This window comes from Acinetobacter sp. ABJ_C4_1, from assembly GCF_044538495.1.
GTDB classification, from domain to species: Bacteria; Pseudomonadota; Gammaproteobacteria; order Pseudomonadales; family Moraxellaceae; genus Acinetobacter; species Acinetobacter nosocomialis_A.
This window is the reverse complement of the sequence record NZ_JBIUCQ010000008.1, coordinates 115,343-165,242: the sequence shown is the minus strand read 5'-3', so window position 1 is coordinate 165,242 and position 49,900 is coordinate 115,343. Positions and strand designations below refer to the sequence as shown.

General features: G+C 39.9%; 52 protein-coding genes and 2 tRNA genes (1 of these 54 only partly in view). 17 read left to right on the top strand and 37 right to left on the bottom strand.

All coding sequences use genetic code 11. The features are described 5' to 3' along the window. Positions 1-646: 646 nt before the first annotated feature. The 4 genes from ACIF8R_RS11910 to def form a co-directional block, all read right to left on the bottom strand. Complete coding sequence (locus ACIF8R_RS11910) at positions 647-859, bottom strand: hypothetical protein (protein ID WP_174741075.1); 213 nt, start codon at positions 857-859, stop codon at positions 647-649. Positions 860-912: 53 nt separating this feature from the next. After that, complete coding sequence (locus ACIF8R_RS11905; RefSeq protein WP_396480930.1) at positions 913-3,027, bottom strand: TonB-dependent copper receptor; 2,115 nt, start codon at positions 3,025-3,027, stop codon at positions 913-915. Positions 3,028-3,099: 72 nt separating this feature from the next. Further along, positions 3,100-3,528, bottom strand: coding sequence for a DUF2946 family protein (locus tag ACIF8R_RS11900; protein ID WP_272236271.1), 429 nt, complete (start codon positions 3,526-3,528; stop codon positions 3,100-3,102). A 34-nt stretch (positions 3,529-3,562) separates the two neighbouring features. Further along, the gene (gene def / locus ACIF8R_RS11895) at positions 3,563-4,093 is read right to left on the bottom strand and encodes a peptide deformylase (protein WP_004705924.1); all 531 of its coding nucleotides are present in this window, start codon (positions 4,091-4,093) and stop codon (positions 3,563-3,565) included. A gap of 122 nt (positions 4,094-4,215) precedes the next feature. On the opposite strand from def, the gene ACIF8R_RS11890 reads away from it, so the two are divergent. Genes ACIF8R_RS11890 through ACIF8R_RS11880 form a run of 3 tightly spaced genes read left to right on the top strand, consistent with a single transcriptional unit; the run spans position 4,216 to position 7,142 of the window. Beyond that, a complete protein-coding gene (locus tag ACIF8R_RS11890) occupies positions 4,216-5,370 on the top strand; it encodes a LysM peptidoglycan-binding domain-containing protein (RefSeq protein ID WP_396480927.1) in 1,155 nt (384 codons plus the stop codon). A 21-nt stretch (positions 5,371-5,391) separates the two neighbouring features. Then, complete coding sequence (gene dprA, locus ACIF8R_RS11885) at positions 5,392-6,522, top strand: DNA-processing protein DprA (RefSeq protein WP_396480925.1); 1,131 nt, start codon at positions 5,392-5,394, stop codon at positions 6,520-6,522. A gap of 50 nt (positions 6,523-6,572) precedes the next feature. Continuing rightward, positions 6,573-7,142, top strand: coding sequence for an L-threonylcarbamoyladenylate synthase (locus ACIF8R_RS11880; protein WP_019458003.1), 570 nt, complete (start codon positions 6,573-6,575; stop codon positions 7,140-7,142). A 390-nt stretch (positions 7,143-7,532) separates the two neighbouring features. Here ACIF8R_RS11880 and ACIF8R_RS11875 read toward each other — a convergent pair whose 3' ends face one another. Together ACIF8R_RS11875 and ACIF8R_RS11870 are read right to left on the bottom strand one after the other, a co-directional pair. Beyond that, complete coding sequence (locus ACIF8R_RS11875) at positions 7,533-8,453, bottom strand: DMT family transporter (RefSeq protein ID WP_396480923.1); 921 nt, start codon at positions 8,451-8,453, stop codon at positions 7,533-7,535. A 105-nt stretch (positions 8,454-8,558) separates the two neighbouring features. Next, positions 8,559-9,212: a TetR/AcrR family transcriptional regulator gene (locus ACIF8R_RS11870; RefSeq protein WP_396480921.1), complete on the bottom strand. Its 654-nt coding sequence runs from the start codon at positions 9,210-9,212 to the stop codon at positions 8,559-8,561. 135 nt (positions 9,213-9,347) lie between these two features. Between ACIF8R_RS11870 and ACIF8R_RS11865 the strand changes: the two genes are divergently transcribed. The 4 genes from ACIF8R_RS11865 (at position 9,348) to ACIF8R_RS11850 (ending at position 12,758) form a co-directional block, all read left to right on the top strand. Further along, a complete protein-coding gene (locus ACIF8R_RS11865) occupies positions 9,348-10,562 on the top strand; it encodes an MFS transporter (RefSeq protein WP_396480919.1) in 1,215 nt (404 codons plus the stop codon). A gap of 21 nt (positions 10,563-10,583) precedes the next feature. Further along, positions 10,584-11,348, top strand: coding sequence for an AraC family transcriptional regulator (locus ACIF8R_RS11860; RefSeq protein WP_396480917.1), 765 nt, complete (start codon positions 10,584-10,586; stop codon positions 11,346-11,348). Between the two features lie 120 nt (positions 11,349-11,468). Then, entirely contained in the window at positions 11,469-12,014 is a 546-nt protein-coding gene (locus ACIF8R_RS11855) for a glutathione peroxidase (protein WP_396480915.1), read from the top strand. A gap of 144 nt (positions 12,015-12,158) precedes the next feature. Beyond that, complete coding sequence (locus ACIF8R_RS11850; RefSeq protein ID WP_396480913.1) at positions 12,159-12,758, top strand: hypothetical protein; 600 nt, start codon at positions 12,159-12,161, stop codon at positions 12,756-12,758. A gap of 62 nt (positions 12,759-12,820) precedes the next feature. On the opposite strand, the gene ACIF8R_RS11845 is transcribed toward ACIF8R_RS11850, so the two are convergent. From ACIF8R_RS11845 to ACIF8R_RS11800, 10 genes are all read right to left on the bottom strand, one after another. Next, the gene (locus ACIF8R_RS11845; RefSeq protein WP_002054176.1) at positions 12,821-13,240 is read right to left on the bottom strand and encodes a F0F1 ATP synthase subunit epsilon; all 420 of its coding nucleotides are present in this window, start codon (positions 13,238-13,240) and stop codon (positions 12,821-12,823) included. Positions 13,241-13,257: 17 nt separating this feature from the next. After that, entirely contained in the window at positions 13,258-14,652 is a 1,395-nt protein-coding gene (gene atpD / locus ACIF8R_RS11840; protein WP_004705936.1) for a F0F1 ATP synthase subunit beta, read from the bottom strand. Positions 14,653-14,682: 30 nt separating this feature from the next. Beyond that, entirely contained in the window at positions 14,683-15,552 is an 870-nt protein-coding gene (atpG, locus tag ACIF8R_RS11835) for a F0F1 ATP synthase subunit gamma (protein ID WP_002114131.1), read from the bottom strand. Between the two features lie 77 nt (positions 15,553-15,629). Continuing rightward, complete coding sequence (gene atpA / locus ACIF8R_RS11830; RefSeq protein WP_004705937.1) at positions 15,630-17,174, bottom strand: F0F1 ATP synthase subunit alpha; 1,545 nt, start codon at positions 17,172-17,174, stop codon at positions 15,630-15,632. 46 nt (positions 17,175-17,220) lie between these two features. After that, entirely contained in the window at positions 17,221-17,757 is a 537-nt protein-coding gene (locus tag ACIF8R_RS11825) for a F0F1 ATP synthase subunit delta (protein WP_004705938.1), read from the bottom strand. Positions 17,758-17,769: 12 nt separating this feature from the next. Next, complete coding sequence (locus tag ACIF8R_RS11820; RefSeq protein ID WP_002054137.1) at positions 17,770-18,240, bottom strand: F0F1 ATP synthase subunit B; 471 nt, start codon at positions 18,238-18,240, stop codon at positions 17,770-17,772. A 38-nt stretch (positions 18,241-18,278) separates the two neighbouring features. Then, positions 18,279-18,524, bottom strand: coding sequence for a F0F1 ATP synthase subunit C (atpE, locus tag ACIF8R_RS11815; RefSeq protein WP_000424060.1), 246 nt, complete (start codon positions 18,522-18,524; stop codon positions 18,279-18,281). A gap of 84 nt (positions 18,525-18,608) precedes the next feature. Beyond that, positions 18,609-19,484: a F0F1 ATP synthase subunit A gene (gene atpB / locus ACIF8R_RS11810; RefSeq protein ID WP_031982558.1), complete on the bottom strand. Its 876-nt coding sequence runs from the start codon at positions 19,482-19,484 to the stop codon at positions 18,609-18,611. A 104-nt stretch (positions 19,485-19,588) separates the two neighbouring features. Further along, positions 19,589-19,987: an ATP synthase subunit I gene (locus tag ACIF8R_RS11805; RefSeq protein WP_004705940.1), complete on the bottom strand. Its 399-nt coding sequence runs from the start codon at positions 19,985-19,987 to the stop codon at positions 19,589-19,591. Between the two features lie 170 nt (positions 19,988-20,157). After that, positions 20,158-20,997, bottom strand: coding sequence for a metal ABC transporter solute-binding protein, Zn/Mn family (locus tag ACIF8R_RS11800; protein WP_396480910.1), 840 nt, complete (start codon positions 20,995-20,997; stop codon positions 20,158-20,160). A gap of 127 nt (positions 20,998-21,124) precedes the next feature. On the opposite strand from ACIF8R_RS11800, the gene ACIF8R_RS11795 reads away from it, so the two are divergent. From ACIF8R_RS11795 to znuB, 3 genes are read left to right on the top strand one after another with little or no spacing between them, the layout of a single operon-like run. After that, on the top strand, positions 21,125-21,622 hold the full coding sequence (locus tag ACIF8R_RS11795) for a transcriptional repressor (protein ID WP_002054239.1): 498 nt from the start codon (positions 21,125-21,127) through the stop codon (positions 21,620-21,622). Next, positions 21,595-22,383: a zinc ABC transporter ATP-binding protein ZnuC gene (gene znuC, locus ACIF8R_RS11790; RefSeq protein ID WP_288421778.1), complete on the top strand. Its 789-nt coding sequence runs from the start codon at positions 21,595-21,597 to the stop codon at positions 22,381-22,383. The genes ACIF8R_RS11795 and znuC overlap by 28 nt, the downstream gene beginning before the upstream one ends. A gap of 3 nt (positions 22,384-22,386) precedes the next feature. Next, positions 22,387-23,196, top strand: coding sequence for a zinc ABC transporter permease subunit ZnuB (znuB, locus tag ACIF8R_RS11785; protein ID WP_000970833.1), 810 nt, complete (start codon positions 22,387-22,389; stop codon positions 23,194-23,196). 1 nt (position 23,197) lies between these two features. On the opposite strand, the gene ACIF8R_RS11780 is transcribed toward znuB, so the two are convergent. Next, complete coding sequence (locus tag ACIF8R_RS11780; protein WP_396480907.1) at positions 23,198-23,824, bottom strand: LysE family transporter; 627 nt, start codon at positions 23,822-23,824, stop codon at positions 23,198-23,200. A gap of 158 nt (positions 23,825-23,982) precedes the next feature. On the opposite strand from ACIF8R_RS11780, the gene ACIF8R_RS11775 reads away from it, so the two are divergent. Continuing rightward, positions 23,983-24,903, top strand: coding sequence for a Dyp-type peroxidase (locus ACIF8R_RS11775; RefSeq protein WP_396480905.1), 921 nt, complete (start codon positions 23,983-23,985; stop codon positions 24,901-24,903). Positions 24,904-25,028: 125 nt separating this feature from the next. On the opposite strand, the gene ACIF8R_RS11770 is transcribed toward ACIF8R_RS11775, so the two are convergent. Both ACIF8R_RS11770 and ACIF8R_RS11765 read right to left on the bottom strand, forming a co-directional pair. Next, positions 25,029-25,466 (bottom strand): hypothetical protein, encoded by a 438-nt coding sequence (locus ACIF8R_RS11770; RefSeq protein ID WP_396480903.1) that lies wholly within the window; start codon positions 25,464-25,466, stop codon positions 25,029-25,031. A gap of 231 nt (positions 25,467-25,697) precedes the next feature. After that, positions 25,698-27,395 (bottom strand): NAD-dependent malic enzyme, encoded by a 1,698-nt coding sequence (locus tag ACIF8R_RS11765; RefSeq protein ID WP_396480901.1) that lies wholly within the window; start codon positions 27,393-27,395, stop codon positions 25,698-25,700. A 496-nt stretch (positions 27,396-27,891) separates the two neighbouring features. Here ACIF8R_RS11765 and argS point away from each other — a divergent pair, with 496 nt between their 5' ends. Both argS and ACIF8R_RS11755 read left to right on the top strand, forming a co-directional pair. After that, complete coding sequence (gene argS / locus ACIF8R_RS11760) at positions 27,892-29,682, top strand: arginine--tRNA ligase (protein WP_396480899.1); 1,791 nt, start codon at positions 27,892-27,894, stop codon at positions 29,680-29,682. A 152-nt stretch (positions 29,683-29,834) separates the two neighbouring features. After that, positions 29,835-30,458, top strand: coding sequence for an SPOR domain-containing protein (locus tag ACIF8R_RS11755; RefSeq protein ID WP_396480897.1), 624 nt, complete (start codon positions 29,835-29,837; stop codon positions 30,456-30,458). Between the two features lie 43 nt (positions 30,459-30,501). Here the strand turns inward: ACIF8R_RS11755 and ACIF8R_RS11750 are convergent, their stop codons facing one another. From ACIF8R_RS11750 to guaA, 7 genes are all read right to left on the bottom strand, one after another. Next, positions 30,502-31,170, bottom strand: a complete 669-nt coding sequence (locus ACIF8R_RS11750; RefSeq protein WP_022574377.1) for a glutathione S-transferase — start codon at positions 31,168-31,170, stop codon at positions 30,502-30,504. Between the two features lie 113 nt (positions 31,171-31,283). Continuing rightward, positions 31,284-31,691, bottom strand: a complete 408-nt coding sequence (locus ACIF8R_RS11745) for an OsmC family protein (RefSeq protein WP_200027855.1) — start codon at positions 31,689-31,691, stop codon at positions 31,284-31,286. Further along, entirely contained in the window at positions 31,688-32,635 is a 948-nt protein-coding gene (locus ACIF8R_RS11740; protein ID WP_289736812.1) for a pirin family protein, read from the bottom strand. The genes ACIF8R_RS11745 and ACIF8R_RS11740 overlap by 4 nt, the downstream gene beginning before the upstream one ends. 163 nt (positions 32,636-32,798) lie before the next feature. Next, a complete protein-coding gene (locus ACIF8R_RS11735; protein ID WP_311070367.1) occupies positions 32,799-33,104 on the bottom strand; it encodes a DUF3861 domain-containing protein in 306 nt (101 codons plus the stop codon). A 22-nt stretch (positions 33,105-33,126) separates the two neighbouring features. Further along, on the bottom strand, positions 33,127-33,516 hold the full coding sequence (locus ACIF8R_RS11730) for a Fur family transcriptional regulator (RefSeq protein WP_396480894.1): 390 nt from the start codon (positions 33,514-33,516) through the stop codon (positions 33,127-33,129). A 13-nt stretch (positions 33,517-33,529) separates the two neighbouring features. Beyond that, positions 33,530-34,057: a PadR family transcriptional regulator gene (locus ACIF8R_RS11725; protein WP_396480892.1), complete on the bottom strand. Its 528-nt coding sequence runs from the start codon at positions 34,055-34,057 to the stop codon at positions 33,530-33,532. Between the two features lie 189 nt (positions 34,058-34,246). After that, complete coding sequence (guaA, locus tag ACIF8R_RS11720; RefSeq protein ID WP_263612691.1) at positions 34,247-35,815, bottom strand: glutamine-hydrolyzing GMP synthase; 1,569 nt, start codon at positions 35,813-35,815, stop codon at positions 34,247-34,249. A gap of 385 nt (positions 35,816-36,200) precedes the next feature. On the opposite strand from guaA, the gene ACIF8R_RS11715 reads away from it, so the two are divergent. Continuing rightward, positions 36,201-37,418 carry a DUF445 domain-containing protein gene (locus tag ACIF8R_RS11715; protein WP_171057494.1) on the top strand — a complete coding sequence of 406 codons (1,218 nt, stop codon included), beginning with the start codon at positions 36,201-36,203 and terminating at the stop codon, positions 37,416-37,418. 57 nt (positions 37,419-37,475) lie between these two features. On the opposite strand, the gene ACIF8R_RS11710 is transcribed toward ACIF8R_RS11715, so the two are convergent. Then, on the bottom strand, positions 37,476-37,913 hold the full coding sequence (locus ACIF8R_RS11710) for a DoxX family protein (protein ID WP_263612690.1): 438 nt from the start codon (positions 37,911-37,913) through the stop codon (positions 37,476-37,478). Positions 37,914-38,107: 194 nt separating this feature from the next. Between ACIF8R_RS11710 and ACIF8R_RS11705 the strand changes: the two genes are divergently transcribed. After that, positions 38,108-38,749 carry a DedA family protein gene (locus ACIF8R_RS11705; protein WP_343569993.1) on the top strand — a complete coding sequence of 214 codons (642 nt, stop codon included), beginning with the start codon at positions 38,108-38,110 and terminating at the stop codon, positions 38,747-38,749. Positions 38,750-38,757: 8 nt separating this feature from the next. Here the strand turns inward: ACIF8R_RS11705 and ACIF8R_RS11700 are convergent, their stop codons facing one another. From ACIF8R_RS11700 to ACIF8R_RS11680, 5 genes are all read right to left on the bottom strand, one after another. Further along, positions 38,758-39,348 (bottom strand): LysE family translocator, encoded by a 591-nt coding sequence (locus tag ACIF8R_RS11700; protein WP_004883927.1) that lies wholly within the window; start codon positions 39,346-39,348, stop codon positions 38,758-38,760. A 214-nt stretch (positions 39,349-39,562) separates the two neighbouring features. After that, the gene (locus ACIF8R_RS11695; RefSeq protein WP_193329928.1) at positions 39,563-39,949 is read right to left on the bottom strand and encodes a hypothetical protein; all 387 of its coding nucleotides are present in this window, start codon (positions 39,947-39,949) and stop codon (positions 39,563-39,565) included. A gap of 10 nt (positions 39,950-39,959) precedes the next feature. Further along, a complete protein-coding gene (locus tag ACIF8R_RS11690; RefSeq protein WP_308965596.1) occupies positions 39,960-40,802 on the bottom strand; it encodes a ParA family protein in 843 nt (280 codons plus the stop codon). Positions 40,803-40,878: 76 nt separating this feature from the next. Further along, the gene (locus tag ACIF8R_RS11685; protein ID WP_396480890.1) at positions 40,879-41,271 is read right to left on the bottom strand and encodes a SirB2 family protein; all 393 of its coding nucleotides are present in this window, start codon (positions 41,269-41,271) and stop codon (positions 40,879-40,881) included. Positions 41,272-41,281: 10 nt separating this feature from the next. Then, positions 41,282-41,590, bottom strand: a complete 309-nt coding sequence (locus ACIF8R_RS11680) for a BolA family transcriptional regulator (RefSeq protein ID WP_000051228.1) — start codon at positions 41,588-41,590, stop codon at positions 41,282-41,284. A 230-nt stretch (positions 41,591-41,820) separates the two neighbouring features. Between ACIF8R_RS11680 and ACIF8R_RS11675 the strand changes: the two genes are divergently transcribed. Continuing rightward, positions 41,821-41,896, top strand: a tRNA-Gly gene (locus ACIF8R_RS11675). A gap of 45 nt (positions 41,897-41,941) precedes the next feature. Next, positions 41,942-42,017, top strand: a tRNA-Gly gene (locus ACIF8R_RS11670). A 178-nt stretch (positions 42,018-42,195) separates the two neighbouring features. On the opposite strand, the gene ACIF8R_RS11665 is transcribed toward ACIF8R_RS11670, so the two are convergent. The 5 genes in view from ACIF8R_RS11665 to ACIF8R_RS11645 are tightly spaced (at most 53 nt apart) and all read right to left on the bottom strand, a layout consistent with a single transcriptional unit that may run on beyond the window. After that, positions 42,196-42,957 (bottom strand): 4'-phosphopantetheinyl transferase family protein, encoded by a 762-nt coding sequence (locus ACIF8R_RS11665; RefSeq protein ID WP_396480888.1) that lies wholly within the window; start codon positions 42,955-42,957, stop codon positions 42,196-42,198. After that, positions 42,950-44,815, bottom strand: coding sequence for an alpha/beta fold hydrolase (locus ACIF8R_RS11660; protein WP_396480886.1), 1,866 nt, complete (start codon positions 44,813-44,815; stop codon positions 42,950-42,952). Before ACIF8R_RS11660 ends, ACIF8R_RS11665 begins: the two co-directional genes overlap by 8 nt. Before the next feature lie 53 nt (positions 44,816-44,868). Beyond that, positions 44,869-46,140, bottom strand: a complete 1,272-nt coding sequence (locus tag ACIF8R_RS11655) for a porin (RefSeq protein WP_396480884.1) — start codon at positions 46,138-46,140, stop codon at positions 44,869-44,871. After that, positions 46,137-49,787, bottom strand: a complete 3,651-nt coding sequence (locus ACIF8R_RS11650; protein WP_396480882.1) for an outer membrane lipoprotein-sorting protein — start codon at positions 49,785-49,787, stop codon at positions 46,137-46,139. The genes ACIF8R_RS11655 and ACIF8R_RS11650 overlap by 4 nt, the downstream gene beginning before the upstream one ends. 24 nt (positions 49,788-49,811) lie before the next feature. After that, positions 49,812-49,900, bottom strand: the end of a protein-coding gene (locus tag ACIF8R_RS11645) for an amino acid adenylation domain-containing protein (protein ID WP_396480880.1). It continues 3,871 nt past the right edge of the window; the window shows 89 of its 3,960 coding nt (coding positions 3,872-3,960); its start codon lies beyond the right edge, outside the window — the gene reads right to left on this strand; it ends in the stop codon at positions 49,812-49,814.

Sequence of the window (49,900 nt, the reverse complement as noted above, 5' to 3'; positions counted from 1 at the left end):
CCACACAAGTTGTTCTTCAATTCTCTTAATGATCTTCTTCCTGGTTCGTCACCAGCAAGCTAGGTCGGCTATATTACTCTTAATCTCTTAAAAGTCAACAGGTAATTTCGATATTTTTAAAACTTATCTATCAAACCAACTTAACATCAAATTCATTACTTAAAGCAACCAACTCAATTCCAAGTAACTGTTTTTCAACAAGTTTCTATCTGCATCACCGCCGATGGATGTGCATTATAGAGGATTAAGAACCCTTTGCAAGCGAAAATTAAAAATTAATGACTTGAGCGTTTACTTTTAAACCAAGTACCAATTTAAACTATTGTTTTATATAAATAATTATTTTAATAATTTATTTTTGACTTAAATATACAAGTATTATGCTCGTTAATTCTGATTTAAATTATTGTTCTAATAAAAGAAAATTGCCCTGAACCTCACAACGTATCATGGTAAAAAGCATATTATTCATACTTACAAAGGATTTATGCTGTACTTTTCGAAGTCCTATGCTCTATCCGCAATAGGCTTTATCAGAACCGAAGTAAGGCAAAAATCTTAGCGAGAATACATCAATAATTTTTAAAACCTAAAAATAAAAAAGGAAGCCTGTTAACCAGACTTCCTTTTTCAAGTTTTAAAAAACTTATTGAGCTGATGAACTGTGCATATGCATTTCAGCTTGATTCATTTGCTCATGTGTCTCCATCATCTGCTTATTTTTTTGACTAGGCATATAGTCAGGCTCATTGTTGATTGCCCAGTAAAAAATGATCATAAATAATAAAGCCAAGATAGAAGCCACAATAAGTAACTTCCATCCCCACCAAGATTGTTCAGGCGATAATTTATTTGTCATTTCATTTCTCTCTTTAAATTAATTCTTTCAGTTCATTTAATTCATTAAGCTGATTAAAACTTCATGCTCATACGAACCCAATAATTTCTTCCGATATTATTGAACTGTTCTTCACTCGCAAATCCAAAGCCTGCACTTCCCGCTTTATTTAAGTGTTCGGTGTAGGTTTTATCTAATACGTTGTCAATGCCAACAGATACATCAATATCTTTACGAAGGTTGTAACTTCCGTTTAAAGAAAGGGTTGAAAAACCTTTACTTGGTTTTAGGTCATATCCCACGATATTACCTTGATGTAGACTCACACGGTTTTGCTCAGCAACAGCACGCCACAACAGACCTAAATTATATTTGTCAGCTACATAGCGAATATTTAAGCGACCTTCTAAAGGTGAAATTTGAGGTAGTGGTTTATCATCTGTGGTGTTTTTACCCCACGCATACATAGCACTCAAATCTGCCTGAATATGGTCGGTAAATTGATATCCAATACCAGCTTCCGCGCCTGCGATGGTTGCATCGACATTTTTAACACCCGCAGTAATATCATGACTCATGTCATGCCCATCCATTCCCATACTTGGATGATGGTGGTAACTCATTAAAATGTAGTCATCTACTAAGCCCGCATAAGCAGAAGCCCATGTATTTAAAGCACCATGTTGTTGCTGGAAACCCATATCCAACTGTAATGTTTTCTCAGGATTCACACCGTTAAACGTATTGGTTGAGCCAGCATTACCGTGTTTAGGCGAGAAAAGCTCCCAATAATCAGGCATACGCTCTACATAACCTAAACCGATATAGCTTTTTAGGTCATGTTCAGGATGTTGATTTTCCCAGCGAACGAATGCACTCGGTAAAGTCTTTTCAAGTTTAGTATTAAAGCCTTTTGCCTGAGAATCGGCGCGTTCATCTTCAACTGTGACTCGATCTAAGCGTGCACCTGTAACCAATTTGTTGAGATCGTTCCATTGATAACCAAGTTCACCAAAAGCACCATATGATTGAAAACGCATATCTTGACGATATGGAATATTCATTGAAGGCATATTTGGCGATGACATGCTACCGCCATGTTTATTAAATTGAGAATCTACACCTGTGATTAGGCTCCACTTATTCCATTCAGAGGTCATGGCTAAGCGCGAGTTTAGTGTACGACGTGTCACTTCCATTGCCATCGCGTTTGGCATGAGCATGGTCATACCACCATGGTTCATTTCAACTAATGGCGGTGTGCGCAAGCTAAAGTTATCCATAATATGGTCGTTATAGCTGTAGTTCACCTGCCCTTCAATTTTCTTAATGACATCAGTGATATTTTTCTTTTCGAACCGCAGACCTAAACTTTCTCGCGCAAATTGAGATCCGTCCATTGAACGTCCAGCATAAAGCGATTCACCATCAGATTTTCCACCTGTGAGTTCAATCCATGTATCTTCATCTGGAGTAAAGCCAAGCGCTACATCAGCATTCCACTTCTTCCATGCTGATGGCACGGTATTACCATCACCATCTTGATAACTATCCGATTCTGAACGGTTGGCATTTAAACGAATATATTTTTTTTCATCGCCAATTGCCGCCTCAACATTATGGTCAATACGTCCATATGAACCTAGCAAAACACTTGCTTGCCCACGATAAGGTTTTTCAGAGGTAAGTTTCTCAGGTTGACGTTCAAAAAGTACCGTAGCTGCCGAACCTGTATTGGCATATTGAACAGTTTGTGGACCTTTAATGACAGAAATACGGTCATAACTTTCTGGTGAAATATAAGAAGTTGGAGCATCCATACGGTTTGGACATGCACCTAAGTTCTCTGTGCCGTCCGTTAGAATTTTGATGCGTGAACCAAACATGCCTCGGAATGTCACATCACCATTGGTTCCACCGCTTTGTATTGAGTTAAAACCCATAATACTTTGTAGATAGTCTGCCCCATCTGTAGCAGGTACTGGCTGAATTGGCTGTTTCGGGTCTGCATGTACGATCAAGCCATTTGCATCGTTACCTTGTTGTGCTGTAACAACAATAAGTGCTAATGAGTGAAGTGTGTTGGTATCGGCATCATTTTTTTCTGAGTCGGCAAACACTAGACCCGAATGAGAGACAGCAAGCATCGCAACCCATAAAGGTTGTAGTAAAAATTTAGAATGTGGCATTTTTATAAGCTCTAAAACATAAATAAAGTGATATTGAAGTCAATCAAGACCCCAACAAAAAATTGCTTTTATTTATGCAAATAGAGGCGGTGCACGCCCTTGTGGGAGTAAGAAGAGTCGCTGTAGCGCAAAATAAACATGTCGAAATGCTTGTTGATAGGCGACTAAGCGAACTTGTATACGAACGAGTACCTCTTTTACGCCAAATTCGGGAGGTAAAACCAGATTGGCATAGACGGTACAATATTGGCACTGGTGATTTGCATCATGGTGGTCATGATGTTCAGGTACTTGTGCTTGTTCAATATGGTGGTCGTGATGTGAATGATGCATGGCATGTGACATGGTTTCCGTCTGTGCCTTGGGTTTAAGCAAAGCACGGGTAATAGTTTCACAGACCGGAGCAATTTGATATTGCTTCGGTAATAGCGGCTGTAAAAATACCGCAATCTGTAAAAACACTGCTGCACATGCGAGCAACAGACCACTACGAAAAACCAAAAATCACATCCACAGTATAATGTTTGAAAAACTTTTAACGTTTTACCGCAACTTTTTCACGCTCGCGTTGACGAACAATCTTTTCGACTTTTTCGCGTGCACGCTGACGTTTAAGTGGCGACAAATAATCCACAAACAATTTGCCTTTTAAGTGATCCATTTCATGTTGGATACAAACAGCGAGAAGTCCGTCAGCTTCTATCTCAAATGCTTGACCTTCAAGGTTAATTGCCTCGATTTTCACACGTGACGGGCGATCAACTTTGTCGTATATTTGTGGCACTGATAGACAGCCTTCTTCGTACGGCTGCGTCTCTTCAGTCAGTGGAGTTATTTTGGGGTTAATGAAAACCAAAGGTTCATCTTTAGATTCAGACAAATCTATGACGATAAGCTGAATATGACGATCGACCTGAGAAGCTGCTAAACCAATACCTGGTGCCGCATACATGGTTTCAAGCATATCTGCTGCAAGTTGACGAATTTCATCAGTAACTTCTTCAACAGGCTTAGCAATGGTACGAAGACGGGGATCAGGAAAACTTAAAATAGGTAATAAGGCCATACTGACGTCCTCACTTATGCCATTGATTGAAAAACCAAATGAAGGAAATACTTCATCGAAAAATTGTGTGTTAGCCGCCTATTATAACGCATCTGCACGCATAATTTTTAGGAATTATCATAATGAAAAAGGTTTTTGACGGCATGGTTCAATTTCATGCTTTGGGGATAAAAAAGCATTTACTTGCTTTAGCACTCTGTACAGGAGTTGCGCTTGGTACGGTAGCGGAGGTTCATGCTGCCAGCCCAAACCATAATCCACCTTCTCTTAAAAGCAATGCACCCAATGTGTACATTGTAAAACGCGGGGATACACTATGGGATATTTCGGGACATTTTCTAAATAAACCATGGCGCTGGCCTGAAATCTGGGCAAGTAATCAACATGTAAAAAATCCGCACTGGATCTATCCGGGTGACCGATTACTATTATGTAGCCTAGATGGTCGCCCCCTAGTCGGTAAAGACGAAGGCGACGGCTGTGTCGGTATTATCCGCCGCTACACAGGTCAAACCACAAACCTGCAACCACAAGTTCGCGTCGAAGCATTAAATAATAGTGTTCCTGTTATTCCACTTGAACATATTAAACAGTGGTTAGAGAACAGTACTATTTTACCAGCTGACTCAATTACCAATACACCTTATGTTGTTGGTACAGCTGATCAACGTGTACTTGCAGGAAAAGGTCAAACTATTTATGCACGAGGACAAGGCTTAGTTCATGGTCAACGCTATGCAGTTTATCGCGAAGGTGAACCTTACTATTTTACAGACAGTAAAGGTAAAAAGCATAGTCTAGGCATTGAGCTGTCACAGGTTGCTTCGGGTGTTGCAATGTCTACTGAAAAAGACATCACCACCTTAGAACTTACAGATAGCTATGATGGTGAAGTACGTCGTGGCGATCGTGTTATGCCTGAAGAACAAGCTAATTTACCAACATTGTTTTACCCCGTAGATGCAAAACAAGTGACAGACGGCGGCAAAATTATTCGTGTCATGGGTTCAATTGGTAGAGCTGCAAAAAATAGTGTCGTGACTTTGGACCGTGGTACAGCGCAAGGTGTTCAGGTAGGTCAAGTTTTTGACATTGACCAACAAGGCGAGACGATTCGCGACCCTAAAACCAAAGAGGCGATTCAACTTCCTGGTCAACAGATTGGTAGTCTGATGGTATTTAGAACTTTTGATCAGCTTAGCTATGCTTATGTCCTAGAAAGCGATTTGCCTATTAAAGTCGGTTCAAGCATTCAGCCACCTCGCTTTAACGATTAATGCTGGATGTAACCTTTTACAATGCTCACCCAACTTACTTCACACCATTACCACACGCTTAAAGTGTGGTATTTGGTGCAACACTCATTAGTTAGTTTTAAAAAAATTATTGATTATTTTGGAAACTGTGAAAAAGCAACTCAACCTCATGGATTAGCAGAATGGCCCTCTCTTGGGCTACATGCTAATCATTTAAAACGCGTAGCTGAGTTTCAAACCGCTCAAGGTCAAGCTCAGTTCGAACAGCTTGTACAACAAGTTCATCAGCATACTGATTTTATTTTGACGCCAGATGATTCTGGCTACCCTACTCAATTGCTTCCTTATACAGATCATCCACCTATTATTTTCGGGAAAGGCCAAGCTCAAGCTTTATTGCAACCGCAAATCGCGATTGTCGGTAGTAGAAAACCAAGCCCACATGGTCGTCAGGTGGCTTATGATTTTGCCTATTACTTAAGTGAAAAGGGCTTTTTTATTAGTAGTGGTCTGGCTTATGGCATTGATGAAGCAGCCCACCAAGGTGCATCCGCCCATCAACGTACAATCGCAGTGACTGGTACGGGCTTAGACACTACCTATCCAGCTCAAAATAAAAAACTGGCAGAACATATTTTGGCTCAGAACGGCGCCATTATTACTGAGTTTTTACCGGGGACACCGCCATTACAGCAACATTTCCCACGTAGAAACCGAATTGTTAGCGGTCTGAGTTTAGGCGTATTAGTTGTGGAGGCGACTTTAAAAAGTGGCTCACTCATCACGGCCAATAAAGCTGCTGAACAAGGCAAAACCGTATTTGCCATTCCGGGCCATATTTATAGTGAGTTTCATCAAGGATGCCATCAACTTATTCGTGAAGGTGCAATTTTAGTCGACCATCCTGAACAAATTATTGAAGATCTTGCATTGCCAACTCAATGGCAAAGTCAGCAACAAAGTCAAGCTGAAGAAGTTAATGTAAATACCCCAGAAATTCCTGAGCATTTAATTGACCTTTATCAGTCTTTAGACTGGGTAGGCCAGAATATTGACCAGCTTGTTATTCATCATAATGTTGCAGTTTCTGAACTGACCTCTTCACTGATGGAACTAGAACTACTTGGTTTATGTATGCAACAATCAGGGCTGTATTTACGTTGTCGTTCTTAGTATTAGGGCGCACAATAACGATTCTGTTTGATTGAAAGGAAAGTATTACCATGATTACGACCTCAGTGACCGAAGCAGCCGAATGTTTACAACAAGGTCAAGTTTTGGCATATCCAACTGAGGCAGTCTGGGGATTAGGCTGTGATCCATTTAATGAACAAGCTTTTCAAAAAATTCTTGAATTGAAGCAGCGCCCTATTGAAAAGGGCGTCATTTTATTAGCTGGACACATTAGTCAAGTCGAGCATTTACTGACTTCATTACCGCAAACGACTCAACAAGAAATTATTGATTGCTGGTCTAACCATCAACCATCAGAAAGAGCCACAACCTGGCTATTGCCAGCCGATCAACATATTCCTTCATGGATTAAGGGCGAACACCCGCTTGTTGCTGTACGAGTAACAACACATCCGTTATGTGTCGCTTTATGTAATGCTTTTCATGGCTTCATTGTATCGACGAGTGCGAACCCGAGTGGGCAGGAACCTGCTCATTCATTACAAGATGCCTGCCAATACTTTGGTTCACAATTAAACTATCTTAATGGTGACTTAGGGCAAAGTCAGCAACCAAGTCGAATCATTAATGCCTTAACGGGTGAAGTCATTCGTCCGTAATTTTAGACAAAAAAAAGCTCAGTTATATAGGGATAACTGAGCATAAAAAAGGATGGGTATATACCACATCCAGAGGGTTTGGATATCTCTGGAACGAAAGAAAAGTTGCTTAAAATAGCGTCTTTCGTAGTGGTCGCTATTATGTGGTAAGAGGCTAGATGAGAGAAATATATTATTTCTCTAAAAAAAGCATGAAAAGTGTAGGGAATTTAGCTTTTTTCGCTTATAAGTTAAAATTATATTAATATTTTTACTCGTCTTTTTTAATATTTATATTTCAACTTGTTTTTATAATCTATTTATAAATCATATAGAAAAACTTTAACTAAGAAAAATATGGCATATTTTCATCAGTTTTTTTCAAAATATGCCATAGTTTTTTCAACGACTTTAGTTTTGCTCTGACAATAGATCCGATTTTTTAGAATTAACCTTCTTTTGAGCCATAATAATACCTACCAGAATCATAATTCCGCCGAAGGTATGATAGATCGTCCATTGCTCAGATAACCAAACGCTTGCTATAACTGCTGTAAAGACAGGGACCAAGTTCATAAATATACTTGTTCTATTTGGCCCAAGTTGTTGTACTGCTAACATCCAAACTAACGGCGCAATTAAAGACGCAAATACACCTGCATAAATTGCACTTGGCGCATTTTGTGCATTTAAGCCATCAAGACCAAACCAGAAAATCAAAGGAAGATGGAACAATACAGAAAAACCAATCTGAACGTATAAGCTTGTCATGATTGGAAGTGGAAGCTGCCATTTTTTAAGGAAAACCCCATAAAATGCATAGAAGAACACAGCAATAATCATGAGTGCATCACCAAGATGACCGCCAGCACTTAACAACTGCTTAATGTCGCCCTGACACATGACATAGAGCAAACCTGCAAAAGACAAAATACTGCCAAAGACTGCAAATCGATTAGGCACATCTTTTAAAATGGCAAGCGAAACAAAAATAGTGAAGATCGGAATAAAGGCATTAACAATACCCATATTGGTCGCACTTGTATAATGAGCCGCTGTATAAGCAAGACCTTGATAAAGCACCATCCCAAATGCACTCAATACTGCAAGCTTAGGCAAATACATTTTTACCAGCTGTCGTTGTCTCCAAACTGGTAAAAGCATAAATGGCGTTAAAATAATAAAGGCGATTAACCACCGATAAAAACTAATGCTGACAGGAGAAATATAATCTGAGACATAGCGGGTGACTACAATATTTAAAGACCAAATCAGTACTGCCAAAATGGGAAAAATAAATGCCCATTTGTGATATTTCATGACCTGACTCATAGTAATACACCATCTACAAAAGAGATTTTATTTTGAAGAATGTCTTAATAAATTGAAATATCGTATTTCCGACATTGATATTGAACTTAGGACATCATTAATTTTTTAAAATAATGCCCAAGCTTTCATAGCATGTTCTACCACTTTATGTAGTTGCTCAGTACTCGCACCATCTCTCGCTTGAATAGTCAACCCTTGAATAACGGTGGCATAAAAATCAGTCATTTCTTGTAGAGGAGCATTAGCAGATAAGTCGCCCTGCTCTACACCTTGTTCTAGACGTTTTAATAATTTTTCTTTGGTCTTTATACGCTTATCTAATAAATTTTGCTGTACATCTTGAGTTGCATCAGAGCAATTCATAGCCGCAACGACCAACATACAACCTGCTGGTTTATTGGGTTGAACCAGTCGTTTTACATTGTCATAAAGATATAATTCAAAAGCAATTTTTGCTGTTTTTGCTTCTAAAAAAATTGTTTCTATAGGACATGCTTCATGAGCTAAGTAGTAATCAATGCTTTTATAAAACAAGCCTGCCTTATCACCAAAAGTACTGTATAAGCTTGGTGCTGTAATTTCTAAAGCCTGCGTTAAGTCACTAATCGACGTTGCTTCATAGCCATGTTCCCAAAAAAGTAACATTGACTTCTCTAACACTTGCTGCTCATCAAAGCATTTAGGGCGTCCACGCTTCTTTTTCAGCGTGTCTTCGTTAACAGCAAGATTTGTTTCATGCCTATTTGTCATAAAGATCACATCTATTTTTATAACAATCGTTATTAAATTAATTGACGTTCGATTTTTTATCAACTATTTTATTTTCATAATGATCGTTAGTTAATTAGAAAATTGCCTTTCTTCACTCCAAATTTAGCCAAGTAAGGATTTATTATGGACCAATCTACTACCTCTAAACCGCGACCCACGATCTCCACTCAAGGGAGCTGGTTTGCCATTTTGGCCGTTGCCATTGCAGCATTTGCATTAGTAACAAGTGAATTTTTACCTGTTGGTGTTTTAAATAGCGTTGCAGCTGATTTACATATTTCTGTGGGTACAGCTGGTCTTATTATTACCGTACCCGGCATTATGGCAGCGATTGCGGCCCCACTATTACCTGTTTCAGTAAAACAACTTGACCGTCGTTATGTTCTTATTTTACTGACTGCAATTATGGTGATTGCCAATACCATTACTGCTTTTGCAGAAAACTTCCATGTTTTATTACTGAGCCGCTTAATTTTAGGCATCTCAATTGGCGGTTTCTGGGCCACAGCTATTGCATTAAGCGGCAAGCTCGCACCTGCACATTTGCCTATTGCGAAAGCAACTGCCGTAGTCATGGCTGGTGTAACTTTTGCGACTGTATTAGGGGTGCCGATTGGAACATGGTTAAGTGAGTTTTATGGTTGGCGAAGCGCATTTGGTATTACCGCTGCGATCGGTCTTGTTGTACTCGTACTTCAGCTGATTTTCTTACCTAAACTTGTACCAGACTCAGCAATTCACATAAGAGATTTACCAGCACTATTACGCACTCCTAAGGCACGTAGTGGCATGTTGATTGTTTTATTAATTGGTCTTGCCCACTTCTGTGCTTATAGTTATTTAGCACCTTTCTTTAAGAATATTGCAGGATTTAACGGTACCACCATTAGTTCATTATTATTGCTTTACGGAATTGCTGGTATCTTTGGAAACGCGTTTGCAGGATATAGCGGTAACTTAAATGTCCGTTACACTCTAGCCTTCGTTGGAACATGTTTTGCAATCGTGTTTTTCGGCTTCCCTATCTTTGCTATTCATGAATTTGGTGCAATCGTTCTTACTGCACTATGGGGCTTTGCATTTGGTGCTTTCCCTACCTCTGCCAATATTTGGATGTTTGTACATGCACCTCATGCCGTAGAAAAAGGTATGCCTCTTTTTGTTGGGATGTTCCAAGTCATGATTGCGACAGGCTCATTATTAGGTGGTTATGTAGTTGATCATTTCAATGAAAATACTTTAATTTATGGTGTATTAAGCTTCGTTGCTTTAGCATTAATTAGTACATTTACCTTTGCTAAAGGCTTAAATAATCCTAAAGCGACTTGTGAAAATTAAAATATTATTCAGAGTAAATAGATGAAAAATGAGGACCAACAATTTTCCTTATTGAACAATATAGAAGTTCATGAATTTCTATATGAAAAAGAAGATATTGTTCGTCCTCATGCTTCACTTTGGGGAGATTTTAATTTCAGTTTGAATGGCATTTTGGAAATGCAAGTAGAAGAACAAATCTACTTATCTCCTCCAAGCTATGGACTTTGGATTCCACCTCAAACAGTCCATCAATCTACTCATATCGATCATGAAATTCACTACATCTGTATTCGACTACACCCTAGCCTCTGTTCTATTTTAGGTGATGCCTGTAAATGCTTTAGTATTCAGCCTTTCTTTCGAACTCTGGTTTTACAAATTTTGGAGCAGCAAAAACAAAATGGAAAACCTGAATATTTAGAACATCTTTTGCAAGTTCTATTTGATCAGTTACAACAAGCCACAGCATATTCTCATTACTTACCCCAAACACGTCATCCAGTTTTACTACCAATTTTGGAAAAACTTTCAGACCCATTGTTTTTTAATCACTCTTTACAGCAGTTACTTCAGACTTTTTCAGTCAGTGATCGTCATTTATTGCGTTTAAGCCAACAAGAGTTACAACTTTCATTATCAGAATGGCGTAATCGGGCCAAAATTGTTTACGCCATTCATCAAATTCGACAAGGCATGCCGATTAAACGTTTAGCATACGATTTAGGTTATCAGCATAGTTCTAGTTTTATTGAATTTTTTAAAAGGTATACAGGCCAAACACCTGTTCAAATCAGAAACAATTAGATCGCAGATAGTTTTTCTTCTCTTTTTATTTTTTGAACACGAATATTATTGCACTCCTCAAGAATAGCAGTTAAAACAAATGCGTTACTTGATATCAATTACAATCTTTAGGAAAGACTCATGACTCAATCTGTATATCACATTCCAGTAAAAGCTATTTCAGGCGAAGCGGTTGACCTTGATCAATATAAAGGTAAGGTTTTATTAATTGTAAACACAGCATCTAAATGTGGTTTAACTCCACAATACGAAGGCTTAGAAAAGCTTTATCAAGCCAAGAAAGATCAAGGTCTTGAAATTTTAGGATTCCCTGCAAACAACTTTAAAGAACAAGAACCTGGTTCGGATGAAGAAATTCAACAATTCTGTTCATTAAACTACGATGTTCATTTCCCGCTTTTTTCAAAAATCTCTGTAGCAGGCGAAGATAAGCATCCACTTTATCAAGCACTGACAGCAGCTCAACCAGAACGTATTGGTGAAGGTCCTTTCCGCGAGCGTTTAGAAGGCTTAGGTATTCCAACGAACCCTGCTCCAGAAGTGTTATGGAACTTTGAGAAATTCTTAGTAAATAAAAATGGTGAAGTTGTTGCTCGTTTTGCCCCAAACTTAACAGCAGATGACGAACAAATTGTAAAAGCAGTTGAAGCAGAGTTAGCTAAATAATTTTTATAGCAATTTCATAAAAAAGAGTGCTACAGCGCTCTTTTTTATTGTCTGGTCAAAATGTTGTTCATTTGCAACAATACCTTATTTCTACATATTTTATGCATATAGTACGCACTTGCTTTACTTGGTATGTGTGTAGTTATGAAAAAAGTTTTACAAGGCGCATTTTTTCCATTTGTGATTTTTGCTTCAGGTATGTTGTTACTTGGATGCGATCAGGCACAAGACCACGCTAAGGAACAAGAGTCTGCTCAAACCAATGACCAAGTATCAGAACAAGCAGATGATTCTTCACAAGAAATCACACCTACAAAAAATAAAACTGAGTTAAAAAGCGGTAATGTTTTTTATATCGTTCGTGACGCGGCTAACTTACAGTTAAAAGCTGGTGACTATATTGAAAAGCTTAAAGACACTCAACTTGATGTTGAGCAAGCCATTCAAGATGAAGATCAGCAAGAGCTAAAAACCACTGTAACGACATTAAAACAGCAGCTAAAAGGCTTAAATCAAGCATTATTGACTTTAGATATAAAAAGTCAGGAAGTTGAAAATATCCGTCAAAACCTACTACAAGCAAACCAACAAGCTTTAAGTATGCCATTATTAAATGGAAAATTAGAACAAATTGATTTCGACCAAATTGAGAAGCAGCTCAATACTATCCAAATGGATATGGTCAAACTCGCTGCACTGATTATGGCAGGAGATGAAAAATCAGATTCAAAAACTGATTCTTAATTTTCTTTTCAAGAATAAAAAAAGCCACCTTTACGGTGGCTTTTTCAATCTCGAACCGCGTCTTATTGAGCGCGGTTTTTGATTTTACGGATTGTTTCAAGCTGGCCTGAGATCTCTGAAAGAGATGCCAAAGCAGCAGCTGAGTCCAAATCACTCTTTTGGTTTGCAAGCAATTGTTCAGCATTTTTACGTGCTTCTAAAATTGCAGCTTCATCCAAATTGTCAGCACGGATTGCAGTATCTGCAAGAACCGTTACAACATGAGGTTGAACTTCTAAAACACCGCCAGATACATAGACGATTTCTTCTGTACCATTTTCCAACAGAACACGAATCGGGCCCGGTTGAAGCAAAGTTACAAGTGGAGCGTGTCCTGGCAAAATACCAAGTTCACCACCTGCACCTTTCGCGATTAACATCGTCACTGCGCCAGAGTAAATAGACTCTTTAACACTTACGACATCACATTGCATAGTCGCCATGAGATGATCTCCTTAAATTAGAGTTTCTCAGCTTTAGCAATCACTTCGTCAATACCACCAACCATATAGAACGCTTGTTCTGGGATGTGATCGTATTCACCAGCTAATAGACCTTTAAAGCCACGAATCGTTTCTTTAAGTGGTACTAATTTACCAGGAGCACCAGTAAATACTTCAGCTACGTGGAATGGTTGAGAGAAGAAACGTTGGATTTTACGCGCACGGTAAACAACCAATTTATCTTCTTCTGCCAATTCATCCATACCCAAGATTGCGATGATGTCTTTAAGCTCTTTATAGCGTTGCAATACGTTTTGTACTGCGCGCGCAATTTCATAGTGCTCTTGACCAACAACTAATGGGTCTAACTGACGTGAAGTTGAGTCAAGTGGATCGATCGCTGGATAAATACCAGAAGATGCGATGTCACGGCTCAATACTACTGTTGCATCTAAGTGAGCAAATGTAGTTGCAGGCGATGGGTCTGTTAAGTCATCGGCAGGTACATATACTGCTTGGATCGATGTGATCGAACCAGATTTAGTAGATGTAATACGCTCTTGAAGAACACCCATTTCTTCTGCAAGTGTAGGTTGGTAACCTACTGCAGATGGCATACGACCTAACAATGCTGATACTTCAGTACCCGCAAGTGTATAACGGTAGATGTTGTCGACGAATAATAATACGTCACGACCTTTACCATTTTCGTCTTTTTGATCACGGAAGTATTCAGCCATAGTCAAACCAGTTAACGCAACGCGTAAACGGTTACCTGGTGGCTCGTTCATCTGACCGTAGACCATTGCTACTTTGTCAAGAACGTTAGAATCTTTCATTTCGTGATAGAAGTCGTTACCTTCACGAGTACGCTCACCAACACCAGCAAACACAGATAAACCTGAGTGTGCTTTTGCGATGTTGTTGATCAATTCCATCATGTTAACGGTTTTACCAACACCCGCACCACCGAATAAACCAACTTTACCACCTTTTGCGAACGGGCAAAGTAAGTCAATTACTTTAATACCAGTTTCTAAAAGGTCAGTAGAAGCTGCTTGTTCAGCATAAGAAGGCGCTTGACGGTGAATCGGCAAACGTTCTTCAGTCGCAACAGGACCTGCTTCATCGATAGGACGACCTAAAACGTCCATGATACGGCCAAGCGTAGCTGGGCCCACTGGAACAGAGATCGGTGCGTTTGTGCTAGTTACATTAAGGCCACGTTTAAGACCTTCTGTAGAACCCATTGCGATGGTACGAACAACACCATCACCAAGTTGTTGCTGAACTTCTAAAGTAGTTTCAGTACCGTCAACTTGGAGAGCGTCATAGATCTTAGGAACGCTTGTGCGCTCAAACTCGACGTCGATAACCGCGCCGATGATCTGAATGATACGACCGCTACTCATTGCTGTCTCCTCAATTCAAACTTAATAATGTTAAACGGCAGCGGCACCGCCAACGATCTCGGAAATTTCCTGAGTAATCGCGGCTTGACGCAGCTTGTTGTAAATGAGCTGTAGGTCTTTAATCAATTGTCCTGCGTTGTCTGTCGCTGCTTTCATCGCGACCATACGAGCTGATTGCTCACATGCAACGTTCTCAATCACACCTTGATAAACCATAGACTCGATATAGCGAACCAACAAACCATTTAACAATTCTTCTGCTTCTGGTTCGTAGATATAGTCCCAACCATAAGTACGGTTGAGATCATCGCCTTCTTCTGCTGGTGCTAAAGGAACAAGTTGTTCTACTTTAGGCTGCTGAGTCATTGCATTAACGAAACCATTTGATACGAGGTAGATACGATCTAATTCGCCTTTATCAAATGCATCAAGCATAACTTGCACTGAGCCAGTTAACTGTTCCAAACTTGGCGCATCGCCAAGTTGGGTAGTTGCACCAAGCACTTTACCGCCGTAATTCTTAAAAAACGAAACCGCTTTTTGACCAATTAAAGCAAATTCAACTTCAATTGACTGCTGTTGTTGTGCTTTGACATGCTGCACAACTTTCTTGAACAAGTTAATGTTCAAGCCACCTGCCAAACCACGATCTGAAGACACTACGATATAGCCAACACGCTTAACTGGGCGGTCAACCATATAACGGTGTTTATATTCAGGGTTTGCTTGTACCAAGTGAGCAATTACACGGCGCATATTATCGGCATACGGACGGCCTTGAGCCATGCGCTCTTGCGCACGACGCATTTTAGAAGCAGCTACCATTTGCATCGCGCGAGTAATCTTTTGCGTGCTCTTGATACTAGCTACTTTGGCGCGAATTTCTTTTAAATTTGCCATACGCTTAACCTAGTATTCGAAAGCCCTTTCGAGCTTCCGAAGGTTGATCCGTGAACCAAACTTAACTAAAACTGAACTTAGTAAGTTTGAGTCGCTTTAAAGCTTTCAATACCTGCTTTGATTGCTGCTTCGATGTCTTTGTTGTAATCACCAGTTTCATCGATTTGTTTCATCAACGGAGCATATTCTGAACGGAAGTAAGCAATTAACGCAGCATCAAAGTCTACGATTTTCTTAACTTCTACGTCAGCCATATAGCCTTCGTTAGATGCATAAACAGAAACAGCTTGGTCAGCAATTGAGTAAGGAGCATATTGTTTTTGCTTCATTAACTCAGTTACACGTTGACCATGTTCAAGTTGCTTACGAGTTGCTTCGTCAAGGTCAGAAGCGAACTGAGCAAACGCAGCCAATTCACGGTATTGTGCTAAAGCGGTACGGATACCACCAGACAATTTTTTGATGATCTTAGTTTGAGCTGAACCACCAACACGAGATACAGAGATACCCGCGTTCACAGCAGGACGAATACCTGCGTTGAATAATGATGTTTCTAAGAAGATCTGACCGTCAGTAATCGAAATTACGTTCGTTGGTACGAATGCAGATACGTCACCTGCTTGAGTTTCAATAATTGGCAATGCAGTTAAAGAACCAGTTTGACCAGTTACTGCGCCATTAGTGAATTTCTCAACGTAGTCAGCAGATACACGAGAAGCACGTTCAAGAAGACGTGAGTGAAGATAGAATACGTCACCCGGATACGCTTCACGACCTGGTGGACGACGTAAAAGCAATGAAATTTGACGGTAAGCAACAGCTTGCTTAGACAAATCATCATAAATGATAAGAGCGTCTTCACCGCGGTCACGGAAGTATTCACCCATTGTACAGCCAGAGTACGGAGCTAAATACTGCATTGCAGCAGGATCAGCAGCCGCAGCAGCGACAACAGTTGTATACGCCATAGCGCCAGTTTCTTCTAGCTTACGTACAACGTTTGCAATTGTTGATTGTTTTTGACCAATCGCAACGTATACACATTTAATGCCAGAGTTTTTCTGAGCGATGATCGCATCGATCGCCATTGCTGTTTTACCAGTTTGACGGTCACCAATAATCAACTCACGCTGACCACGACCCACAGGAATCATGGTATCAACTGATTTATAACCAGTTTGAACAGGCTCGTCTACTGATTGACGCCAAATTACGCCTGGTGCTACTTTTTCAACAGCATCAGTTAATTTTGCATCAATTGGGCCTTTACCATCAATTGGGTTACCCAAAGCATCTACTACACGGCCAAGAAGTTCAGGACCAACTGGAACTTCTAAAACACGACCTGTACAACGAGCTTTTTGACCTTCTTGAAGGCTTAGGTAGTTACCTAAAACAACGGCACCCACTGAATCCTGTTCTAGGTTCAGTGCCATACCAAATAAGCCGCCGTCGAATTCGATCATTTCACCGTACATTGCATCAGCAAGACCGTGAATACGCACGATACCGTCGGATACCATAACAATGGTACCTTCGTTTTTAGCGGTCGCGCTGGTGTCCAGATCTCCGATACGCTGTTTAATGAGCGCACTGATCTCGGATGGATTCAGTTGTTGCATTGCGCTATTCCTCAATCTTTTATTAGTTCAGTCTTCATCATTTGCATTATGCAAGAAGACGAGTACGCATTTTTTCAAGCTTGTTAAGCGCAGAATCATCTATCACTTGATCGCCTGCACGAATAACCACACCTGCAATCAAAGCAGGATTAACTTCTACAGAAACATTAACTGCTGCCTTGAAGCGTTTTTCTAACGCATGTGCAAGCAATTGTTCCTGAACAGAAGTTAACGGAAACGCCGATTCAATCACGACATCAACCGTATTGTTATTCTGTGATTTAAGCTGTTCATATTCTGCTGCAATTTCAGGTAACAACACTAATCGATCGTTATCTGCAAGAAGTGTCAAAAAGTTAGACACTGCTTGAGATTGATCTTCACCTAAAACTTTAGCAAAAAGCTTCACTTGCTCCGCAGGAGTAAGTTCAGGGCGATTTAAATAAGCGGAAAATGCTTCGTCTTGCACCGCAGCACTGAGCACTTGTAACGCATTCGACCAATTGTCTGTTGCACCTTGCTCAGAAGCATAAGCAAATGCTGCTTTGGCATACGGACGTGCCAACGTCAAGAGTTCAGCCATAATTCGCCTCGCTTAAAGTTTAGCAGCCAGCTGAGACAGCATGGCGTTATGAGCTTCTGCATCAACTTGTTGGTTCAGGATCTTCTCTGCACCAGTCACTGCCAAAGCAGCTACTTGTTGACGTAATTCTTCGCGAGCAGAATTGATCTCTTGATCAACAACTTCTTTAGCTTGTTGACGAATACGCTCACCTTCAGCCGCAGCTTGAGTACGAGCTTCTTCGATCAATTGCGCTGCACGACGGTTCGCTTGTTCGATCAATTGAGCCGCTTGTGCTTTAGCTGCATCAAGCTCTTGCTTCACTTGCGCTTGTGCATCGGCAAGGTCAGCTTTCGCTTTTTCTGCTGCATTTAAGCCATCAGCGATTTTACGCTGACGCTCACTAATCGCATTGATTAGTGGTGGCCAAACAAACTTCATGCAGAATGCGACAAAGAACGCAAACGCAATCGCTTGACCAATCAATGTGAGGTTGATATTCATTGCAATTCCTCAAATAGTGGATTTAGGAATTAAGCTGATTAACCTACAAATGGATTAGCGAAGATGAAGAACAAGCCAATACCAACACCGATCATAGGCACAGCATCAAGAAGACCCGCGATTAAGAACATACGAGTTTGAAGTTGTGGAGCTAATTCTGGTTGACGAGCTACAGCTTCTAAAAAGCGACCACCCAAAAGACCAAAACCAATCGCAGTACCCAAAGCACCGAAAGCGATCAAGATAGCAGATGCAATTGCAACTAGACCTAAAGTGAGTTCCATGAAAAATTCCTCAGAGGTTAGGTTATTACCAAATTAAATTAAAAAAATTCAGCCCAACCATCATTTGATAGTTAGGCAATACCATTAATGTTTTTCGCTTGCCATGCTCAAGTAAACGATGGTAAGCATCATAAAGATGAATGCCTGCAACGTGATTACAAGAATGTGGAAGATCGCCCAAGGCACAGATAACGCCCATTGAATCCAGAACGGCAATAATGCGATCAGGATAAAGATTAACTCACCGGCATACATGTTACCGAATAGTCGGAGAGCCAATGAAATAGGACGAGCAAGGAATGTTACCAATTCCAAAATCAAGTTCACTGGAATAAGCAACGCTTTTGCAACTGGATTACTTGGGTTAAATGGGTTAAGTGCCAACTCGCCTACGAAACCGCCAACACCCTTCTCGCGGATGCTGTAGAACAAGATAAGAACAAATACAGATAAAGACATACCTAGGGTAATGTTTGGATCTGTAGATGGAACGATCTTGAAGTAAACGTGGTGAGGATCCATACCAAATACGTTAGCACCAACAAATGCAGCAACTTGAGGAATCCAGTCAACTGGAATCAAGTCCATTAAGTTCATGAGGAAAATCCACACGAAAATAGTGAGTGCAAGTGGAGCGATTAAACGTGATTTGCCATGAAAAGTATCACGGACACTTGAGTCAACAAACTCAATGATCATTTCAATTGCAGATTGGAATTTTGTTGGGACACCAGCTTTCGCAGTTTTCGCAACCATCCAAAATAACAAACAGAAAATCACACCAAGGCCAATTGACCAACCCATTGAATCCAAGTGAATTGCAGTGAACCCCATCGAATGAGCTTCTTCAGCAGTCTCAGCCAATTTCCATGTACCATCTGGCATTTTGCCATAGGTCATATTGGTCAAGTGATGCTTGATATACTCTGTCGAAGTGAGGGCATGTTCTTCAGCAGCCATAAATCACACCTGGTCAATGTCAATTACTAAAAAGAAGGGAAACGAACATCGGCGTACTGTCGATATCTCGCCACCCTCCAAAAAATCTTCAATTCTTCTTGTTTCTATACTCGTTTTTGTAGACGTGAAACCCAAAAAGGAGCAACCCACGACATCATTTGAACGAGGATAAAACCAAACAGCAATGCTAACGGTGATAAAGGTTTAACATTGCTCAAAATCAAAATAAATCCAACGATCATGATTGCAAATTTGCCTAACATGCCCCTATACATGTTAGACAGCACTTGTTTCGATGCTCTCGCACCTGCTGTTCTGAAGGATTGCCACGCAAAATAACTGGTAGCAAGCCAGCAGACCAATGCACCAAGTGCCGCACTTAATGCTGCTGTCATGTCTTTTATGCTCCACGCCACAAGTGCGGAAACAGGGATCATGCATGCTTGTAAGAAGACCAAAGCTTTTGCTAATCGTCGGTCAATCAAGCGACTAGTTTGGCTCATTATTTATCCACTCACAGCATAAATGCTTGACAAGTTTAGCTGATGATCGCTTTTAATCGCAGGCATTATAGAGTTACACCCCTGAACATGCAATCTTTTCCCGACTTTAGTCGGGGTTTTTCGTGACAGGTGGTGCTGACGCTACAGTCAGCCTTTGTTTACTTTTTATCTTACTTTTGCGTATTTAATACACATTTATCGGTTTTTATAGCCAGTTTCTTCCATGCTGTTACAAAATCGTCCTCATTATTCATACTTTCATCAACGGGTTGGAAGGTAATACTGCCCAGTTTCTGATATTGACCTTTTGTTGTGAAACTTTCTGCAAGTAAACACATCTGAGGTTTTGGTCGATTATCATTAAGATACTTAATTTGAGCCGCTGTAGGCGCAACATGCGGGTCATCCGTTAAAGCACCTGCAAACTTTAAATTAAGCGAGCGTTCCAAATACTGATAAGCATCATGATAAGACCAATAAGGTTTACCATTACTTGAGCTATCGTAAGCTTGAGCTGCCTGCAACATATTCCGAGCAAATGCATTAGCATTATTCCAATATTTCGCTTTACTTTCAGGATGCTGCTGCGAACGCAAAGCCGCAATAAAAAAACCAATCCGCACTGCATTGTTTGGTTCTAACCAGACATGCGTATCTACAGTATTTGGTAAAGCAACACCACGCGTATTACGCTGCGGCAAAACAGAAAGAATACCACTATCTAATAAAGCAATTGCTTTCTTATTGTTACTCAGCAATTTGTTTAGAGGAGCTTCATGGGCTTTTCCCAACCAGATCACTAAAGAAGCATCATTAATAGCTTTACGATGCGCCGGGGTGAGTTGTACGTCATGCCCACTTTGACCTTGAAGCAACAACTGAGGCTCTTCAACGCCTTTGGTAATTTCTTTTGCAATCAAATAGATTGGGTGTGTAGAGACAACCAAACCCTGACTCCAACCTAACGTACTCATTAAAGAGAACAGACTGAAAACAAAAACGCGGAACATGACAGACCATCAATTAGTAATAGTTCGAAGCATGTTATAATATAACAAAGTTACAAAAATACCTAAGATTAATCGAATGAAGCATCGCTTCATGCTAATATTCCATTAAAAATTTGAGGTTATGTCTATGAGTTCTTGCACGCATGAACATCATGATTCTTTGCATGGTGTTCATGATCACCATAATGTCGCAAGTCGTTTAGCTGAAGCAGAAACTTTATGTTCTGCGGTTGGCGCACGTCTTACGCCTTTACGTAAAGAAGTTCTTGAACTCATTTTAAATGCTTCAGGCCCAATGGGTGCGTACGACTTATTAGCACGTATTAAAAGTCAAACCGATCGTCCTGCCGCTCCGCCTACTGTTTATAGAACTTTAGACTTCTTATTAGAAAAAGGTCTAATTCATCGCTTAACATCTATTAATGCTTATATTCCATGCTGTCATCCACGTGAAGGACATCAAGCTGCATTCCTAATTTGCACCGAATGTCACACTGTTAAAGAAGCATCTTCACAAGGTCTGACTCAACAGCTCGACCAACTTGCAGCTTTAGATGATTTCACAGCACAACACAGCATTATTGAAATTTCGGGGAAATGCCAGCAGTGCCGCACAGCTCGCTAAATCCTGTATTGATTCAACTTGAACAGGTTTCTGTTCACCGTGATGATCGGGATATATTAAAAAAAGTCGATTTTGATCTGCATCAAAATGAAATTGTGACCTTAATTGGTCCGAATGGTGCGGGTAAGTCGACTTTAATTAAAGTTCTACTTGGAATTTTAAAACCAAGTAGCGGACGTGTCATAAGCAATAAAAAACTAAAAATGGCTTATGTCCCTCAAAAGTTTAATCCCTCTCATAGTCTTCCTTTACGTGTTCAAGATTTATTAGATCTTGAAAAATGTAGCCCTACCCTTCGCCAAGAAATTATTCAAGATACTGGTATTGCCAAGCTACAACAATCAAAAGTACAACAGCTTTCTGGTGGTGAACGCCAACGTGTACTCTTGGCACGCGCGCTACTTAGAAAGCCAGATATTCTCGTTCTTGATGAACCGATGCAGGGACTAGATATTCAATCTGAAGCTGAGCTTTATGAGTATGTGCGTAGTCTGCCGGAGCGTTATGGTTGCGCCATTTTAATTGTTTCCCACGATTTACAGTGGGTGATGCAAGGGACGCATAGAGTTGTTTGTTTAAACAAGCATATATGTTGCAGCGGTTTACCTGAAAATATTCAGCAGCATCCTGAGTATCAAGCAATATTTGGCACTCAGCGAGTTTTTTACCAGCACCATCATGACCACTGTGCACATGGTGATGCAGCACACCCCTGCCCTCACAATAGTAGACCTCACATTCACCCAGAACCGGAAGCTTAAGCCATGATGGAATGGTTACAATTATTGTTGCCCGCATGGATTATGGGAACCTTATTGGTCTTTTTGACCGCACCACTTGGTTGTCTCATGCTATGGAGACGTATGTCTTTTTTTGCAGACACGATGGCACATGGAACCTTACTTGGGGTAGCAATTGCTGGTGCATTAAGCCTCCCTCTCTGGCTTGGTGTGGCAGGTACGGCTATTTTATTAGTCGCTATTTTATGGGCACTGCATGACAATCGCTTGCCAAACGATGCTCTACTTGCCTTATGCTCAGCAACTTTACTATGTAGTGGCCTTCTGTTTATTCAACATGTTCCGAGTTTAAGACCAGAACTTTTGAGTTATTTGTTTGGTGACTTATTAAGTATTGATTGGCCAGACCTACCTGTTTTCACATTAATTATTGCAGTATCACTGGCAATTCTTTATCGCTTTTGGCAGCCTCAAATTCAAATTGCAATTGATCCGGACATTGCGATTAGTGAAGGCGTAAATGCAAAATGGCAGCGTCTCATTTTTATGTTACTGCTAGCCTTATTTACAGTTTTAGCTTTACGAGCAGTAGGTTCACTTTTAATGGGTGCTTTACTGGTTATTCCAGCATTGAGCGCTCGACTACTCGCTCATTCACCAAAGCAAATGGTTATTTGGGCTTTTGTTTTAGCTCAACTCGGTGTCAGTGTTGGCCTATGGTCAAGCGCAGCACTTAATATCTCGACCGGCCTCAGTATTGTTTTATGTATGGCGTTGAGTTTTGCTCTTATTTTTATGCTTCAAAAAATCAAAAACCAAACTCAAGCGGCCTAAATCAGGTCGCTTGATGAACTGTGCTAAGTAATAACGCCGCACAACTAAACATGACAGCAAAACCACGGTTCAAATATTTTTGCTGTTTAGGCGAACGAAGTAATCTTAAAACTTTTGAAGCCAGCCCTGTATATCCAGCCATTACAATCAAATCAATCGTAACCATAGTGGCTGCCATAATCAGATATTGTATCCATTGAGGTTTACTTAAATCTAAGAACTGAGGCAAAACTGCCAACAAAAAAACAATCGCTTTAGGGTTACTGATATTGACCACAAAGCCATTTAACAACAGAGCAGAAATAGACTTATTCTTTTTTTCATGTTGAATTTCGATGTCTTTTATTGGTGCTGTCCACTGCAAATAAGCTAAATACAATAAATAGGCCACACCAAACCACTTAACGGCTTGAAAAGCCAATGGGGTCGTTGCAAATAAAACACCCACACCCGCCGCTACAATCATGATTTGAATTAACAAAGCAATTTGCAAACCGATCGCATTCCAGTAGCCATGTCTAAAGCCATAATTTAAGCCGCTCGACATAGAAGCAATAGCCCCTGCTCCCGGAGAAATACTAATGACCCAACAGGCCAACATATAAGCAAACCAAACTTGCAAAGACATAGCGAAAATAGGCAATAAAAGTGGAATTATACCGTTTTATAAAACTATCGTGGTGATAATTCAAACAATAAAATCAATAAATAGACTACTAACGGCTCTTCGCATCAGGCACAATAATTGAAGCTCATACTAAATTATAATTGAGGAGATACCTTCCAATGACTGCTCAATCTGTCATTTTGCCATTACCATCTGATCATGCCCGTTTTATTGTTCTTCGTTTAAAAGATTTAACAATTGCTGAATTAAAAGAACAACTCGAAGCTTTATTCGAAACACGTGACCGTCTCATTACTCAGCATTCAGACGCGCAAATCAAAACAGCAGTCGCTTTTGGTCCAGAACTTTGGAAACAATTTTACAGTCAGTCTCCTGCTGGCTTTAAACAACTTGAACCAGAAAATGGTGCATTCAATATGCCTGTGGTACCAGCTGATGTGCTTATTCACATTGCCAGTATGCGTTCAGATATTTGTTTTGCATTAAGCCAAGCATTTTTTGAAGGTATTAAAGATAAAGTCGAAGTTCTGGATGAACGTGTTTGCTTCCGTTATTTCGATGGCCGCGATATTACAGGTTTTATAGACGGTACTGAAAACCCTCAATTTCCAGATGACCGCGCGGAAACAGCCCTGCTTCCAGAAAGTGCTGGAGTATTTGCAGACGGTAGTTTCATATTTGCACAGCGCTATGCACATGACTTGGAAAAATGGAAAAAACTTAAAGTCGATGCACAAGAAAATGTGATGGGACGTACCAAGCTTGAATCTATTGAATTAGATGATGACGTTAAACCACAAAATGCCCATGTTGCTCGTACTGTCGTTGAAGATGATGAAGGCGAAGAAATGGAAATCTTACGCCACAGCTTACCTTATGGTGATGGCAAAGGTGATCAAGGCTTATTTTTTATTGCTTACACTAAAGACCTAAGCATTATTGATGCTATGTTAAAGCGTATGTTTGGTACAAGCGGCGATGGCATTCATGACCGCCTACTGCATTTCGTGACACCACTAGACGGCGCATATTACTTTGCACCAAGTGAAGAGTTACTAGAAGAAGTTTTAGAAGATTAAAATTTTAAAAAAGTAGCTATCACGGTAGCTACTTTTTATTTAAAACCAAAGAAAAAACGAGTACTTTGACATTTTACAAAGATATTATCTTTATAAATTAATAAAAATTACTCTTAAATATAAACTTAAGGCCCATTCGCATTTCTTATTTCAAGCACTTCATTACAGTCTTTAGAAGTTGAATAAACAAAAATTCGTTTATCTTGATTTTCTAGCAAAATAGCATCTTTATTTTCACCAAAGGCATTTTTAGAAATATCACATTTATAAGCTGACAGTTGAAAGTTTTTTACGACTTCACATTTAGATTCAATAATATTGTCATTAAAACCATACCATTGCGTAATATTTGGATTTAAACAAGAGATTTCCCCCACTTGATCAGCTGTTTTAAGCCCCTTCTCCGCACTCACTTTCTTTTCATTTACAGCAGAGCCTGATTGATTTTCATCCACCTGCACCACATCTGACTTATGATTAGCATCATGTTGGGTTTTATCTGGACTTTTATCGCTACATGCCATTAAAGCGCCTATAAAAATTAAAATATAAATATTTTTCATGAAAAAGTACTCATAATTATGTGTTATTTAAAAACTGATCTTTGTTAAAGCCATTAATTAACAAGTATATCCAATATTAAATACAGAAAAAGTTATGAATATAGATTCATCATATGCATTTTATAAAAGGTGAATCATCTACTTTATTTTAGAATATTTAAAAGCCTTTATAGCCAAATTAAGTTAATAAAAAAGGGAGTATCTTACTCCCTTTTTTACACGTCCAATATTTTAGAAAGGAATACGCTTATATCTACGGTATTCTGGCTTCCAGAATGACTGATCAATTTTTTGCTTAAGCAAATCATCACTGATGGTTACAGCTACACCGTCTGCCATTGCAGCTTTTGCCACTTCAAATGCAATCACTTTAGACACTTGTTGAATTTCGCCCAAAGGTGGCAACAAGTCAGCTTGTGGATCTTTCAGCAACGGTGAACAATCTGCTAATGCACTACTTGATGCCATAAGCATGTTTTCTGTAACGCGTTTAGCACCTGATGCTACTACACCTAAACCAATACCAGGGAAGATGTATGAGTTGTTGCACTGCGAAATATTGTAAAGCTTGCCGTGATGATTTACAGGTGCAAACGGACTACCCGTTGCAATTAATGCTTTACCTTCAGTCCATTCCACAATATCAGCTGGTACTGCTTCAACACGTGAAGTTGGGTTAGATAACGGCATGACAATTGGTCGTTCACAATTGGCAGCCATAGTCTTAATAATTTCTTCGGTGAATAGCCCCGGTTGACCAGAAACACCAATTAACACTGTAGGCTTGGCATTTTTAACAACATCAAGCAGTGAAATCACTTCTTCAATATTGCCCCACTGATCTACTACTTCAGCTTTCTGAGCTAACTTACGTTGGAAGTCCAATAAGTTTGGCTGATTTTCAGTGATCAAACCAAAACGGTCTACCATGTAAACACGAGCACGTGCTTCAGCATCGGTTAAACCTTCTGCAATCATTTGTGCAACTATTTGCTCTGCAATACCACAACCAGCTGAACCTGCACCTAAGAAAGCAATTTTCTGGTCTTTTAACTGTTTACCTGCTGCACGACTTGCAGCAATCAAACTACCAACAGATACCGCTGCTGTTCCTTGAATATCATCATTAAAACAACAAATTTTATCGCGATATTTTTCTAATAATGGCATCGCATTTTTTTGTGCGAAATCTTCAAACTGGATGAGTGCTTTTGGCCAACGACGTTTTACAGCTTCAATCACCATATCTACAAAGTCATAGTACTCATCACCACTAATACGTGGTTGACGCCATCCCATATAGATCGGGTCATTTAATAATTGAGGGTTATTCGTTCCTACATCGATTGTGATTGGCAATGTGTAAGCAGGACTAATACCACCACATGCGGTGTAAAGCGAAAGTTTCCCAATTGGAATACCCATACCACCAATGCCTTGATCACCAAGACCTAAAATACGTTCACCATCAGTAATCACGATGACTTTGACATTATTTTTATTTACGTTCTGCAAAATATCATCAATCACATCGCGATCTGGATATGAAATGAAAACACCACGGTGACGACGATAGATATCAGAGAAACATTGACATGCCTCACCCACAGTTGGCGTGTAAATAATTGGCATCATCTCTTCAAGATGATTTTCAATTAAGTGGTAGAACAACGTTTCGTTGGTATCTTGAATATTACGTAAATAGATGTGCTTATTAATATCATCATTGAAAGCACAATATTGCTGATAAGAGCGTTGGCTTTGCTCTTCAATAGTCTCAATAATATGTGGAAGTAACCCATGTAAGTTAAAGTTACTTCTTTCTTCTTGAGTGAAAGCGGACCCTTTATTTAAAAGGGGTAACTCTAAAAGTGTATAGCCTGCATAAGGGATATAAAGTGGGTGTTTACTTGGGTGTCCTGATATCATTGCCTATCTCATTTTCCAGCTTAGAACTCCGAAAAGTACAGTTTCAGCACTCTCTAAAGCTCGTTGTATGCGTAAGCTTAAGACTATTTAATACAAAATAGGTATTTTAAACCGTGATATTGAAATTGAATACTATTTAGAAAAAACATATAACAAAATTAATATTAAAAATTAATTACTTACATTTTTCATCTTTTTTAAAATTATTCTTTCTCAACTGTATATCTGACTTAGAATCTTATATTTTTGCCCTTCCTTACATTTCTATAAAAAATACCAAGTGTTTTACTGTCTTATAATTTCAAAAATATTACATAAAAAGCCTGTATTTACGTATTTTTAGAATTTAATCACAGTCATTTTTCAATATTTACAAAAAAAATAGTTGTAGGGAATGAAAAGAAAGAAATTCAGTGAAAGCGTTAAATGCACTCCCCCAACTCATAGGAAATTTGCTATATTTGACGTTTTTCTGCGACATCTATTTTCGATTGATATGAATACGGCAATACAAGCAGCTCTCGACCATGCAGTGCAAACCCTTCAGCAAGAAGGTGTGCTTCCTTCGGATTGGAATAATTCAAGCAATTTAACGCGCACCAAAGACCGAAGCCATGGCGACTTTGCTTCTAATATTGCCATGATCGGCTCTAAAGCTGCTGGTATGAAACCACGCGATTTAGCTGAGAAAATTCTCGCAGCGCTACCAGAAGTTGCAGACATCAGCAAAGCTGAAATCGCAGGTCCTGGTTTTATCAATTTCTTCTTAAATGCAGACCAACGTTTTGCGATTCTTGACCAAATTCAAGCTCAAAAAGAAGACTTTGGTCGCAGCCAATCAAACGCAGCTAAAAAGATTCAAGTTGAATTCGTTTCTGCGAACCCGACGTCTAGCCTACACGTAGGTCATGGTCGTGGTGCTGCCTATGGTATGACCGTTGCAAACTTACTTGAAGCAACAGGTGCTAAAGTTGATCGCGAATATTATGTAAATGATGCTGGCCGTCAAATGGATATTTTGGCGACTTCTACCTATTTACGTTATTTAGAATTATTGGGTCAAAATCTTGTATTCCCAAAAAATGCTTATCAAGGCGACTACGTTAAAGAGATTGCCCAAAGCATTATCGACAAAGATAACAATGCATATGTTCGTGATGTAGCAGACGTCTATAAAAATGTGCCAGAAGACGTGCAATATGCAGACGAACTCGATAGCGAAGGCAATAAAGTCGTATTATCTGGTGACAAAGAAAAACACATTGATGGTCTTATTGCCAACTCACAACAATTATTAGGTGAAGGCTACCGTGTTTTCCATCAAGCAGCTCTTCATGCCATTTTAGATGACATTAAAGATGACCTTGCTGACTTCGGCGTAACCTTTAACCAATGGTTTAGCGAAGCATCTCTTAGTGCAAAAATTGATGAAGCGTTGGAAACACTTGACCAGCGTGGTTTCCTTTATGAAAAAGATGGCAACATTTGGTTTAAATCGACTGAATTTGGCGATGAAAAAGACCGTGTTGTTAAGCGCCGTAATGGTCAAACGACCTACTTTGCATCTGACATTGCTTACCACTTAAACAAACTACAACGTGGTTATACTGACCTTGTTGATATTTGGGGTTCTGACCACCACGGTTATATCTCTCGCGTAAAAGCTGCGATTGATGCAATGGGTTATGACTCGAAAAAATTAACTGTTCTTTTAGTTCAGTTCGTAAGCTTATGGCGCGGTGGTGAGATGGTTCAAATGTCATCTCGTTCAGGTCAGTTCGTGACTTTACGCGACTTACGCAAAGAAGTTGGCAATGATGCGGCTCGTTTCTACTACGTGATGCGTAAGAGCGAACAACACATTGATTTTGACCTTGACCTTGCTGTGTCACAAAGCAAAGACAATGCGGTGTATTATATTCAATACGCTCATGCACGTATTTGCCGTATGTTAGAAAAAGCAGCAAGCACTGGCTTACAATTTGAAGTAAGTGCAGCTCGTTCACATGCTGCACGTTTATCACTTGATGCAGAAACTGAAATTCTTGCTAAACTGGCTGCATATCCAGATGTTGTGTTACGTGCTGCTAATGCGTATGAACCACACCAAGTAGGTAACTACTTAAAAGAATTAGCTGCGCTATTCCATGGTTGGTACAATGAGCACAAAGTTTTAAGTGATGATGCTGAACTTACACAAGCACGCTTATTACTTTCAATCAATGTACAGCAAGTATTGCGCAATGGCTTAGAATTACTCGGTGTTTCTGCACCTGAAGCCATGTAATTTACTGTTGGGGTATTTGGCAAAGTCATATACCCCTTCGTGTTGTAAGAAATAACGCTTTGTAAGGGAATCCACCCATGCAAAGCGATGTTTTAAAGTAAACGAGAACTAAACTCGAAATAAAACAATCAAAAGACAGAGGAATAATCCACGTGTTTGGCAAAATGCAACGCGGTGTATCTGAAAGACCTAATAAGCCTAAAAAGCCGTTAATTCCTAAATGGTTAGGGACACTTGTCGCTATTTTAGCGGTCTTATGTATCGCAGTAGTGCTCATGCTTTGGAAACCGTGGCAACCCGTTTCTTCAAAAAATCAGATTACTTCTGATCACTACAAAGAAGAAGAAACCAATAAAGATTACCGCTTTTATGACTTACTGCCTCAACAGCAAGTTACCCCTATTCCAGAACAGGCAGTTCCAGAAAGTAAAAACCAAGGTACCGCTATGATTGTAGAGGCACCTAGCACAGCTCAACCTGCGGCATCAGAAGCTGTTGCTAGTACTGATGATAATACGGACTCTACAGCTGCTGCACCTCAACAGCCAAATTACATTTTACAAGTCCGTAGCTATGCCGATCCGGATCAAGCAGATGCTCGACGCGCAGAAATCATTTTAAATGGCTTATCGGCTGATGTAATTAGAAGCTCAGAAAATGGTAAGACGTGGTACCGTGTTATTTCTGGTCCATACGATACCCAAGAAGCTGCTCTTGCTGCTCAGCAAACATTACAGCATAGCGGCATTGACTCTATCGTAATTAAACGCAAATAAAGATTAAGTAATAAAAAAGGAACAAATATTTGTTCCTTTTCTTTTATATATCAGCACAATTTCTTTCGTTTGACCCCAAACCTTTCTGTCTTGCTTTCTGAAAAGCTGGTCTTTGCTGAATCCGATGTAAAAATGCTTGAATATGCGGATATTTGCCTTGAAGACGTGACTGTAGAGCCTCTAATGGAAAACTCATTTGAATATCGGCAAATGAAAAATCCCCTGCAAAATATTCATGTTCAGACAAGTAGTTTTCTAAAAAACTAATATGATCTTTCATACGTGGGCGAACAAAATTTGCTTTCACCCCTTCTGTAATTTTCTTTGCTACAGGTTGAATTAACCAAGGTACATGTTTGTTCACGTTATTCATAACCAAAGTCATCACTAATAACGGCATAAGTGAACCTTCGGCATAGTGCATCCAGTAAATATACTGCTGTAAATCCTGAGCTTGCTTAGGTTTAAATTGCTGTTTTTGATCATAGCGCTGCTGCAAATACTCTAAAATAACAGCTGATTCTGCAATAACTTGCTCATCGTCTGTCAAAATCGGCGCCTTGCCGAGCGGATGGATACATTTCAACGTTTCCGGTGCTGAGTAGTTGGGCAAGCGTTGATAATAATGAATATCATAATCTAAGCCTAACTCTTCTAAAGCCCATAAAATCCGAAACGATCGCGAACATTCCAGGTGGTGTACACTAATCATGTTATTGCCTACTTTTATTTTTCTTTTTTACATAAAAAACAGCATGTGAACATGCTGTTTTATTCCATTTGTGGGATGGATATAAAGTCATCCACCTCAACAAAATAGCATTTTTATGCTGTAACAAGCACAGTATGAATGTCTAAACTACGTAACAAAGTTTTAGTTACTGGCGTTTTACTACATACCGTTAAGATTTTTTGTTGAAGCTCTTCGTTTGGCAGCTCTTTAAAAACAATACGACGCTCGATATGTTCTTCATGCTCACGATTAGTATGAAAATCAATTTCAACCGAAAACTCACCAAAGTCATAATCTTTATGCTTTGCATACATTCTTAAAGTAATGAGTGTACAAGCTGCCAGACTTCCAGTTAGCAAATCATAAGGGGCTGGCCCCTGATCATGACCTTCTAACTTTTCCGGTTCATCACAAAAGTATTGATGACGACCACTGGTAATTTCACCTTTCCACTGTTCGGCAAGAGGTTTTGCCTTACTACTCGCGATTACTACTGTCATTTTGATGCTCTCATTTGATCTGGAAGAACTGGGGCCTCTAAACGTGCACCAACATAATCTGGAATTTCACCAAAACGTACATCATGATTAATCCACTGTTCACGTGCTTCTTTTAAATCATCCATAGTACGTGCAACAAAGTTCCACCATAGTAAAATTGGAGTTTCAAACGGTTCACCGCCAATTAACAGCACACGGTTACCTTTTTTGATTTCAATCTCAATTTCACTCAATCCAGTATCCAATACAACCATATTGTCAGCAGTGAGTTCATGACCATTCACATGAGCAACGCCATCTAATGCCATGAAACCATATTCAAACTCAGGATTTAATGGAATACGTGTTTTAGTATCTTGAGTAGCAATAAGGTCCACACCTACTAACGGTGTATGCACCACAACTGGAGAAGTAGTTGCCAAGTATTCACCCACGAGCACGGTAAATTCTAAACCGTCTTTTTCAACAACAGGCAACTCAGGATAATGTTCAAATTTCGGATCCATATTGCGCTTCTGGTCAGGTAAAGCAATCCAGAGCTGTGCAGCGTGCATTTGGGTTTCTGTATCAGGCGCAACTTCGGTATGAGAAATACCATGTCCTGCTGTCATCAAGTTCACCTGTTTAGGGCGAATTAACTGCTTTGAACCTAAACTATCGGTATGCATCATGGTACCTTCAATCATCCACGTGAAGGTTTGCAAACCAATATGCGGGTGTGGGCCTACATCTAAACCATTACCTGCAGGAAACGTTACTGGGCCTGCATGGTCTAGAAAGCACCATGCTCCAATCATACGCTTTTGACGGCTAGGTAAAGCCCGCTTAATTACTGTCCCCTGTCCAATTTCAGCAGAGCGAATTGGAAATTCCTGAATAAATTGATTGGCAAATTTCTCGCAATCCTTTGAATCAGAAATATCGTAATCATTATTATTGCTCATGATATTACTCTCTTTTACCTATGCTTTTGCAATGAGTCGTTATACTGATCTTAACAATACACTCATTATTCAATATAGTCTTTTAGTAATACACAGGGTGCTATCAATGAGACAATCCGCTTTTTAGTTATAGAAAATGATTAAAGGTATATAACATAACTTCTTAAGAAGATTGGGTTTTAACAAGTTGTTTTAAGTTTTTCATAAATTGTCCAAATTGTGGCAAGAACTCTTCAAATAGTGGATGGTCCCGATTTTCCAACATGACTTCACTAAATAACTTTAGACCAACGGCAAAAGATTTTGTGGTTTGATCATCAAAAAATTCTGCACTCTTTAACTTTTCAACAATCTCAAAAATATCGTCATGATTACCAGTATAGAATTCGAGTCTTTCCGTATAGGTAGAAACTTCGCCTTTGGCATTTTTTAAATGCTGTACCGTAACGTGATATTGATGTTGTTTCATAGATACATTCTCTATTAAAAAATTAATGGTTTTGGATAATTTCAATCTGCTTCAAGTCAACTTGAAATTGAGTAAATACCGTTTGCAAACAGGCTAGAAATTGTTCTTGTTTGGCTTCTGTCAGTTCTGCACAATGAATTTGTAGGAGTTGATTGTTGGCTAAGCCAGATAAATTAAATTTGGCTTCACCCCGTTGGAATTGAGTATTTGAGATTAGGCCTGCTCCTACCAAATCACTGACCACCCGATAAACCGTCGCCAAACTCAGTTTCTGTTTTTGGGTATAGAGCTTTTGATAAATCTGTTTGACCGTTAAATCTTCCGCTTGCTGTTGAATTAAAGAAAAAACAGCAAGTCTTGGATGAGTGACTTTTAGGCCCGCTTCTTTGATTTTTTGCTGTAGCTCTAACATGTTGTATCTCAACTTATAGGCGCCCGATTGCAACCGCAGCCTGATCAATTTTTTCAGCAATTTGATAGATCTGGTCTTGCTGCAAATCAGTTGTATTGAGTTTCAAACGTAATGCCGTCTTTAAGTTTTCCATGGCGCGATGAATTTCAATTAATTGATCATTACTGTGAATTTCACGTCTTAAGCGCAATTTCTCTAACAGCCCACTTAGTTTGTCCTGTTGTTCAGTTAAGTAAGCTTTCCCAAATTCTGTGATTTGATATTGCTTACGCTCTACGTCTAACAAGTTAATTAGGTTCATTTCTTCCAGACTGGTTAAAGTCGGATAGATTGTTCCCGCACTCGGGGTATAACCATTGCCCACCAAATCACTGATTTCTTTAATAATTTCATAACCATGCTTAGGGCTTTGCTGAATAAGGTGGAGTACCAGAAGTTTCATACGTCCCGCTTCAAAAAGTCTTCCCCGGCGTCCTGAACGGTGATGTCCGTGGTGATGTTCATTGTGCTCAGTATGATGATGTTCTGATTGTTGTTTCATCTTTAAAAATTCTCTAATATGTTTAATTTATAATTATTAAGATATATCTTAATATATCTTTTATCAAGTATAAGCAATAAGAATAGATCTATCATTTTGATATTTATAAAAATTATTTTAAGCTTTAAAAATTAAGTAATAAAAAAGGACGCTATCGCGTCCTTTTCTTTACCAACAAACAGAGGAAAATTATTCCCACTCAATCGTTGCTGGTGGTTTAGATGACACGTCATATACAACACGTGATACATCTTTAATTTCATTCATAATACGCGTTGAGATTTTATCAACCAATTCGTATGGTAAATGTGCAAAACGAGCTGTCATAAAGTCAACTGTTTCAACTGCACGAAGTGCGATTACCCATGCATAACGACGACCATCACCTACTACACCAACTGACTTAACTGGTTGGAACACAGCAAATGCTTGAGCTGTTTTGTCATACCAACCGCTGTCACGAAGCTCTTGCATAAAGATGTCATCAGCAAGACGAAGAATATCTGCATATTCTTTTTTCACTTCACCCAAAATACGAACACCTAAACCAGGGCCCGGGAATGGATGACGGTAGATCATGCTGTGTGGCAAGCCAAGTGTAGTACCTAATTTACGTACTTCGTCTTTAAACAAGTCACGTAAAGGCTCTACCAATTCAAATGCTAAATCTTCTGGTAAACCACCTACGTTGTGGTGAGATTTAATAACGTGTGCTTTACCTTGTTTGCTTGCAGCAGATTCGATTACGTCTGGGTAAATCGTACCTTGTGCCAAGAATTTCACGCCATCAAGTTTACGTGCTTCTTCAGCAAATACTTCAATAAACTCACGACCAATAATCTTACGTTTTTTCTCTGGATCAACTTCACCAGCCAATGCAGTTAAGAAACGTTGTTCAGCATCTGCACGAATAACACGGATACCCATGTTTTCAGCAAACATTTGCATCACTTGATCGCCTTCGTTCAAACGAAGTAAACCATTATCAACAAATACACATGTTAACTGGTCGCCAATTGCTTTGTGTAAAAGCGCAGCAACAACAGATGAGTCAACACCACCTGAAAGACCCAAAAGAACCTTTTCATTACCGATTTGTTCACGTAATTGTTCTACACGTAAATCGATGATGTGTTCAGGTGTCCAAAGGCCACCACATCCACAAATTTTATGAACGAAGTTTGCAAGTAACTCTTCACCTTTTGCCGTGTGCGTTACTTCTGGGTGGAATTGCACGCCATAGAAACGACGCGTTTCATCACTTACAGCAGCAACTGGACAGCTTGGTGTGCTTGCAGTAATCGTAAAACCTTCTGGAATCTTGCTCACTTTGTCGCCGTGGCTCATCCAAACATGGAGTTGGTTTTCGCGGTCTTGTAAGTTGCCAATCAGTTGGTCGCGTTTAACGATATCAACTTCAGCATAACCAAACTCATGTACAGTACCCGGCTCAACTTTACCGCCTAACTGTTCAGACATGGTTTGTAAACCATAGCAAATACCCAATACTGGAACGCCTAACTCAAACACCACTTGCGGTGCTCGTGGGCTGCCCTCTTCATGCACACTCTCAGGTCCACCTGATAAAATGATACCGTTTGGCTTAAAAGCACGAATGTCTTCTTCAGACATATCAAAGGCATACATTTCAGAGTAAACACCAGCTTCACGTACACGACGTGCAATGAGCTGACTATATTGAGAGCCGAAATCCAGGATCAGGATACGATCTTCAGTAATTTGAGTATTGGTAGTCATGACAAACCACTAAATGGCAAAAGAATTAAGCGCGCCATTTTAACATTTTTCACGCTTCGGCGCACCGCAAATCATCATATATCTTATTTTTTTCATATCAGAATCATTTCTATATTGAGATTGATCAATATAAATTAAAATTTATTGATATTTATCAACATACTGTATACCCCTTAAAAACTTCATACACATTGATAAATTCATCACATTCTATGCAACATCGTTGTGAATTTGATGTTAAGATGACCCGATAAAACAGGCATTACCATGGAAAGGTAAATACCATTAGCGATATTTGTCTGTCCTTAAACAGTTATCCGTTTTTATGGCTTGTTGCCCCATATCAAAATCAATAGAAATCTAAGGAACAACAATGCTTCAAAGTATGATTGCAGATTTCCAGCAACATTTTTGGTTGTATGTCTCTATTCCTTTCATGAGTGGTTTAATTGGCTATGTCACTAAAGTGATTGCCATTCAAATGATGTTCTCACCACTTGAATTTAAAGGTATTAAACCGTTTTTTGGCTGGCAAGGTATCGTGCCTCGTAAAGCTGAAAAAATGGCAACCATTGCTGTTGAACTCATGACAGCCAAGCTGATTAAGCCCGAAGAAATTTTTGCTCGTCTTGACCCAAAGCGTATTGCCAAAGAAATTGAAAAACCATTAATGGCAGCAGCAGAAGATATTACGCGTGAAGTCGCACAAGAGTATCAACCCGGGTTATGGGAAGGTATGCCTGAGTTTGCCCGTCAAAGACTGATCCGTAGAGTGCAATCAAAAGCACCGGAAATAGTCGAGCACATCATGAGTGAGGTGCAACGTGATGTGAATCGATATTTTGATATTAAGCATTTGGTGATTAGCAACTTGCTTAAAGACAAACGTCTCCTCAACAATATTTTTAAGCGTGTAGGCAAACAAGAATTTAAATTTTTCAGTAATGTTGGCTTTGTATTCGGTTTTGGTATTGGTGTAATCCAAATGTTGTGCTGGATTATCACACAAGGCAAATATCCTTGGATGCTGCCGATGTTTGGCGGATTTGTAGGATTCTTTAGTGACTGGATTGCGCTACAAATGATGTTTAGACCTCTCTATCCGAAAAAGATATTGGGTTATACTTGGCAAGGTCTATTTATTAAACGTCAAAATGAAGTAGCAGCTGACTATGCAGCTTTAATTTCCAAACAGCTTTTAACTTCACGTCATATGATGGAAGAGTTGTTTTCTGGTACTCACTCTGCACGTGTGATTGAGCTAGTTAACCGCCATGTTAAACAGGAAATTGACATGCAAGCAGGTGTGATTCGCCCACTTGTTGTTTATGCAATTGGTGGAGAAAAATACCAGAATATGAAAACGCAGGTTGCTGAACGTATTATGCAACAGCTGCCAGAGACTATGAAATATGTTGAGTCGTATGCAGAAGATGCGATGAACATTCGCAGTACTTTAATTGAACGTATGCAAAAATTAACACCATCCGAATTTGAGGGCATGTTACGTCCTGCGTTCAAAGAAGATGAGTGGGCACTCATTGCAGTAGGCGCAGTACTTGGTTTTGTTGTTGGGGAATTACAAATCCAGTTTATGCTCTAATTTTTAAATATAAAAACCGGATGAATTGATCATCCGGTTTTTATTTTGTCTTGAATATTATTTTTCAATTGCATGGTCTAGGCTAATACGTCCAGCACCGTGAAGCATCAAGAAGAATAAACCGCCTGCCATTGCAAAGTTTTTCATAAAGTGGATGCCATTGTTATATTGCGCTGCTGCATCAGCACCACCTTGGTGGAACAAGAACGCAGTTAAAATACTAAAGATTCCAAGACCAAAAGCTGCAAAACGTGCTTGGAAACCAAATAACAATGCTAAACCACCACCGAACTCAACCAAAATGACTAATGGTAGAATTCCACCTGGAACACCCATCGCTTCCATATAACCTACAGTTGCTGCATAACCAGTAATTTTCCCCCAGCCAGCAACAAGGAAGATATACGCAATAAGTACACGAGCAACAAGGCTAATAAAACTGTCCGCGCCTGGTTGCGTTACGATATTTTTGACCACCACATTTGGATTAAACATACAGCCACCTTTATTTAAATGCTTATTTGTTGATGAACTTATTCTAGGTTTGGGACATTGATAATTAAATATACAAAATCCATATATATCGTTGCACAAATAGAATGATCAATTTGTATATTTTTGATGTTTTATACTGACTTTCTATAGGCTCACTGCTACGATTTGAGCACGGTTTACCACTTAGTTATCTCATGGAACTTCTTGATTTTATTCTACACGTTGACCAGCATCTGGCCGAATTTATTACAAATTACGGGACCTGGATTTATGGCATTTTATTTTTAATTATTTTTGTCGAAACCGGTCTAGTGGTTATGCCGTTCTTGCCAGGCGATAGTTTATTATTTGCAGCAGGTGCTTTAGCCGCATCTACAGGTAAGATGGATCCATGGTTGTTGGGTACTCTACTCTTTATTGCTGCAGTTCTAGGCGACACAGTGAACTATCATATTGGACGTTTTATCGGTCCACGTGTGTTTGAAATGAATTCCCGCCTCATTAACAAACAGCATTTAACGAAAACTCAAGAATTCTTTGCCCGCCATGGTGGCAAAACAATTATTTTTGCTCGATTCATTCCATTTGCCCGTACCTTTGCTCCTTTTGTTGCTGGCGCCGGTAGTATGAATTATAAGTTTTTCCTAACATATAACTTAATTGGAGCATTCTGCTGGGTGGCTTCTTTTGTAACTTTGGGCTATTTATTTGGAAATATGCCAGTTGTAAAAGACAACTTTACCCATCTTATTTTCGGCATCATTATTATTAGTGTTCTACCGGGTATTATCGGATTTATCCGCGAGAAGTTAAAAAACCGTAAGGCTAACGTTTAAGACTGCATTTAGAAGAAACGAAATACCACGGGAAGCATACATAAAATGAGTAACATGGCCGATCCTTTATATAAATGATCGGCTTTTATTTTTTGCATTGAACCCGTCAATAAAGCACGTCCAAAAATCATCCAAAAGCTCGCCGCAGGAATAAGCGTCAAAGTAAAAGCGGCAAAAACCATAAGAAAATTTTCAGGTGAATTCCATGTTTCGGCTGGAAAAATACCAGCTGCAAACAGTAAGGACTTAGGATTTTTTAAAGTAGAGAAGAATAGCTGACGTGGACGAATATTACGGTGATTCTGGCTAAACTGCTGTAAATGCGTAGTTTTCCATAAACGAAATGCCATCCAGAACACATATAACACACTCGTAATATGCAAAATGAGCAGTAGCGCAGGCCAAACTGGGGCCGCTAAATGAATAAACACAGCCCAAAAGCTAATCCCATAAGCATAACCCAACCATTGCATTGGAATAAGCCAGAATGTTTTAGATAAACCTTGTGAGTGAGCAGCGGTTGCAAGTAGTGCATTTGTCGGACCCGGGATAAGCAACACAGCCAACATTGCTAATACAAAAAACCAGCTTTCAATCATAAAGTTTCCACATTGGTAAAGATGCGGCCACCTTAAACGAAATAGGCAAAATATAGCAAGTTTAGAGAGTATTTTGACTAGAAAAAACACAGCTAATATAGAGTTTTATTTTTAAAAAGTGATTGATTTATATTTATTTTATTATGAAACATTTTGCTAAACTTTAATCATCACAATATGCTTTGACTAGCATATTGTGATGCAAAATTGGTGATTAATTCGCCTTTTTACGAACAATAATTGGGCAATTTTTAAACTGAGCAGCCTGAACAATCGCTTCTTGTTGTCCCATTACACGTGAAAGTTCGGTATTCTTGGTTGAAGAAGATTGCCCCATGTTGACAGAGATGGATGGACCGAAACCCCAACCGCCGCGTCCCCAGCCACCACCAAGTCCAACGCCAACACCCATACCTGTACTTTTTGGAGTCTGTACACCATTGTCAATATATTGTTGAATGCGGTTATATTCACTTTGCAGTTGCTGGCAACTCAAAGATTGATACTGTGTCGGAGACACATAAGTCGGTTTTACCGTCGTGGCACAAGCGCCCAATAGTAAAGTGGCTGCTGCCAAAGGCACAATATATAAGCCTTTCATCATTTTTCTCTTATCTTTTTGGTTCAATTTCGCTGAACAATGCCTCATAAGACTGAGTCAATTTATGTTCTGGCGCCAAGTGAGCCAAAGGTAAATTTTTCTGATGTGATTCTTTCATTAAAATCGAAGGCGGTAACATGCTATTAAGCACAGGTAAGCCTTCATCTTTTAACTGTTGAACCACTTCCCGCGGTAATTTTGCTTGGGATTGGAACTGATTCACCACAATTCCTTCAATTTCCAAGCGATCATTATGATCATCTTGCGTTTCGAGAACATTTTCAATCAATGTTTGTAACGCACGCTTTGAAAACACATCACAGTCGAAAGGAATCAGGACTTTATCTGCTGCAATTAAGGCAGACAACGTGAAAAAGTTAAAGGCTGGTGGTGTATCGATATAAATACGGTCATAGCGCCCAATTAAGCTTTGAATAGAATCACGCAACTTATAAATTTTATGCTTGCTTTCAAGTGCGTGCTCAAGTGCGCCAAGCGTAGGGCTTGCTGGAAGCACATCTAATTTTGCAAAAGATGTCGAGTGCACAAAACTGTCGAGATCTTTGTTACGAGGGGCTTTTAAAATTGAGCCTAGTGCATTACCAATTAAGCCTTTTTGTTGATTATTCCCCAGCACATCTTCAAAGAAGTTTTCAATATTTGGTTCTAAAACGGCTTTATCAGCAGCGTATGTTGCTTCTTCGCCTAAAAGGTATTGGCTAGAGTTGGCTTGAGGATCCAGATCGATAACCAAGGTCCTGAAGCCATGTTTGGCACTAATCGCAGCCAAATTTACAGTAATACTTGATTTCCCTACACCGCCTTTTTGGTTAAACACCACACGAGTTAGCATGCTTCCCTCTACATATTTTTTTATTGTATGCAGTTTAACCTAGAGCTTAAGCAAAAAGGCAAAGAATGTAGAACAATTAAGCAAAAACTGGTTTCACGATCACCAAAATAATAATGGCAATAAATGCGACTGCACTAATAGCTAAACCTGCACGGCGCTGGGCAAGTAAAATAGTGTCATCCTTTTTAAAGGCTTTCATTAGTGATGATAACAGCACTAAAAATAAGATAATTTTCGCGTAAAACCATGGCTGGACCTGAAAGTTCTTCATTACCAGTAAAATTGCACCCGTAATAAAAACCACAGTAAATGACAAATGTTGCAAAGCAACTAATACTTTACGCCCTGCTGGGTTAGGTTGTTGACCTTGTACCCCAATGAACAGTGTAGAAGCGCGTAAAACAAACACCATAAGTGCGGCAGTTACCGCAGTCATATGAATAATTTTAGTGATTAAATGTACGTCCATAAATCAGCCCTTAGCTTTTAGGTGCATGTGCACATTCTGGGCTCGCTGGCGCTTGTCCTTGCCACTCACTTGGCAAATAGGCATGGATTGCTAAAGCATGGATTTGTCCCGGATTCATTAAATCAGAAGCCAAGGCATAAACTTTTTGATGACGTTGAACCAAACGCAACCCGTTAAACTCTTCACTTACCACAATCACTTTAAAATGTGATTCTTTACCTGGGAAATAACCACCGTGGCCGGCAGACTCGTTAATAACTTCCAAATGGCTAGGTGCAAGGGTTTGTAACCGTTCAATCAACTGTTGTTCAAGGCTCATAGCTTTTCCTTTTACGATTATTCGTATATTTGGACTTAGTATACCCTGTCTACGCACAAACAAAAGTTGCTCTTGTATGCTTTGACTTCAAACAAAATGTCTATTTATTCGGCAACTTATCGATAAAAATAGCTTTAAATGCTCATTTCTGTTTTTATTTTATGCAATCAGCATAATTATTTGCATAAAGTTGTTGACCCTTGTTTTGCTTAATGTATTATAAGCGGCACGCGGGAATAGCTCAGTTGGTAGAGCATAACCTTGCCAAGGTTGGGGTCGCGAGTTCGAGTCTCGTTTCCCGCTCCAAATTGGTTTTTTTTGAGAAAGTTTTAGTAAAAACTGCTCATATATGCGGGAATAGCTCAGTTGGTAGAGCATAACCTTGCCAAGGTTGGGGTCGCGAGTTCGAGTCTCGTTTCCCGCTCCAAATTTAAAAGGCCCTAGTCGAAAGACTGGGGTTTTTTTCTTTTTATCGATTCATAATTTTTATACTCTATCGATTTACCACACAACTTAATTAAGAAGAACTCGGTTCAAGTCCAACTAAAGACTTTCTACTTCCTACCAGATTCATATTTTTAAATCGACAGTTATAACGATCTCATCTAGTTATATTTGCAAAGCACTGGAGTAATTTGGTGCGTAGATATACGCGGTAATAATTGAAAACAATCCAAGTTAAAGCGTCCTATATTGTGGCTCTGTTGCAAGCATATGGAAAATATAAAACTACAATCATAGATATAGCTTTGAAAATGATATTGCTCTATTTTTTGAGCATCTTTAGTTGCATCAAGAAACCGTATATATTCAGACAACACATGAAAGTTAAGCTTCTTTAAATGGCTGCTCATTCCATGCCCAGTACATTTAATATAGGATTCCTTTAAGGTCCATATTTGAAAAAACCGTTGATATACGCTGAATGGGTCAATCAGTTCATTTTCCTGAATCCACTCTATTTCGCTTGGGGCTAGTACACTGTCGACACGCCTCCATTCGAACTCTCGATTCACTCGTTCAACATCGACGCCTATTTCTCCTTCTTCAGTCAGAGCAAGAACAATAACGTCCGCTGAGTGACTAAGATTAAAATAAATAGCCTTACAGCCTTGTACAAAAGGTTTGCCATTCGGTTGTAATTGAATATTAACTTCATGGGGTGAGATACCCAGCTTATCTGCTAAAACAGACTTCGTTAACACACGAGAAATTAAGAAAAGACGTGCAGCATGAGGAAGATATTGATCATATCTCAACTTTTCAACCTCGTTGAGAAAGCTGAGATAATGACTCAATATCATATGATCTTGTGGTACCCGTGAAACTGGGCAAACAAAAACCTGTACTTGGGCTATATCAGACATCACTAAGCTGTACTGTAGTGTTGATGTACTTCGTCAGAACTGGTTTGAGGTAATCATAAACCGCTTCTACATGGGTAACATGCGGATTATGACCTGCACCAGCGATGATATGTACAGGAATATCAGGACTGATTGTGGTAACAATGGGGTCGTTTTCCCCAACAATAATCTCGATTTTAGAGCGAAGTTCAGTGAGTAAAGCTGTCTGTGTAGCGCGCTGCTGCGGCAAATTAATGTGGTGCATGTACTCACTAATATGCTTAGACACTGACAAGCGGCGTAGTGAGTCCATCGCATATCTTACTGACAGATTTTGTTGTCCATTTGGATGCAGATCTTTAGCAATCACATCTTTTGGCACAAAACGGAAAATGAGTTTCGATATGGCTTGTATCTGAAACATTTTAGCAGCCTGTGCCTGAACAAAATAAGGCGATATGAGAATAAGGCGTGCAACTTTTTCTGGATATTTCTTTGCAAGGTTTAATGCAAAGAGGCACCCTAACGAGTGGGCAATCACAACACTATTTGGCGCTAAAAGCTCTGCAGCAGTGTCAATAAAATGATGATTGTTATCCTCCATCACCTCATAACTACCCGAACGCCCAAGTCCGGGTAAGTCCATCATAGCGACCTGATCATATGTGATTTTATTGATGATTGGAGACCAACATGCACTATCGAATGGAATGCCGTGTAAAAATAGTGCGGAAGATTTTTCTGAACCAACTGACTGTTTAGTATAGATTTCTGTCCAATATCGGTTCTGATAGCTAAAAGAATTAGGTGTTGGTACTTGCATACGACCAAAACGTGTAAGCACCAAACGATCAATCCAGCGAGAAAAATAAGGCATGATATTGATCAGGTCCGCAATACCCATCTTCGCCGCCATCGCCTCTGCCTCAGCAACATGATAGTGCTCGGTAGAAATGAAAGAGAGTTGTTCTTTAGAACCATCAAGTAATACCTCAGGTAATTTCTCTAATAGACCTTTGGGTACTTGTAAATGTGGAGTGCTCACTCCTAGGTGCTCAGCAGCGAGGTGAACTAAGCGATGAAATTTCGGCGTCGCAGGATCAAGCAGCATATACTCCTGAGCAATGGTCTCAGGATAAGACATCGTTCGGATCAAAAAGCTCACGATATACTGCATATTACATAGTGGCAGGAATGTGTCACGGCCACCTGGCAATGCCAGTAGACGTCCCTGATAGAGCTTATCAATCATGTCAGCAATACCGATATACTGCATATCGCCATAGTTATAAAAACCATCAATGACTGTTGCTGGATTTATTGCAGTCCATGGCACATTTAAACGCTTACAGGCCTCAATGAAAGCTTGATAACCCAAAATTTTTGAAGCTTCATAGCCACCATGTTTGCAATACAACTCATCAGCCGATTCTTGCGGCGGTGCAGCCACACGATACCCGCCAATCCAGATAAATCGCTCAAGCTGCTTCAATGTTGCAGCCCATTCAATTAAGGCAAGTCCTGACTTAATATTCGTACGCTCAGCTTCAGCTTTGCTAATGCCCCAATTAAATGATGCTGCGAGATGATAAATTACATGGATCTTTGTCTGAGCATCTGCTAGTAAAGAGTCCAGCTTAAAATCACGGCTTAAATCATATTCAACAAACGAAATAGACGGATCGGCTAGTCCTTCTGTTGCGATAAAACCTAACAGCTTATCTTTCTTGGTTGCGGCATTACGCAGCGCAGCAATTACCTGATGACCTTCCCGTAGAAGATCAACAATCAGCCTGCTGCCAATAAAACCTGCTGCACCTGTTACTAATATGGTCTTCCGTGAAAAATTATCTTTTTTTGCGTTATTTAAATTATCCATAAATCACCTTATTAGGGACTGGGCACTCCAGCATTGTTTTGGAGCGAATTATCTTAAAAGTTATATCGAATCTGGGCATATACCAGACTGTTATCTCTAAATTGTCCTAACACTGTATCATTTCTGCCCCAGAAGCGATCTCCGCCTGCATTCAACTGCCAGTGATCATTGAGGTTGTAGTTAATACGTACTCTCAACAATTCATTAGGCTCTGGTGCAAAATAGAATCCTGTAAACTCTAGCTTTAGGTTGTCATTCATTAGGTTAAGTGCATAACGCAGCATAGCCCCATACTGATTCTGTTGATACTGGTCACTGATCGTTTGCTGATAACGATAAACTTCTCTCAATAATGGATCTGTTAAGCTATCGGCAGACCTTACATCCTCCGTATGTTTGTACACACCCATTAAACTCAGCGTGGAATTTTTTAATGACAATTCTGGTCCCATGACCACAGTTAAATTATTTTTCTTATGGGTAATATCTTCACTGCCATCCGAGTCAGTTTTTGTATAGGCAGCTTCACCTCTCCATACGATATCGTTATGGTTATAACTGAAATCTACTCCATACACAGACATAGGATTATTTTTCAGTTGTAATGTTGCTCCTGTTGGAGATAACGATTGTAGTGATAGATCCGGCATATGATCTAAACCTGAAAAATACGATGCCCCGACATCTAGACCATCTACAGAATAATCCCATCGTACTGCAAACATAGGACGGCTCTTACGGTCTATGTCGTACTGAACACCAGCAATCTGACGCAATGGAATTACATCTGAACGACTACGCGGATACCACAATGCAGTCCACTTATTGGTTCCAGATTCAGGGATATACGTCAATTTGAGTGCATCATTTCCAAGACGCTGATCTGTCTCATCTGGCACTAAACGCGTATAGTCACGAGGTGATAGATTATCCGTTGGGTTAATCCCATCAGCCCTTCCCCAGATGACAATCTGACGACCAATATCGACATAGACGGTCTGATCCCAGTTATAAGAGGCATACAACTCACGTAAGTTGCGGTTTACCTTACTCACTTGATCTGGGTTCACAGTATGGTCCGTTTCGTCTCCAACCACTATGTCGTAATGCAGTTTAAATGCAGGGTTAAACCTGAGTGTACCATTGGACCAGAAACTTGCCTGTCCAATGTTTTTTAACGAACTTAAATCACGATCTGATGACCACACATCGAGTCTGGCTGAGTTCTGGCTCACAAAACTAATTTCGCTGTCATCTGCATAAGCATGCTGCAGTAGCATAAAGCTACTGCAGCATGCAAATACCCAATAGGCACCTTGCGTCATTTTTCAAGACTCTGTGGTGAGAAAAGCTTATCGGATAAGGTTTTTTCTGCCACAAAATCATTGACGATCACTTGTGTCATATGTTGAGTTTGCAGATTTTTCGCCATAGATTTCATGGCTTGCCATCTTGGTTTGACTTTGCCGTAAGGACGGATATCGGTGAATTCAATGTGTTTTAATGGCTTACCTGCTGTATCCCAAATGTCGATAGTTGCCGTAACAAAGTTATCTTTGAGGATGCACATACGACGTTTGCTATAACCAAAGTCACTCTTCACCGTATTATTAATTGGTGTTGCTTCAATCATGTAGCAATCTTTGCCATTAAATTTGCCATCTGCAAGTTTCGTGTACTTCCAGTCACTAAGCTTATAGCCAAGGACATCACCATAACTAAAGTCCGTACCAATAAAGGCATCGCCCTTATTCGCTGATGCAAGACGGCGTACTTTTTTCAATGCAGGCAAATAGACAAACATGCTATCGCTGCCTTTTGCATTTTCAATTAACAGCGTCGTGGTTCCTTGGACATCTGCTGGCGAGATGAACTCAGTCAAACGCATGTTGTTCTGAGTATTTCCAGCAAGCTTGGTCATGTTTTTAGTTAAACGTACACGTTGCTCGCCATTTTTAGAGGTCAAAATAAATTTGGCGCTAGCTGTTGAAGACAAGAACTTAGAGGCATCATCACTACGATTAACAATGTCTTGAACTTCATCTGCATGAGATGTTTTAGGCATCGACATTGTAAGCGCCGTACCTAACAACAGGCTTGTCACAACAGTTTGTGCAACAGGAACGCTCTTCTTATTTGAAGAAAAGATAAAACGAGGTTTCAACATCAGAATCATTGTAGGTACCATAATTAAGGTTGCAAATACACTGAAAAGCATCGCAATCACAATAAACATTGCGAGCCATTGATGGACGTGGAAGCCTTGTGATAAGGACAATACGCCATACCCACCGGCAACTGCAGTCGCGACAAAAAGAGATGCCTTACCAGCAGTACTTAAAGTTTTACGAATAGCGTCTTTGATATCGCCGCCTTCTTCACGCAAGATTTCACGCAAGCGGTAGAGGAAGTAGATGGCATAATCCGCACCAATACCTACAGCCATGGCCGAGATGAGAGAGTTCGGAATATTGAGCGGAATGTCGAGCCAGCCCATCACCCCAAAGATGGCAAGAATTGAGAACAGAAGTGGAGTCAGGACAATGAGTCCCGCTGAAATCGAGCGGAAAACCAATGCTGAAATAAAGAATACGGCAAATGAAATTTGTAGAATATTCATAAGCTTGCCGTGAACCATCGTTTCAGTCAAAGCAATGGTTTGCGTCACATCACCACCAAAACTTACTACCGCTTTATCGCCCAATTGACCCGCCATATACGTTTTTAGCGACTCTAGGATTTCTTTAATGCGATGATTACTGCCAGTTTTCAGAAGAATCGTGATCTTGGCATAGCGCTGAGTGGTATCAATGTATGAATCAAAATCAGTCGGCTCACCAGACATTGAATACAACAGCAGATACTGAGCAACAACGTCTTTGGTTGCAGGAACCTGAAATGCCTGTGGTTGATCAGCATTCATTGCCTGATTCATTCGTTTGATATAGTCCACGATAGAGATGGTTTTACCGACCTCTGGAATTGAGTTCGCGAACTTTTCAGTATTATCAATCGCTTTTAAGATTTCAGGGTTTTCAATACCATCACGAACTTTGGTATCAACCATAATGTAAAGGCTGTTTGTGCCACCAAGAGACTGATTTAAGAATCTGTCGTCTTGTTGCATTGGTAAGTCGCGAGAGAAGAAATTACGGCTATCGTTGTCTACCACAATACGGCTCGTGCCGATAGCAAGTAAGACGCCCATTGCCGCAATCGCAGTCATTAACATCATTCGTGGACGAACTGACAAAATGACATCACCAATACGGTTTGGAATCCAATCCCAAATTGGCAAGCCTTTGCGTTTAACCTTCACAACCGAAGGTGGTGGCAACATTGAGCGGAGTGCCGGAATAAAAGTCATCTCAATCACCAGCGTACTGATGATCCCGATCCCTGTAAAAATACCGAATGAACGAATAGTTGGAATGTTGAAAGTCAACAGAGAGAAGAATCCAGCTGCTGCAATACCACCAGCCAGCACCATAACTGGACCAACACGAACCAAAGACTGCACTACAGCTTCGCTATTGGCAGCTTTAGGCTCCATTCCTTGAGCAATCAGACGATCAAAATCTTCATAGTAGCGCTTGAGCAACTGCACGGCGTGCCCTGCTGCAATAGCTAATATCAGAATTGGCGTAGGTGAGTTAAAGATATCCATTGGCTGTTTGAACAAGCCCATCATGCCCATACCCCATGCCACAGCCAACAAAGCTGTAACGAGTGGCAGAATCAAACCTTGCTTACTGCGGAATGCTTCAAAGTGCAATAAACCAATCACTAATACAGCAATCGGGAACAAAATATTGATACGCTTAGAGTAGTCTTCAGCTTTATCCAGATACACAGGATTGCCACCGACACTAATCGTCATATCTTTAGATTGTTCGCTCTCTACGATTTTGTTGATTGGGCCCATCATTTTCTGGAAGCCCTCTGGACTTTCCTCAAGCTCAAGCAAAATCGCAGCAGTTCGTTGATCTTTAGATACCACTGAATTCATATAGGTTGGATTCAGTGCCAGTAGTTTTTTCAGGTGATCAATATCCTCCTGAGTGACTGAACTACTCGGCAATAGTTTCTTGGCATCGAACCCTTCTGCATTCGCCTCGATACCTTTCGCCTGACGTGCAGCCAGACTCATCATAGTGGAACGGACTACGCCCGGTGCATTATCAACTTCTTCAGTAATACGTTTGACTTTCTCCAACACTTGCGGCTGATAAATATCACCCTGCTTCGGTGTAATACCGATCACAACCATATATTTGGAGCCGAATTTCTTTTCAATCAGCTTGGTCGAGGTGATGTACGGATGCCCTTTAGGCGCAAGTGCATCTGGGTCAATAATAATTTTTACACCAGATGCCAGATACGCTAGAGCAAGTGTTAAGAGCATCACCACAGTCAACACAATACGACGATGGCTAAGAATCCAACGTGCGTATTTCTCCATCATTTGTTGAGTCTTACGAGGTGGTTTACTGGTCTCGATAGTTGGTTTATTTTCATTGCCAACCGACTCATAGGCTTCACCCTTTTGAGCTAATGCTTGAAGATTATCGACATCTTTCTTGAACTGAGCGAGTACCATCTTTTTTAGCAGCGCTGGCGGCAATACACCAAAAAAGCTACCCGGCTCTGCCTCAAACACCCATTCAATCCACGTACCTTCCGGATGTGGCTTGAAACGGTAAGTACCGGTGTAGTGAAAGGGTCCTTCCACTACTTTAAACGCATACAATTCGTTCGGTACTAGATGTGTAATTTCACCTTTAAAGGACATTTCACGCCCAATAAAGCTAAAACCAATTTCGTACTTACTACCCACACGCGGAGTACTGTCTAGCAGCTCAGAATGCTTACACGACAATTGCCAACCTGCATCATTGGCCGGGTTTGCAAGGTAGTTGAAAACCTTGTCAATCTCGGCCGGTATGAGGAAAGCATGTTCTATGGTCACCATAGTGGTTCTACCTTCTTGTATTTCTTATGCAGGAATTGGGTACATCTGATCAATTGTCTGGGCTACAGCCACGACATTCTCAGCGTACATAATTGATGAATGGTCACCAGGCA

Excerpts from the sequence above, each read along its gene's own strand:
- ACIF8R_RS11910 (WP_174741075.1), bottom strand. The coding sequence starts at position 859 with ATGACAAATAAATTATCGCCTGAACAATCTTGGTGGGGATGGAAGTTA.
- ACIF8R_RS11905 (WP_396480930.1), bottom strand. The coding sequence starts at position 3,027 with ATGCCACATTCTAAATTTTTACTACAACCTTTATGGGTTGCGATGCTT.
- def (WP_004705924.1), bottom strand. The coding sequence starts at position 4,093 with ATGGCCTTATTACCTATTTTAAGTTTTCCTGATCCCCGTCTTCGTACC.
- ACIF8R_RS11890 (WP_396480927.1), top strand. The coding sequence starts at position 4,216 with ATGAAAAAGGTTTTTGACGGCATGGTTCAATTTCATGCTTTGGGGATA.
- dprA (WP_396480925.1), top strand. The coding sequence starts at position 5,392 with ATGCTCACCCAACTTACTTCACACCATTACCACACGCTTAAAGTGTGG.
- ACIF8R_RS11880 (WP_019458003.1), top strand. The coding sequence starts at position 6,573 with ATGATTACGACCTCAGTGACCGAAGCAGCCGAATGTTTACAACAAGGT.
- ACIF8R_RS11875 (WP_396480923.1), bottom strand. The coding sequence starts at position 8,453 with ATGAGTCAGGTCATGAAATATCACAAATGGGCATTTATTTTTCCCATT.
- ACIF8R_RS11865 (WP_396480919.1), top strand. The coding sequence starts at position 9,348 with ATGGACCAATCTACTACCTCTAAACCGCGACCCACGATCTCCACTCAA.
- ACIF8R_RS11860 (WP_396480917.1), top strand. The coding sequence starts at position 10,584 with ATGAAAAATGAGGACCAACAATTTTCCTTATTGAACAATATAGAAGTT.
- ACIF8R_RS11855 (WP_396480915.1), top strand. The coding sequence starts at position 11,469 with ATGACTCAATCTGTATATCACATTCCAGTAAAAGCTATTTCAGGCGAA.
- ACIF8R_RS11850 (WP_396480913.1), top strand. The coding sequence starts at position 12,159 with ATGAAAAAAGTTTTACAAGGCGCATTTTTTCCATTTGTGATTTTTGCT.
- ACIF8R_RS11845 (WP_002054176.1), bottom strand. The coding sequence starts at position 13,240 with ATGGCGACTATGCAATGTGATGTCGTAAGTGTTAAAGAGTCTATTTAC.
- atpD (WP_004705936.1), bottom strand. The coding sequence starts at position 14,652 with ATGAGTAGCGGTCGTATCATTCAGATCATCGGCGCGGTTATCGACGTC.
- atpG (WP_002114131.1), bottom strand. The coding sequence starts at position 15,552 with ATGGCAAATTTAAAAGAAATTCGCGCCAAAGTAGCTAGTATCAAGAGC.
- atpA (WP_004705937.1), bottom strand. The coding sequence starts at position 17,174 with ATGCAACAACTGAATCCATCCGAGATCAGTGCGCTCATTAAACAGCGT.
- ACIF8R_RS11825 (WP_004705938.1), bottom strand. The coding sequence starts at position 17,757 with ATGGCTGAACTCTTGACGTTGGCACGTCCGTATGCCAAAGCAGCATTT.
- ACIF8R_RS11820 (WP_002054137.1), bottom strand. The coding sequence starts at position 18,240 with ATGAATATCAACCTCACATTGATTGGTCAAGCGATTGCGTTTGCGTTC.
- atpE (WP_000424060.1), bottom strand. The coding sequence starts at position 18,524 with ATGGAACTCACTTTAGGTCTAGTTGCAATTGCATCTGCTATCTTGATC.
- atpB (WP_031982558.1), bottom strand. The coding sequence starts at position 19,484 with ATGGCTGCTGAAGAACATGCCCTCACTTCGACAGAGTATATCAAGCAT.
- ACIF8R_RS11805 (WP_004705940.1), bottom strand. The coding sequence starts at position 19,987 with ATGAGCCAAACTAGTCGCTTGATTGACCGACGATTAGCAAAAGCTTTG.
- ACIF8R_RS11800 (WP_396480910.1), bottom strand. The coding sequence starts at position 20,997 with ATGTTCCGCGTTTTTGTTTTCAGTCTGTTCTCTTTAATGAGTACGTTA.
- ACIF8R_RS11795 (WP_002054239.1), top strand. The coding sequence starts at position 21,125 with ATGAGTTCTTGCACGCATGAACATCATGATTCTTTGCATGGTGTTCAT.
- znuC (WP_288421778.1), top strand. The coding sequence starts at position 21,595 with ATGCCAGCAGTGCCGCACAGCTCGCTAAATCCTGTATTGATTCAACTT.
- znuB (WP_000970833.1), top strand. The coding sequence starts at position 22,387 with ATGATGGAATGGTTACAATTATTGTTGCCCGCATGGATTATGGGAACC.
- ACIF8R_RS11780 (WP_396480907.1), bottom strand. The coding sequence starts at position 23,824 with ATGTCTTTGCAAGTTTGGTTTGCTTATATGTTGGCCTGTTGGGTCATT.
- ACIF8R_RS11775 (WP_396480905.1), top strand. The coding sequence starts at position 23,983 with ATGACTGCTCAATCTGTCATTTTGCCATTACCATCTGATCATGCCCGT.
- ACIF8R_RS11770 (WP_396480903.1), bottom strand. The coding sequence starts at position 25,466 with ATGAAAAATATTTATATTTTAATTTTTATAGGCGCTTTAATGGCATGT.
- ACIF8R_RS11765 (WP_396480901.1), bottom strand. The coding sequence starts at position 27,395 with ATGATATCAGGACACCCAAGTAAACACCCACTTTATATCCCTTATGCA.
- argS (WP_396480899.1), top strand. The coding sequence starts at position 27,892 with ATGAATACGGCAATACAAGCAGCTCTCGACCATGCAGTGCAAACCCTT.
- ACIF8R_RS11750 (WP_022574377.1), bottom strand. The coding sequence starts at position 31,170 with ATGATTAGTGTACACCACCTGGAATGTTCGCGATCGTTTCGGATTTTA.
- ACIF8R_RS11745 (WP_200027855.1), bottom strand. The coding sequence starts at position 31,691 with ATGACAGTAGTAATCGCGAGTAGTAAGGCAAAACCTCTTGCCGAACAG.
- ACIF8R_RS11740 (WP_289736812.1), bottom strand. The coding sequence starts at position 32,635 with ATGAGCAATAATAATGATTACGATATTTCTGATTCAAAGGATTGCGAG.
- ACIF8R_RS11735 (WP_311070367.1), bottom strand. The coding sequence starts at position 33,104 with ATGAAACAACATCAATATCACGTTACGGTACAGCATTTAAAAAATGCC.
- ACIF8R_RS11730 (WP_396480894.1), bottom strand. The coding sequence starts at position 33,516 with ATGTTAGAGCTACAGCAAAAAATCAAAGAAGCGGGCCTAAAAGTCACT.
- ACIF8R_RS11725 (WP_396480892.1), bottom strand. The coding sequence starts at position 34,057 with ATGAAACAACAATCAGAACATCATCATACTGAGCACAATGAACATCAC.
- guaA (WP_263612691.1), bottom strand. The coding sequence starts at position 35,815 with ATGACTACCAATACTCAAATTACTGAAGATCGTATCCTGATCCTGGAT.
- ACIF8R_RS11715 (WP_171057494.1), top strand. The coding sequence starts at position 36,201 with ATGATTGCAGATTTCCAGCAACATTTTTGGTTGTATGTCTCTATTCCT.
- ACIF8R_RS11710 (WP_263612690.1), bottom strand. The coding sequence starts at position 37,913 with ATGTTTAATCCAAATGTGGTGGTCAAAAATATCGTAACGCAACCAGGC.
- ACIF8R_RS11705 (WP_343569993.1), top strand. The coding sequence starts at position 38,108 with ATGGAACTTCTTGATTTTATTCTACACGTTGACCAGCATCTGGCCGAA.
- ACIF8R_RS11700 (WP_004883927.1), bottom strand. The coding sequence starts at position 39,348 with ATGATTGAAAGCTGGTTTTTTGTATTAGCAATGTTGGCTGTGTTGCTT.
- ACIF8R_RS11695 (WP_193329928.1), bottom strand. The coding sequence starts at position 39,949 with ATGAAAGGCTTATATATTGTGCCTTTGGCAGCAGCCACTTTACTATTG.
- ACIF8R_RS11690 (WP_308965596.1), bottom strand. The coding sequence starts at position 40,802 with ATGCTAACTCGTGTGGTGTTTAACCAAAAAGGCGGTGTAGGGAAATCA.
- ACIF8R_RS11685 (WP_396480890.1), bottom strand. The coding sequence starts at position 41,271 with ATGGACGTACATTTAATCACTAAAATTATTCATATGACTGCGGTAACT.
- ACIF8R_RS11680 (WP_000051228.1), bottom strand. The coding sequence starts at position 41,590 with ATGAGCCTTGAACAACAGTTGATTGAACGGTTACAAACCCTTGCACCT.
- ACIF8R_RS11665 (WP_396480888.1), bottom strand. The coding sequence starts at position 42,957 with ATGTCTGATATAGCCCAAGTACAGGTTTTTGTTTGCCCAGTTTCACGG.
- ACIF8R_RS11660 (WP_396480886.1), bottom strand. The coding sequence starts at position 44,815 with ATGGATAATTTAAATAACGCAAAAAAAGATAATTTTTCACGGAAGACC.
- ACIF8R_RS11655 (WP_396480884.1), bottom strand. The coding sequence starts at position 46,140 with ATGACGCAAGGTGCCTATTGGGTATTTGCATGCTGCAGTAGCTTTATG.
- ACIF8R_RS11650 (WP_396480882.1), bottom strand. The coding sequence starts at position 49,787 with ATGGTGACCATAGAACATGCTTTCCTCATACCGGCCGAGATTGACAAG.